The sequence below is a fragment of the Wolbachia pipientis genome (genome assembly GCF_030373985.1).
GTDB classification, from domain to species: Bacteria; Pseudomonadota; Alphaproteobacteria; order Rickettsiales; family Anaplasmataceae; genus Wolbachia; species Wolbachia pipientis_D.
In genome coordinates this window covers 172,579-230,249 of the sequence record NZ_JAUCRB010000002.1, presented here as the reverse complement: position 1 = coordinate 230,249, position 57,671 = coordinate 172,579, and the positions used below count along the sequence as shown (strand labels likewise).

Sequence of the window (57,671 nt, the reverse complement as noted above, 5' to 3'; positions counted from 1 at the left end):
TTTAACATATCTGGAGAATTCAAAGAAGATAGAATAGGTATTTGGGTGAACAATAATGGAGTAGAAGAAAAAATAGCAGCTTTTGGTATTCGCTTAAGAAAATGGGTAACTTACCATGGCATAGCACTCAACGTTTCTCCAGAACTTTCTCACTACAAGGGTATTGTTCCTTGTGGGCTGAAAGAGTATGGCGTTACGTCAATGAAAAAACTGGAAGTTGAAGTTTCACTCTCTGAATTGGACGATATACTAAAAAAAGAGTTTTATGAGATATTTTAATGCATTCCGCTATCGCTTACCTTTTATACATCATTTTTATTTTATGCGCTAACACAGGTATCTATGCGATCGATCAAGTTGATATTATTGCCCCTTCCTCCAAGGGAAAAGAGTCAGATCTGACTACTATAAAAAAATATATAGAGGCTTTGGATTTTAATCCTCATATTTCGGAGAAAATATATAGTAACAATAATCCATTCTATTCCAACTCTGATGAATTCAGAGCAAATGATTTGATTAGTGCCCTAACCGATGATAGCAAAATAATTTGGTGCATTAGAGGAGGAGAAGGGGCTTCTCGGCTAATCCCTTATCTAGAAAGATTGCCCAGTGATAAAAAAGAAAGAATTGCCCACAATAAAAGCAAGAAAACTCTTATAGGCTATAGTGATATCACCGCTTTACATATTTATCTACAAGTCAAATACGATTGGCAAACCCTTCACGGTACCACGTTGGAAATGATAGTAAATAACTCCGTTTCTGAAAGTTCCGTTGAAAAATTAAGAGAGTTAATTCTGAACAAACGAAGCTCTATCAGATTTAATAACTTAAAGATAATCAATAATGGCATCAAACTAAAAAATGGCAGGTTAGAGTCCAAAATCGTTGGTGGTAATATGACTTTAGTTGAAAATAGTATAGGGACTGCTTGGCAAGTAAATGCAAAGGGCAAAATTCTATTTTTAGAAGATATAAGAGTCTACCCATATGCAATGGAGCGCAGTTTAGACCACCTAAAGCAAGCTCATATTCTTGATGAAGTGCAAGCAGTAATTTTTGGTAATTTTACTAACTCCGGCAACAATGATCTTGTTGAAGTTGTAAAAGAGAGATTTGCAAAAAGTGTCAACTTTCCTGCATTTACAATAAAAGGAGTAGGCCATGGACATATAAATGACCCTTTACCCCTTAACAGTCACACAATTATCAGCGTTCAAGATGAAAAAGAAGGTTTGTTTTTTATGGATGTGCAGAACGTTAGTCTTACAGACTGATCTGTACTAACTCCCTGCGTTACAGCAGGGTGAATGATAATATTGGCATCATTTAAATAGATACAAGCCTTTATGATGTCATTCCAGCATGTGAAGCTGTAATCTAGGAAAAAGGACGGTGTCATATACTGCGATGACACCTCTCTAACTGCAACTAATCTAAATATTAAGAAATTTACCAAGTAAGAAAAAAGGCAAAAGAAGCCCCCTGGTTGGCTAGTTATTTACGTTTAACTTTCAAACATGGTGTTTTTTTATTCTAAACGTCTAATAACCTCGACTCAGTTACCTTTGAGCAGCAACTAGTCTAAATTATAAACGTTAAGAAATTTACTAAACAAAAAAAAGATAAAGGAAACCCTGTGGTAGTTAGTTATTCACTATCATTTTATCAGTTGGCGTTTTTAATGTCTTTAAGCGCTTAAACAAGCGTGGCCACAGCACTAGCTGGTAATGTAGACAACAATGTAAAAGACATAAGGTGCACATAGTGCAAAAAATTAAACAATAGCACACCAAATACAAGCTTTCTTGTTGTTTTAATCTGCTCAGATTGGGAAGTTAAACAATAGCTTTGATACCATCAATTAATGGGGCTGGAAGAACTTGTCAAGTAGTTTTTCATGGCTTAAAAAGCACTGGAGTGAAAACGTTTATTACTTAACATAGTGTCTTACTACAACGCTTATGCAAAATACTTCAATGCATTTTCAAATATAAGAATTCCATCACCATACTTTGGCACAGCGGACTTTAAGCGCTTACACTTCTCTTTTTCAAGCGGCCAGTTGTCCTGCTGAGTAAAAAATATTCCCCTTTCTGGGTGAGGCATTAAAGCTAACACTCTACCACTTTTATCTGATAAAGCTGCCAGATCGTACGTAGATCCGTTCGGATTACAAGGAAACTGCAAGTTGGCATATTTACCATTTTCATCGACGTAACGTAGCGCAATGGAATTGTTTTCGATCAATTGACTCAAAACATCCTGATTCATAAAAAACTTGCCTTCTCCATGAGCAATAGGAAGATATAATTCATTTAGACCACGTAGCCAAACAGAATTACTTTGCGGGTCAACTTTCACTCTAACCCAACGGCATTGATAATTGCCTATATCATTACGTATTAAAGCTAAGTTAGAGAATTCTGGTATTAACTTTACTAATATTTGACAACCATTACATATTCCTATAACAAGTTTATCTTGAAATAAGAAATCTTGGAACTCATCCAATAAGTTGTTCTTAATGTGCAAAGCAAAAGCACTACCAGCACCAATGTTATCACCGTAGGAAAAACCTCCCGGAATCACAAGTATATTAGTCGATTTTAGTTCACCTGGATTATTTATGACCTCATTAATGTGAACGATTTTCACTTCTACAGTGTTGATACCAAGCTTTTCGCTGCATTCTATAAATGCAAATGCAGTTTCTTTTTCACAATTTAAACCATAACCAGACAAGACAATAATTTTCATGAATTAAAAATTAAAGAATTCAAATTTTCTTTTTACAAAATTTGCTATTAAATTCAGAGCAAACAACATTATCAACAAAGCTATAATCGCAATAGCAGCAAGTTCAACAAATGCAATTTCAGGACTACTTGACCATATGTATATTTGTACAGGCAAAACAGTCGCCGGATCGAAAAAGGATGTAGGTGTATCAGCGATAAACGCTACCATGCCTATCATAAGTAAAGGAGAGGACTCGCCTAGAACTCTTGCAACTGCAAGCATGGTACCGTGTATTATCCTTGGTAACGCAATCGGTAAAGAGTGGTCCAATATTACCTTGATGTGAGGAGCTCCAAGAGCAAAAGCTGCATCTTTTATTGCAATAGGAACGTTCGCAAAAGCATTTTTTGTTGCAATTATAATATTAGGTAACATCATAAATGAAAGAGTCATTCCACCAACGAGTGGCGAAGAACGTGGTAACCCAAATATACCAAGATAGAGAGTTAAGCCTACCACACCAAATATTATCGAAGGTACTGCAGCAAGATTATTTATGCTAATCTCTACAACGTTAGTTATTATACTACTCTTTGGCATAAATTCGTGAAGACAGATACCCGACATAACTCCTACTGGTAATGCTAAAGCTAGGCATACCACAATAGTCATTAATGAACCAATAAACGATCCTAAAATTCCTGCATTTTCAGGTTCGCGAGAATCAGATTTAAGAAATAAAGACTTATTAAAGAACTTTTTCACTCTCCCTTTTTCTTTTAGCCAATCAAGTAATTCAGCATAATGGCTATTAAAATATTTATTTTTATTTATTGAATTGATTATACTTGATGCAGTAAACCAGACCTCGTACTTACCACTATGCTTCACTTTTCTACGAAAAAATTCCCCTAGCTCCTTGTAAGAATTACGACTTAAAATTTCGTCACCACTTTTGAAATCAGTTCCTCTAAATACCTCACACAGAGAATCATTAAGTAAGTCGATGGATTTATACCGCAAATCATTAGGATTATCTATCGAAGCAAAATCAGCATTTATTTTGATTGGTAATAAAATTTTCGTTACCGTTAAGGCGCTATAAGAGTTAATCAATACACTCAGCAATATGAATATAGGACAACCAAGAGAAATAACTAATGTCATAAAAGAACAGAAACACAATGTTTTATTTCTTTTATTTTTTCTTTTTATGCGAGCGTGCACACGCTTCGACTGAAGCAGTTTAAGAAATTTTGTTTTTATGCTCATCTACTTCGTATTTTTAGTCCCTTTTTGTTGTTCCAGTGTGTAATTGATGTTATGCAAGTAGCTAATACTAAAATCCAGCTTATTTCATCATGGACATTGTTTTTTATGTATGTTCTTAAAGTCTGCTGCTCATTGCATGATTTGCAAATGCTTTTATATCCAGATCCCAGTGCATGACACTGGGATAGCACCATTGATATCACTCTCCATTGCACCTACTTAGACCTACCGCTTTTGTAAGTAGCACGCTCCTTTATCCTTGCAGCCTTTCCAAACAGTTTACACAAGTAATATAGTTTCGCTCTACGAACTTTCCCCTTTCTTGTTACCTGCACCGAAACCAATGCAGGAGAGTAAATAAAAAATTGAGATACTATACTTTCTCCATGACTAACTTTTCTAACCACAAAAGAAGAATGCAATCCACGATTTCTTTTCGATATGCACACACCCTCAAACATCTGCATACGTTCACTTGCACTGTCAACTACTTTAAAAATGACCTTCAAATCATCTCCAGGACGAAATTCTGGCACTTCCTTAGCTAACACTTTCATTTGTTGCTTATTAAACTTCTCAAGTAAATTTGTCATTTATCTCTCCATCTAATAATTCAGGCCTACACCTTTTCGTTAAAACGAAAGACTGTTTCTGTCTCCAGTTACTTATTTTTTTGTGATTACCAGACAACAGAACTTCAGGCACTTTATGTCCTCTCCACTGCTTAGGTCTAGTATATTGAGGGTACTCAAGTATACCATTACTATAACTAAAACTTTCTTCAGTAATACTATTGGAATTGTTTACTACGCCAGGAAGAAGTCTGATGCATGCATCGAGAACCACCATCGCAGCTGGCTCACCTCCTGAAAGTATATAGTCTCCAATACTTAACTCATAAGGAGTATACTCATTGATCACTCTTTGGTCAATACCCTCAAATCGACCACACAATATTGTTACATGAGGGAATCTTATTAATTCTTTTGCAATGCTTTGATTAAATTTTATGCCAGATGGGGTCATATAAACAAATTTAGTATTTTTATAAGCAGAAAGCACATTATCAACTGCATCGCCAATTACATCAGGGCGCATAATCATCCCTGCTCCACCTCCATATGGAACATCATCTACCGTTAAATGCTTATCTTTAGCAAAAAAACGAATATCTACCACTTCAAGATCCCATATTTTCTTCTTCAATGCTTTTCCAGCAAGGGAACAGCTCAAAAATCCAGGAAACATCTCTGGAAATATAGTTAGTATTGCAACATTGAACATCTTTACAAATTTGTAGTAAACTCAAGTAGCAAATTAATATAATATTCACAATATATAGTTAAATCACATATGCTACCAGACAAAATAATATACGAAGGTAAAACTAAGTCTATTATTGAAACTAAAGACCCATTGGCCGTTATACAGTACTTTAAAGATGATGTTACAGCCTTTAATAAAGAAAAATATGAAATTATTGAGGGCAAAGGAATAATTAATAACCGCATTAGCGCTTTTGTTATGGAAAAATTCGAGAAAGCAGGAATTAGTACACACTTCATAAAAACTTTGAGTGAAAGAGAACAGCTAATAAAAAAACTAAAAATTATACCCCTTGAAGTAGTAATAAGAAACATAGCAGCTGGCAGTTTCTGTAAGCGTTTTAATATAAAAGAAGGTGAAAAGCTCACATCCCCTATAATTGAGTTTTTTTATAAAAATGACGATCTAGCTGATCCAATGGTAAATGAGAACCACGTATTATACTTTGGTTGGCTATCTTATAAAGAAATGGAAGTAGTTAAAACTACAACCCTGAGAATCAATACAGCTCTAATAGACTTATTTTTTAACGCAGGAATAGATTTAGTCGATCTTAAACTGGAATTTGGCAGGCTAATAAGCGACAACACAAAGATCATCTTAGCTGACGAGATAAGTCCTGACAACTGCAGATTATGGGATAAAAGTACGTATAAAAAATTAGATAAAGACGTCTTTCGCTTGAATTTAGGAAACTTAAAAGAAACGTACTTAGAAGTTGCGAAAAGACTGTCAGTAAAGTTAGGCTAACTAAATACTACTCTATCAAGTGAAGGATTGTATACCTCATTAAGTTCCCCAATAACTTCAACTTTTTCTCTACGTTTCTGAAAATGATTTTCCACACTTTGTATATTTTCAGGGTCTACGATCAATATCATGCCAATACCACAATTGAATGTTTTTAACATTTCTCCCTTTTCTATTTTTCCTTCTTCTGCCAGCCATAAAAATATATCTGGCCATTTCCAGGAATTAATGTTTATGTTTGCAAGTAAGTTTTTCGGAAGAATTCGTGGAATATTATCTACCAAGCCACCACCTGTGATGTGCGCAATACCTTTTACTTGTGATACAATAGGCAGCAAAGAATCAACGTATATTTTTGTTGGCTTGAGTAATACTTCTCCCCAAAGCTGATCATTCCATGGAGACGAGTCATTATAACCTATATCTAAATCTTCAAAAATATGACGGACCAAAGAAAACCCATTTGAGTGAACTCCACTTGACTCCAAGCCAACTATATAATCACCTGCTTTCATCAGGTCACAACTTGGGAGAATTTTACTCCTATCAACTACTCCAACCACAAATCCTGCAAGGTCATAGTGACTATTACTGTACATTCCAGACATTTCTGCAGTTTCTCCACCAACCAAAGCTATCTTGGCCTGCTTGCATCCTTCTACAATACCCTGAACTACAGGTAATAAAACATCTTTACTCAAAACACCAGCTGCAAAATAATCGAGGAAGAATAAAGGTGTTGCTCCTTGCGTAAGCAAGTCATTTACACACATTGCAACTAAATCTGCACCTATAGTATCATGTTTATTTACCTCTTGGGCTATCAATAGCTTTGTGCCTACTCCATCAGCTGAGGAGACCAATACGGGATGATCATATTTTTTACCTAACGTAGCAAAATCAAACAATGCAGAAAATGAACCAACTTCGCTAATCACTTCCTCTTTTTTAGTTTCCTCAACAATAAGTTTGACTTCTTTTATTAACTTATTGTATAGCTCGAGATCCACTCCCGATTTAGCATAAGTATTCATAACCCTTTTATAAATTCTAAGATTATTAACACTATATTAATAACTTGATACAAAAAGTACAACGAAACTTTCTTTCAATTGACTATCATATGTTCACCGATATAGGTAACCTAAATCATTTACAACTGTCCAATGAACAAAAACATTAAAGATATATTGTTAATAACAGAGTTACTATCAGGACGATTACTTCATGACTTTGCTAACTCTATGAATGGAATAATGTTTGGCTTAGAAGAGCTTGAAGCAGTCGATGAGAACAATACTAACAACTGGAAGGAAGCATTGTCCTTGCTTAAGGAAAGCTCTGAAGACTTGATACATAAACACAAAGTTATGAGACAGGCATACTCTTCCTCAGTAGATAACTGTAGTTTTAACCAGACTAAATTGAATATTGAAAATTATCTACTAAAAAAAAAATAAAACTAACGTGGGAAACAGATGCATATTTTTCGAAGTGTGAAGAAAGCTTAGTTGAAAAGATAAACAAAGTAATTTCCAACATGGTAATAACTATAGCCAGTGCAGTAGAAGAAGTTGAAAGAATATCCGTTTTATTAAGTCAAGTAGGAGATAAAACTCTACTAACTATGAGGGTTCTAAACGAACATAAACCTCTAAGCAAATCATTGATAGAAAAGTTAAATAAAAAGAAAGGTGATAGCTTGAATACAAAGGATATTAGTATCTATGTGACCTACTTACTATTAGAGCACTACAATGCTAAAATGCACTATATTTGTGAAAACAATCTGTTGGAAATAGGTTTAACTTTGACTTAAGATAGTATTCTACTTTGTAGAAGTATTTGTAAGCTTGAGTGTTAGTATGGAACTAAAACTTTTTGCAAAACCTTAGAGTCTAGGTTAAATAGACAACACCTAGAATGTGTGTTGATGCCGTGCATGCGAACGTTGTAAGCTTTTTTACTTGAAGACAAAACGCTCTTCTACAAGAAACATTAGCCTAGTTTTTGTAATCACTCAAGTCCAATATTATCTTATTAATATATCTTTCACTCGCATCCTTAACAATAAACTTTACACCATTTTTATACTTAATGACCTCTCCTACAGAGGGTACTTCACCAGCGATCGAAAGAATTAAGCCACCAAGCGTAACATAATCTTCTTCGGGATCACGTAATTCTACTTTCAGACTTTCTTCTATGTCCTTTATAAGAGTCCTCGCTGATACCTCGAACTTATTCTGAGGTAATTTAACAATGGTGTACTCGAGAGGTTCATTTTCACCACTAACATTTGGCACCAACTCCTCTATAAGATCAATCATTGAAATTAAACCATCAGTTCCACCATATTCATCCAATACAACAGCTAAACACGTCTTAGAAGATCTCATCCTAACAAAAAGGCTAGTAGTCTTCATTGAGGGTGGGACAAATATAACTTTCTGTAAAAGATCCCTCAAGTTAAAATTGTTATCCTTGTCAAAGATAACATCTTTGACACGGAAAAAACCTATTATGTTATCAAAGTTGTTCTTATAGACTAGTATCTTAGTGTGGTAAGTGTTCTTTATCTTCTTTATTATTTCATATTTGCTTGACTCGATGTCTACCGCGTATATTTCTGTGCGCGGAGTCATTATGTCAATAATATTACAATCATGGAATCTTAGTAAGTCTTTAAATATGTTAAGATCTGGTAGATCTTTCATTAGGACCTCAGTTGCGCACTTCTTTATTATACGAACCCTCCTGAAAAGAAACAGAAAGACCCTGAGTATCATTCTTTCCATTAAAGTTACTTTTTTACTCAACTTGTTTCCTAACAATAGCGAAAACGTTTTCGGATCAGATTTACCAAGAAAACTGTTGTTAAATGTTTAATAGGCGTGTGAATAATGTCAAATTAATTTGTGGATTACATGTTGATGCCAGATGTTAACAATAGCTCAACAACTTTTTCACCAGCATGTACATAATTATATAATAATTCGCAACAAGAAAATTTTTCCATAAAGATGGATTACTAACAATCTGAACATTTTACTTATACACATAAATTACACCAGAAAATCAACAATATACAAAAGTTATCAACACACTTATTAACAAGTTAAGTGACAAGAATCTTAACTAAATTTTAAGTTAACAACAGATTATTGATAAAACTATTATTACTATTATACTTCTTCTATAAGAAGAACGTAAGGTAAATCAATTAAGTCAAAGAACGATAAAACGATAGTAGCAAAGGTCATCAAGGAAAACAAACAAGGCAGGAGAATACCTATTTGGTTAATGCGCCAGGCCGGTAGGTCTCTCCCCGAGTATCGCAGAGCAGTGAAAGGCATGAGTGACTTTGTAGAAATATGTTATAGCACAAGTTTAGTGGCAGAACTTACGTTGCAGCCAGTAATAAGATTTGACATGGATGCAGCTATAATTTTTTCAGACATTTTAATAATAGCTGATGTTTTGGGTTATGATGTTAGCTTCGTGCGTGGTGTAGGTCCAACAATAAGGCCTGTGGAAAGTTTAAAAGAACTAAAAAGTCCACAGGAAGTTGAGACCAAGACTTTGCCAATCCTAAATGCTATAAGAGAGGTAAGAAGACAGTTGCCAGAAGAGAAGTCCCTTATAGGATTTGCTGGAGGACCGTGGACAGTAGCTTCATATATCATAGAGGGTGGAAGCAACAAGAATTTTTCTAAAGTGTTAGATTTCTGTCCCTTAGGATTAGAAGAGGTAATTGAGCGAATAACGGAAGCAACAATTATCTATCTGGTTAAACAAATAGAGTCTGGTGTAGACGTTATTCAGTTATTTGACAGTAACGCTGGTGCACTGTCAAGGGAGTTGTTCGAAAGATATGTTATCGAGCCAACGAAGAAGATTGCTTTGGCGATAAAGAGTAGGTTTCCCAATTTTCCAATAATAGGTTTCCCAAGATCCGCTGGAAATCTTTATAAGGATTACTGTAGCCAAACAGGTGTTTCTGCGGTGAGTATAGATTATGATGTTCCAATAGAATGGGCAAGGACAAATTTAAAAGTTCCCCTACAAGGAAACCTCAACCCTAGTCTTTTGGCCTATGATAAAGCAGAAGCGATTAAAGAAGCAAAGCGTATAATAGATTGTTTTAGGGACTTACCTTTCATATTTAACCTTGGGCATGGGGTACTTCCTGACACTCCGGTTGAAAATATTGCCGCTTTGGTAGACTTAGTGAAGAGCTACTAATACAACAACAAAACTTCTAGCTTTTTTGCTACATGAAGTTTATCATTTAGATTTAGCTTTAGTAAGATTATGTCAGACCTTGCAGAAAGAATGTCTTTGGTAAAATTATCGCCTACGATCGCTGTAACCGATAAGGCAAGAAGATTGAAAAATGAAGGAAAAAAAATCTGTGTTTTAGCTACAGGGGAACCAGACTTTGACACTCCGGACCATATAAAAAAAGCAGCTATTCAGGCGATAAATGAAGGTAAAACTAAGTATACTGCTGTTGATGGAACACGTGAGCTTAAAGAAGCAATAATCAGTAAGTTAAAAAGAGACAACAATTTAGAGTATACACTTAGCCAAGTCTGTGTTGGTGCTGGTGCTAAGCAAGTGCTGTTTAACTTATTTATGGTAACAATTAATCCTGGAGATGAAGCTATAATTCCAGCCCCTTATTGGGTTTCATATGTCGATATGGTAAGCCTTTTTGGCGGCCTGCCGGTTGTAGTGGAGTGCGAACAAAACTTTAAGTTGACACCAGAATTGCTGAAAAGCAAAGTAACTGAGAGGACTAAATGGTTAATTCTTAACTCGCCGAATAATCCAACTGGGGTCGTGTATACATATGATGAACTGAAAGGTATAGCACAAGTATTGCTTGAATATCCACGTGTAAATATTGTTGCGGATGATATTTATGAGCATATAATATATGATGAGAAGTTTTTTACTATTGCTCAAGTTGAACCAAAGCTTTATGATAGGACTTTTGTAGTCAATGGGGTATCAAAGGCTTATGCGATGACGGGCTGGAGAATAGGCTATATTGCAGGTAGAAGTGATGTAATAAAAGCTATTTCTACACTACAGTCTCAGAGTACCTCCAACCCAAATTCGATAGCACAAGCAGCAGCGATTGGAGCGTTAAATGGCGATCATAGTTTTTTGAAAGAAAGAACAAAAATTTTCAAGAGTCGTAGAGATTTTGTGGTAGAAAAACTAAACTCTGCTCCAGGCTTGTTAGCACCTATTCCGCAAGGTGCATTCTATTTGTTTGTCTCGTGTAAGGGTTTGTTGGGTAGAAGTACAAAAGGTGGTAGAGTAATAGATAACGATCTTGATTTCACTGAATATTTGTTAGAAGATCATTTAGTTGCTGTAGTTCCAGGAATTGCGTTTGGCCTTAAAAACTTTATTAGAATTTCTTATGCAACTTCTCAGGAGCAATTGGAAATTGGGTGCAACAACATTATTAAAGCATGTAAAATATTGAGTTAACTTTTTTACATTCTCATGCATAATGGCTTCATACGTCGATAGAGAGAAATTAATGTACGGCCTGGTCGTATTTGCTATTAGCTAGTTTAGTTGTAATAATATAAATTACGGCACTAAAATACAGCAATAGCTTTACTTGCATTGTACCTGTAATAGTTGTTTTAGTTTGTGGTTTTATGAGTCTTTACCTGTTATCGGTAGCAATAAAATCTATTGCTCTTGGTACATTTTATGTAGTTTGGACTGGTTAGGCTTTATAGGTGCAGCAATAATAGGAATAATATTTTTTAATAGTCCGATAAATTTTAGACGTTTATTTTCTCTTGTTCTGGTAGTCTAGGTATTGTAGGCTTAAAAGTGTTTACCAAGTAAATAACTAAATTGGGTGTAAAAGTATGTAGAAGATTAAGGCAAAGTAGACTATCCATAAAATATCTATTTTACCACGTAGAGAATACTTACCGAGGTTATTTTGGATTCTCTAACTCGTGGAAGAAGGTTACTCTATTGAGTAGGCAAGTATATTTCTAATGTTTAACTTATTTTTCCCGTTTTGCTGAATTAAGTTAATGTCGTTTACTTTATCTACCAAATCTTTTCCTTCTCTCAGGATCTTTAAACCACTTTTGTTGATATGGTGTTCATTATTAAATTCTGCAATGATCTCTTTCCTTTTTGGATAAGTGTTTTAAAATTCTAACACCTTATATTTAGCAAAAGCTCGAATAAGTTTCTTACTAAATCTTGAATCGTTGTATAGGCCTTTTAGGCCTTTATCATGGTGCCTTGATCCATTTACAGTGAATTTCATTATCTCTTCTATCCCACCTAAAAATTCCTTATGTAGTTTATCATATCTGTTATCCACATGTGCGGCAAATGTTTGTTCAATGTGTTTTGTGATGTAATTTTATAATGTATTGTCTATTGTGTTTATGTTTATTAGCTCGCTTTGCTTTAACACTATATTGACTATTTTACATGTAGAAAGGTTAGTATTAGGTTAACTATGACGTTTCTGGAGCTGAGTTTTACCAAAAATTATACTATTTAAGATATAATTATCATCATGGAACAAAAACATAAATAAAATGGACCTTGTGACAAAAATAAAGCTTAAGATAAAGATGAATAAAGGTAAAATCATAAATATCATTATCATCTATGGCATAGTTTTTTTCATATACCTTATTCATTAACCATTCCTAAATATGGTAGGAAAGATCGTAAATAGAATAAAAGGTCTTTTTATAAAAGATTGCTCTCTTCTCTCTGGATAGTTTACGCTATAAGATTTGGTTGATGTATGGTAGCTATAAGTTTAACACAGTTAAATTTCAATAAGTTAAAATAAACATTTATAAGAATATTGTTTTTTTTAACTAAAGTACCTATAATTCTAGATTTAAGACAAGGTTGATGCTACAGAGGAATTTTTTAATATGGTTATTAGCATCGCTGTTCTATGCATACCAGTATATATTACGCGTAATCCCAAACATAATCGCACCTGAATTAATAACAAAATTTAACATAAGTATTACAGATATTGGTCAATTTAGTGGGTTATACTATATAGGCTATACCTTAGCTCATATACCTGTTGGTCTTCTTCTTGATAGGTTTGGGCCAAAATTTGTTTTGCCTATATGCATTATCTCGACATTTACTGGAACACTACCACTTATATGCCTTGATGAATGGTATTTTTCAGTACTTGGTAGAATAATCGTCGGGGCTGGGTCATCTGCTTCAGCAATTGGAATTTTCAAAGTTGCAAGTATGTATTTCTCTCAAGAAAAGTCAGCAAGAATGGCCAGTTTATCTATAATAATAGGGTTGCTAGGAGCTATTTATGGTGGATTACCCCTGGATTTCCTACTTGATAAATTTGGTTGGAATTATATCATTTACACTTTCTCAGCATTTGGTTGTTTACTTGCTTTGCTATTATTCTTTATAACACCAAATAATAACGCACAGGAGAATATAAATGATAATAACATACTTCAAGGCTTAAGGACTGTGCTTTTCAACAAGCATATCATTCTAATCAGCTTTTTTGGTGGCTTGATGGTTGGTCCATTGGAAGGTTTTGCCGATGGTTGGGCAAAAGCGTTCTTATCTGAGGTATATAAGATTACTGGAGATTTAGCATCTTCTTTTTCTTCTCTTGTGTTCATAGGTTTTGGAGCTGGAGCGTTCCTTTTAGCTTACTTGCTGGAAAAATATCCAAATAAACATTACGAGATAATTATTGCATGTTCTTTTGCAATGATTGCCGGCTTCCTCCTGCTTTTTACACAGGCTGGTGGCCTATATATTGTACTACCTACACTTCTTGTTATCGGCTTCGCATCTGGATATCAGGTGATTACCATTTACAAAGCGATGAGTTATGTAAACAATAACTTGGTGGGCTTAGCTACAGCTGTTTCAAACATGATAGTTATGGTTTTCGGCTATTTTTTTCATGTCGGAATTGCAAAGATAGTGGGTTTGTATTGGGATAAAACAATAGTACAAGGAAATCCCGTGTATGGAGCTAAGTTGTTGATAGAAGCAATGTCAATTATCCCTGCATGTCTACTCTTAGCTACTTTTGGGTTTATGTGGTTAAAGAAACGGTCTTGAAATTGCTTGTAGCAAACGTACATTTTAATATCATTGAATTAAAAGGGGTTTGATCCATGACAAGTATTTTAGAAAGAATCTGCAAACCTGAAAATGATTTAAAGTTTTTCGATAACGAAATTTATCAGTCTATAGGGAAAGAATTGCAGCGTCAAAAATCGCAATTGCAAATGATTGCGTCAGAAAATTTCGCGAGTAAAGCGGTAATGGAAGCGCAAGGTTCTTTTCTGACTAATAAATATGCAGAAGGTTATCCAGGTAAAAGGTATTATTGTGGCTGTGAGTATGTGGATGAAATTGAAAACCTAGCTATAAAAAGGCTTTGTAATCTGTTTGATGTTAAATTTGCAAATGTTCAACCTCATTCTGGTTCTCAGGCGAATCAAGCAGTGTTTGCTTCACTGCTTACTCCAGGTGATACAATACTAGGGTTGTCACTGAGCTGTGGTGGGCATCTAACTCATGGTGCAACACCCAGCCTTTCTGGTAAATGGTTCAAGTCAATTCAATATACAGTCAACAAAAACACTTATCTGCTCGATATGGATGAGGTGGAAAAGCTAGCGCTGGAGCATAGACCAAAATTAATCATAGCTGGCGCTTCTGCTTACCCAAGAAAAATGGACTTCAAGCATTTTCGCGAGATCGCAGATAAAGTTAGTGCATATTTGCTTGCAGATATTGCTCATTATGCAGGGCTTATAGCGGCTGTTGAGTACCCATCCCCTGCCGGATATGCACACGTTATAACTTCCACAACTCACAAGACTCTGCGTGGCCCTCGAGGTGGGGTGATAATGACGAATGATGAAGCGTTACATAAAAAAATTCAATCCGCAGTTTTTCCAGGATTGCAAGGTGGGCCACTTATGCATGTGATAGCTGCAAAGGCTGTTGCGTTTAAAGAAGCATTAGCAACAGAGTTTAAAACTTATAGCAAGAAAGTTGTGGAGAATGCGAAAGTGTTGGCTCAAGCGTTACAAGAGCATGGACTAAACATTATAACCGGTGGCACTGACTCTCATATAGTGCTAGTTGACTTAAGACCACAAAAATTGACTGGCAAGAACGTTGTGGATAGTCTTGAGAGAGCTGGCATTACCTGCAATAAAAACTCTGTACCGTTTGACACAGAAAAACCGACCATTACTTCAGGGCTCCGTTTTGGCACTGCCGCTGAGACAACACGTGGGCTTGAGGCAGAAAACTTTAAAGAAATAGCTGACCTAATAAATGAAGTGATTCAGGGATTGATCAGCGGAAATAGCTCAAATATTGAAAGGACGGTGAAAAGTAGAGTTGAAAAAATTTGCAATGATTTTCCTATTTATTAGGCATAATAACTTGTGTAGCTATATGCATTATTCCGGTAGCCTATAATGTTATCCCAGTGCGTGATGCTAGGAACACGAGAACAAAGATCAAACCCAGATCCCAGCTTTACGTCCTAGAATAACAAGAAAAGTGTGTTGAAATAACATGACAAGGTGTCATTCGAGTAACTTACCAATCCCAAGAAAGTGGCTCATTGTCGTTTTCTGGAATCTCGAAGAACGGTTTTGACATTATTTCCCTTACAAGTTTTTGAAAACATGGATCATTTTCAGTGATTTTATTATCACTAATACTGCACTCTATAGGTTGATTTTGATTTGAGCTATCACCACTGCCTGAACCTGAACCACATGGTCTTAGACCACCTGATGAAGTAGTTCCACTTGATGAAGTGGTTCTACCTAATGGAGTAGTTCCATCTAATATAGGGGTTCCACCTATTCCCTCCAAAAATTTTCCACAGGATCACTTTTTGGTGAAGTAGTTCCACCTGATAAAGAGGCTCCATCTCCTAGTCTATTTACTTTTGTCATACCACTCTCCATTCATTATGAAAACCATAAGATGAATAAAAAAAGTATAAATTTCGTTAATGCTAGATTTTACATAAACTTTTTGACTACAAAAAATAAGATTTTCAATAGGTTACTTATTATACTAACTATAGCTAGCCCTCCATAGGTAGTTGTGCAAAAAGCCCACCTAGAAGATGGAGACTTTTACTATTTTAAGGATAGTGAACTGGAATTTTTTTTAAACCTACTTCTAGGTTGAGAGCGCGTGAACGCAGTTCAATACGTCAAAAAGGATTTATATTTCATTTTTTCCCGAATATTTACTAATTATTAGTAATTGTAAACTATAAAACAGATTAAAATTATTAGGGAATATTTATGAATGTAGATAAAAAAGTAAAAATTTTACCCAGTAAAGCACCAATTATTGTAACATGAGTTCCAAAAGACATTGGAAAAATGTTTCCAGATGGCGAAAATAGCGAACTCAACTACGTGAATTATTAATTAAACGTAGATAAAGGACTAACGAAGAAAGAGATATTTTTTAGTTGTAAACAGACCAGGATTTAAGTCAGGTTAAATCAAGTAATTAAGAGATTTCAAAGGGGTGGATGGAATACATGTTATAGATCTACATGACTTTAAGTATGACTCTTGTTGGAAGTAATTTGATCAAGAGTGGAAAGTAAGTGGAAAGAATATAAACACTCATGATTATTTTCATGAAATGTACAACAAGTAACCTGAGGAGAGAACGCACTTTTCAATTTAGATTAATACCTTCCTGTATATAGGAGCTTATTGCGTGCTATGTGAGCAAAAAGGATCTCAAATGGGAGAAGGAGTAGTTTATATGGATTTTAATGTTCTTGATAGTATCAGCAATGATAAGTATAGAGGACAGAGAAAAAAACTTTATGGAAGGGATGAGGAACAAAAAGGTATAGAAAGTAATATAACAATAACTGATGGAATTTTAGTAAATAAAAATAATAATGATACAATTGCTGTTACAGATTCACTGATATTAAAAAAGATTTGTGATAAGTATAAACAGAATATCCTTAACCAGGATGAAATAAAAGCAAAATTCGAAGAAGAGCTAGGAAAGGAGAAATTTGAAGAACTAGCCCAAATTAGACCTGATAAAGACACACTGTGTGCAGTGCTCTATTCCAGTTCTAATAAATAATATTTCCTTGAGCAAAGCATTGCTAAACTTACTTTTAACCGTGAATTAGACTGCGTGTTTCAATCACATGATGTTGACTTTATTAAAAATGGAGGTGAATACCCTGCTCAGGGACAGACAATTGATTATCAAAGTGTTGGTCATAATGACCTTTCTTGGTGCGGAGATCTTTATATTTTCTAAAGTATAGAAGATGGTGTCACGTAAGTAACTGACACTGAGATAACAAAAAAGAGGTGCTAAGGTAACATGATAAGATGCCGTTTAAGTCGCTTGACACTAGAATCCAGTTTTCTTTACAATCCCCTTCGTGAAAGAACAAAAGTGCTTATTTGTTACTATAGCTGGTTTACCAAATGCTGGAAAGTCTACACTGATTAACAGCGTTGTAGGTAAGAAGATTGCAATTGTTACTTCCAAGGTGCAAACAACGAGGACGCAGATAAGAGGTATTGCAATATGCGATAATACACAAATTATCTTCACTGATTCTCCAGGAATCTTTTCAGCAGAGACAAAACTTGAAAAAGCTTTAGTCAAATCCGCATGGTCGGCAATCAAGGGTAATGACATCACTCTGTTGCTTGTTGATGCAAGCAATTATTTGAAAAACATAGAGAGAATCAAGACCATATTTGAGCGGCTGCAGCGCACAAAAGCAAGGTGCATTTTGGTTATCAATAAGATTGATCTGATAAAAAAACCTGAATTAAAGATGGCGTATGAGCATCTGAATTTGCTTTATAGATTTGAAGAGATTTTTACAATATCAGCATTGAAGAATGATGGACTTTCTGATTTGATAATTTACTTGTCTAAAGTTGCACCAGTGAATCCTTGGTTTTATGGAAAAGACCAAATAACCGATTGCTCGACAAATTTTTTATCAGCAGAAATCACAAGGGAAAAATTGTTCTTGAATTTGCGTGAAGAATTGCCATATTCTACAGCTGTCATAACTGAGCAATTTGAGGAGAAAAAAGATAAGAGTTTAGTTATAAAGCAGGTCATATTTGTGCTGAGAGATAGTCATAAGAAAATAGTGCTAGGGAAGGGTGGCAGTAGTATTAAAAAAATTGGCATCGAGGCACGTGCTGAACTAGAAAAATTGTTTGGGTGCAAAGTCCACCTATTTTTGTTCGTGAAAATCCGGCCTTGGACTGATCATCCTGAGGAGTATATAAGTGATGCTTAATTCTCTATTGGTATTTGATATTGAGACTATACCAGATGTAAACTCATGCAAGAATTTGCTCGATATTAGTGATGATAGTAGTATAGAAGAAAAAAGGGATGCATTGACAAAGTATCACCTCGAAATAACAAACGGACAGAACCCTTTCCTGCGTCAGCCCTTCCACCAAATTGTGGTTATCAGTTTTTTACTTTGCGGTGTAACCTACCGGAGTAGTTATGAGACATTCACCATTCAGGAAATCAGATCAGGGGGTACGCTAAATTCCAGTGAAAAGGACCTAGTGAAGGGATTTTTCAATTATATGTCGGAAAAAAAACCTAGATTAGTCTCATTTAATGGGCGCACTTTTGATATTCCGGTACTAAAATATCGTGCTATGGTTTATGGCATTCAAGCAGAATATTTTCATAAAGCTGGCGATAAGTGGAATAGTTATAATCAAAAATATAGTAGTGATTGGCATTGCGATTTGCTTGAAACCCTTTCTGATTCTGGAACTTCTGCGAGAATGAAAATGAATGAAATTTGTGCAGCATTTAATCTTCCTGGTAAAATTGGAGTTGATGGGTCACAAGTTGTGGGCTTATACGATGGTGGCAAGATACAAGAGATTCGAGATTATTGTGAGACAGACGTAGTTAACACTTATTTGATTTACTTAAGGTTCATGCACCATCAAGGTAGAATCACTACTAAAAGTTACAACAAAAGCGTAGAAGAGCTGCTTTTAGAGTGCGAAAAAAAAGAGCACCTAAAGAAGTTTAAAGAAAAATGGGAAGTGACTTGTGGTGGAAAGTTTTATATTGAATAATTTAAAGGTTTTGCAATCTTTTACTCAAACGTGCAAAAAGCCTAGTGACAAAAATTGGTTAAGTTTTTAATCAAGCTAAAAAAAGACGAAGAAACCATAGGTAACGGGTTTTTACCCTTAATATTTTAAATGGGTACTGTAATAATTTGCTGACGCTTAATTTAAGCGCAATTTGGCTGGATGTAGAAAAAATTAAAAAGGCACACAGCCCCAATAATTTTATGTAATTTGCAAAAAAACACTTTCAGTTTTTTACTGAATTTTGTTATTAAACCTGCAGGCCAAAAACAAATTTTAGAATTACAAGAACCCTTTTCACTAAAGGAACAAGACCGTCAAAGCCTGTCAAGCAACTTTTTGTATAGTTTTTTGAAATAAATGGTCTTATGTTAAAATGAACCTTTTTAATAAGGTTTCATGGAAAGCTGGATTCCAGTAATCGGCTACTTGGATGAAAAAAAAGGTGCCACTTGCATGACACCACCTGCTACGAAAATTACCTGCAAATTGCAATGTTTGTACACTTAAAGGTCAAACCATAGGATGACAAAAATGATGAACTTTCTTCAAACTTAGAACCATTTCATTGACTTTCCTCAGTGTTTCAATAGAAGACAAGTCTTTTGTGCTGAGCGGTAGTCGGACAGCTTTATGTTCTATGAGCCCAATATCATGCAGGAGTGCTTTAATAGGTATTGGGTTGCTGGCAGTAAATAGCGCTTTGCAAGCTTGTTGCCAAACATCTATTGGACTTTTCACACCATTTTCTGTTGTTTGAGTAGCTGGAGCTGATTCTTTTTTTCTAGATTTCAGCGCCACGCGCTGGAATGACAGTGAAGAGTTGAGGCACTGCTTAACATATTCATGTGCTACGCGTGGCCAAATATTTGAAGCAGTAGAAACCAGGCCAGCTGCACCACAAGCAGCCATATCAGATATTATATTATCATCTCCGCAAAATACCTCAATGTTTGGAGCAGCTTTTTTATACTCAACTAAAGTATCAACAGTTCCGCTTGAATCTTTAATAGCCCAAGATTTTTCATGGCTAGACAAATTACGTACAGCTTCAGCATAAAGACTTACTCCTGCTCTTGATGGAATATTATAAAGCATAGCTGGAACATGTGCTTTTTCAAGTAGCTTTTCAAACCATAGAGTCTGTCCCATGATTCCAGGTTTTGCATATATAGGAGTTGTCATTAGATAGCCGTGAATAGGCATATCCTTACAAAAATCAAGCCATTCAAGGGCCTGACATAGGTTCACCCCCGGGACGCCAACTATGATTTTCGTACTTAATTTCAGCTCACATACAAACTCAACTAACGTACGTTTTTCAGAGTCAGTGAGTGATAGGCCTTCACCTGTGCTACCTAGCAATACCACACCGTTTTCAGCTTCAGCCTGTACTGTAAGTAACCTCTGCAAACTACGATAATCTATACTATCCCCATTGTAATTAAAAGGAGTAACACAAGCAGTCCATAGAAATGTAGATAATGGTTCCAATTGAGGTTGTTAAAATGGTATTTCGTCGTCGATTAGCTCTTCTTTTACACCATTGTCAAAACTTTCGTACTCACTTTTTTGCTCTGTTTCACCTTGTTTATATTCATTTGATTTATAATCAGAATTTGGCGCGCCACTTCGTGAATCCAAGAGAGCAAGAGCGCTATTAAAATTCTGTAATACCACCTCTGTGATGTATTTTTCACTACCACTTTGGTCAGTCCATTTTCTAGTTCTCAAAGAACCTTCAACATAAACTTTACTACCTTTGCGCGCAAAATCTTTGACAACTTTTACTAATCCTTCACTAAAAACTACAATATTATGCCAATCTGTCTTTTCAGAGCGCGCACCAGAAAATTTATCGGTCCAACTTTCAGTTGTTGCTATTGAAAAATTTGCCATCTCTTTTCCATTTTGCATAGTTCTAATTTCAGGATCTCTTCCTAAATTGCCAACTAATATGACTTTGTTTACAGTACCATTGGACATAATTGTGCTCTGAATAAACTCTTTATATTATCTTGATATTATCTTATATGAAAATACTATTGTCAAATTTAAAAAAAAGTGCGCTTGGAGGGATTTGAACCCACGGCCTTTGCCTCCGGAGGGCAATGCTCTATCCAACTGAGCTACAAGCGCACACATATTACGTTATCTAATAGATAAGCTATTTAAGTCAAACTTTTGTTTCGGATAAAGCGTAAACATAATGCTTCCATGCCCCAAATATACATTCTGAGAATCATTCGTTTGCTTTTTTGTCATCTTTTGATCTACAGTCCATACAAAAGTTACGTAGTTTTCAGTTACTGAATGAACCTTTAAATCCTTAGTGTCCGTAAACAGCTTCCCATTTACCCATATTCTCCATGTATCATGAGAAAGATACAAGATTGAGTCTAGGCTTACCACCTTACAATTGAAATTATTTAATGTCCTTTCTTTTGCAACTCTTGAAGGCCGTAAGTGAAACTCCTCCATTTCACTGACCATCCTATTAATTGATTCTTCATCAAAGAAAATACTTTTTATATCATTGTATTGTGATAAAACGTCAAAGTCACTCTCTACTGCTTCTTTTATTATGTCATCCTGGTCTGTATGGCCTATTTTTTGATCGTTTATAAAGAAACATTCTTTTGCACGCAAATTTGCTATATCAGTAAAATTATCGATTTCTTGGTTGCCAACTTTGAAAACACTTTCAAAATATTTTTTTTCCATCATCATTCCATGTTTAGAGTGATGGCAAACCATTTCATCATTATCTTGTTTTTCTATATATACACATAAATCTCTGCTATTTAGTCCTAGTATTTTATGCTCGATAGAGCCTTTATTACCGATATGTTGCCGGCAAGTGTATTCTTTACAAATCTCTATACTTTTTATAATACCTTCACAAATGCAATATGTGTTAAAATTAAAAAGCAGTAGAGTAAAAATAAAAAATAGCTTTATCTTCATTATTTCATCTGCTTAGTATAGTATACCAGTCAAAGACTATGTTAGCTTTCACTATCTCTATCATATTGCCACTTAAAATCTGATTCATAGTTGCAGCGTCAATATTTCTCTCTTTCTCTAAAGTAAGTGATTTAATCACAACATAACCAGGCAGACTTGGAACGGACTGTAGAAATAAAAAAATATGCTTGTCGCTGATTGAACTTAAATTTAGGGTAACTTCACTTTTTATTACTTTTGTGTGTTCACTTTTACTGTGTAGTTCGACTTCCTCAGGTATAGAAATTGATATTTCAGGTTTTAATATATAGTATTTCTTATATAACCTGCCAAGTTCGAAATATAAATTTGCAATATATCTGCTGCTGTGTAAATTTGAAGAAGAAATTTTTTTCCACAAGTCTAGGTTTTTATTTAAAATAACTTCCTTTTTTTGGATCTCGGTGATTTGTAAATTTATAGAACGTATTTCATCAATGGTATTTTGGTTTTTACTATAGACCTTTTTGTTATAAATAACAACATAAGTTAATGACCCTATTAATCCAATAGATAATAACAAATAAAATACAAGCTGAATTGTAGCTCTTCTTTTTAACTGGGAAATGGTCATTGGCTTACATAGCCTCTCCTATTTGAACATCAATAGGTATATTTTGCTTTTTAGTGACGGGCAAACTAGAAATATTAATGTCATAGGTGCGAAAGTTGTTATTTAATTTTTTTCGTAGTTCCTTGTATTGATGAGAAATATCTTTGCCGTATTGAAAGTTAAACCTTAAAGTTGTGGTAATATAATTTTTCGCCTCATTATAATTCCACTCAAATGATCGGAGTTCTACACTCGGTACTTTCAATCTTTCTATATACCTGATTTGTACAAGAGGAGAATATTCCATTTTAAATAAAATGTTATTGATGTTGATAAAATCGTAAACTTCATCTATTTTTTTCACATTATAGCTTTGACTTAATTTTATTAATTGATTATCTAAGACTTTCTTTTTTGCTGATAAATTACCAGCAACATTAAGGTTTGAGTGTAAGTTTGACAGGTAAAGGATATTGATTACAGTTAAAATTGAAGCAAAGTATAGAAAAATTCGAGGAGAGTTTAAATAGAGGTAATTTAATAGATAAAACTCTTTAGTTTCTTTTGTATTGAAAATAGCTGATGGTTTATTCTTAAAACTGTGAAATAGGATTATGGTATCGCAGAAACTATCTTTTTCACTTACAGCTAATTCTGACCCTAATAATTTGCCTAACTCATATGGGGTTAATATATTCACGCTATTCTCTGGGAAATTTATGACTAATAAGCTAGTTTTAATATCTTCTGATACTACCATGCAAAGATCGATAGGGTCATTTTTCTTAAGGCCAAACTTAGTTAAAAATCGAATAGTATTTCGCACTTCCTGATATATTCCACCCGCAATAATTCCTGGTAGATTATCGTTAGTAAACGGCACTAAACGCGTAAACACCATTTTATTCTCTTTAAAAACCACTTGTCTATAGCCTCCAGTTTTGGTCGCAACAACTATAATTTTCCAATTATCTGGGTTCCTATAGAAGACCTTTTTTGCCATGTTATTTATTTCTATAGGAAACATTAATATTCCCTTAAAGTTAGAACCTATCTCTATAAATACATTCAGCCAATATTCCACTAAATGCTTTGCTTTTGATGAAACAAGAAGATAATACCAATTGTGATTAAATTTATTTGGCTTCTCAGCCAAAAAAACTGAGCTTATATCGTTGTTGCGAGCAAAATGCTCCAACTTTGCTTTTATTGATAAGTAGGCGCTAACCTTATTTACTCTTGGAATCGACTGTAGTAGGTAGTTCTGGTCTGCGTGGTTGAGCACCAGATATAAAGGTGCTTTTTTGTCTGATGCAAGGCATGAACTCAAATCAGAAACTGCTTTATCATTTTTGTCTTTAACAAAATACCTTTTGTTTAAAGTGTTATTCTTGAAATACAGTAATATTGTACCTACTTCTCCAATAGAAAGCATGAACCTACTTTTGGATTTTGAACTAAACATATTAACAGGGAGTATATTTCTCCATAATTAAAAAAGCAATTTATTGAAATTCATTAAACGTTACAAGGAAATATGTTATAAATTTTTACAACAACATTATTTATATTATAACTTTTTGATAAATTTAATATGAATATTAACCAATTTATATAACAACATTAAGAAAATTTATTTTATAATTTTGGTTGACATAAAACATTAACCTAGCTATTACTAACATAGTATTAATATGTGAGGTAAAACGAGCACTTCTAAAGTTTCGTCTACGTAAAAATATTCAATTGCTACTTTTTTGCTATGTGCATCTACCCTTGCGGTTGGGGTGTTGATTTTATCCTGTGGGTTTGGAAGTCTTTAATGCTACTGCAATACCACTGCTTTTCACAGTGATTATTTCTGTCTCTGTAATAGTTGCATTGAGTTCAGCAGTATATCTTATCAAATCAGTTGTTTCTGCAATAAATGATAAAATGATGTTAGCATACAAGCGCCAAAAGAGACTCTTGTAACACTTGATGCAGAAATTTTCCAAGCACCGCAGACTGATGTACGAATTTTTCCTACATTGCCATTTCCTATAACCGCTCCTCCTATGTCACAAACAAGTATACTGCTTACACCTCTGCCTTTTCCTCCCTTCATCACAAGTCGAAATACGAATGCACCACTATCTTCGTCACCGCTTTCGTAGGTGCATACTTCTAGTAAGGGTGACGTTGAAAATAATCGTGAATCTCTTTTAAAAGCAATTCGTGAAAAACCTAAATTTAGAACTAAAGAAGAACAAGTGATGTTTGATGAAAAAATGAAGGCAGGAAGACAACAAAAAGAAAATTGTAAAACAGAAACATAAAGCACAAACACTCTAGAACCAAGCTATTTAGATAAGGTTTGTGGGAGAAGGAGGGCGATCGAATTATCAAGTAGTGAAAGCGAGTGTTCTAAAAGTAAAAGCGAATCTGATTGGAGTGATGATGATCAAGAAGTTTCGCACATCCAATTGAGCAGCAAAGAAGGAGAAAAGACTCCTGGAAATAGTCATAGATCTGATGGTGGTACGGGGACATGGAAATCTACACATTACACGAGTCAAATCTTACTTCTCTTGAAACAAAATCTAGTGATAATGATGGAGATGTGAGTGCACTGCTCCTGTAACCTTTACCTAGGTACTTGAAAAACTGCGAGCCATTAAAAAACAGTGGTAATAGTAAAGAGCATCTTAGTAGTACTGTAGCAGAAAATTCCTATAAACAAGGAAGTCAAGGTCTGATTACTTCAGAAGTATTAACAGAACAGCTGAAGAAGATAAAGGAAAAGAGTGGTAACAAGAAGGGGGGGGATAGTAGTTGTTCTTCTGTTTATAGCTCTGGTTTAGAGGGAAATGTGAAGCTGCTACAACAATCGACAACAAATCCTGCAACAAAAATGGATGGTATTACTCCAGTGAGTAGTAAAGCAAAAAATGTCTTACTTGAGTAAATTTTTTCAAGAAGAACAAGGAAGAAAAACAGCATTCCAGCACATTGGTAAATTAAGTAGGTTATAAGTAAAGGGAAGTACTACATTTCCCCCCTTCTTAACCACCTGCTGAAGAGCGTTTATCTCCTGTGGTATTTGATGATGGAGCAACTAATTTGCTTAAAATCTCATCTCTTGGTCCCGTAGCGTAAATAACCCCATCTGACATGAGGATCACTTTATCGACCACGTATAATAAAGGTAGTTTATGTGTGATGATGATAGTAGTGGTATTTTGCTTTCTTGCAACATTGATTGCATTAATTAGGCATGCCTCTCCGTTACTATCTAGATTGGCATTTGGTTCATCAAGCACCAAAAGCTTTGTATTTCCATAAAAAGCTCTTGCAAGGCCAAGTAGCTGTTTCTGTCCACCAGAGAGCGTTACTCCAAAATTTCCTATCGTTGTATCATATCCATTTGGTAAGCTTAGTATTAATTCATGTATTCCTGCAATTTTTGCTGCTTTGATTATTTCTTCAGGATTTGGATCTGGTTTCATACGAGCAATATTAGCCTTGACACTAGTGTTAAATAGCTCAATATCCTGAGGCAAGTAACCAACGTAGTTACCAAAGTTCTCTCGGTTCCAAGTGTATACATCAGCGCCATCTAGTCTTACTACACCAGATATGGGTTTCCATACACCAACAGTTAGTTTTGCAATGGTTGATTTACCAGAGGCACTTGCACCAATAACACCAACTACGTCTCCAGGCTCTATAACAAATGATATTCCTTTTACTGTCGGTTTATTATTCCCGTAAGGAGTAAAAAATACTCTATCAAATTCCAGTTTTCCTTCAGGTTCTGGTAGGGCCATAGTTTGTTCTCTTTTTGGCGATGTTAATATAAGCCTTTGCAGTCTTCCATATGACATTCTAGCTTGATTTAAGAATTTCCAAGTATGGACTGCCGCATCAAATGGGGCCAATACTCTGCCCATTAAAATTGAAGCAGCAATGATGCTACCAGCAGTCTTATGGGCTGTAATTGCAAGTAGTGCACCTGTTCCGATTACCGATATTTGTAGAGTTGAACGCAAAAATTTAGTAATTCCAGTAATTACATTGGAACGATTTTGTGCTTTGATTTGCATCGCCCGGTTTTGATCGTTTCGTTTACACCAATCAGAAACTATGAATTCTGACATACCCATAGCTTCAACTACTTCTGCGTTTCTTGTTGCAACATCTATAGCATTGATATTCCGTATAGTCTCTTCATTGGTTTCTTGTAGTATGCTTTTGGTGGCGAGCTCATTCCATATTGCCATAGAAACTAATGTAATGATTCCTACAATGGCTATAAACCCTGTGGAGGTATGTATCATAAAGATCACAACAAGGTAAATTAACGACCATGGAGTATCAAACAGTGAGAATATACCATTTCCTGTAATGAAATTTTTTATTACCCCGAGATCTCGTATTGCTTCACCGCTTGAAGTTGAGCTCTGTACTGATGTTAGCCTGATTGATCTTACTATCAGATCTGGTGTTGCGGTTTTATCGATCCAGTCACCAATTTTTGCCATGGCTAAATATCGACAAGTTTCAAGCATTGCAGAACATGCGAATGCAGATAAGGTAATAATTGTTAGCATAACCAGTGTTGATACACTTTCGCTCGATATCACCCTGTCGAGTACTTGAGAGGTATAAAGTGGTAGGAATAACATTAATAAATTGATTCCTGAACTGAACCAGAAAATGAACCAAAATGCACTTTTGCACTTTTCTAAGCAAGTATATAGTGTACTTTGTTTTAGTTCTTTCTTTATTGATGGCGTGATCTCCACAATTTTCCTTTTAACTTGGTTACATGCACCATATGCAATTTTTATTGCAAAAATATTAACAGCAGTTAGCTAACTTTAAGTTAATATAATAAAATATTAATATACATGAATAGAAAATATAAACAATGGTAAAAGGAGATAGCTTTCCTTACCACCTAATTCAGAGTTGAGAGTCCTTAATAACTCTCCAACCCCCACCTTGGCCTCGGTGCAAAGTTTAACGGATCTATATAGTTTCTCTGCAATCTTTCAACTCCTGTCCATCCAACCATTACTGCATTGTCTGTACATAGGTTGTTAGGGGGGAAAAATATGTTTAAGTTTATGTGTTTCCTTAGTTTTTCTCTCAGGAAGTTATTTGCTGCAACTCCACCGGTAATCACAAAGTCATTGATTTCTACATTTAAAGATTCAGCCATAGTAATAGCATTTTTGGCTCTATCTAATAATATATCGCTGATACACTCTTGAAACGAAGCACATATATCACACACATCTTGCTCACTCATTCTAAGCTCTTGAACTAAGTTTTTTACTGCAGTTTTGATTCCAGAAAACGAGAAATTACATCCAGAACGTTTTACCATTGCCCTTGGAAGTTTAAATCTTATTCCATCGCCTTTTTTAGCTAACTTTTCTATCAATGGGCCTCCTGGATAGTTTAAACTCAGCATCTTAGCGACTTTATCAAATGCTTCTCCTAAAGAATCATCGAGCGTTTCTCCGAGTTTTACATATTTACCTACATCCTGTGCAATTAAAAATTGGCAGTGGCCACCTGATATTAATAGGACTAAAAATGGAAATTTGACCTCATATAGTAACCTGATAACCAATGTGTGCGCTTCTAAGTGATTAACCGCAATAAACGGTTTTTGTACTACGTGTGCAATTGCTTTAGCCATCATTGTACCAACTATCAATCCACCTATGAGTCCTGGTCCTGATGTTGCTGCAATCGCATCCAGATCACAAAAGTTAAGGTTAGATTTTTCCATGGCGCTTTTTATTAGACTACTCAAATGCTCCATATGAGCACGTGATGCTATCTCAGGGACCACGCCACCGCATTTGTTGTGTTCTGTTTGGGAAAGAATCTCGTGGGCAAGGATTTGCTTGTCACTGTTTACAGTCGCTACTGCAGTTTCATCGCAGCTTGTTTCAACAGCTAGAATGGTTTTCATTTATGTTTGGTTATGTATTATCAAAACTATACTTTGAAACACTGTGAAAGTTAAGAAAAGATTACACCCTTATGAAACAAGCTGCTGTAATTAAAATGAGTGAGATCTGCTGGATTCCAGCATCACGGGCACAATTGTAAACATTTATTTGCGAAAGCAGTGTGTTAAATGTTATAGACGGTTTTGCCTCAAACACAAAGTGTCATCAGCGCGTGACTCTGGGACCTATATCAGACACGGGGCCGAAATCAGCTATATCCTAGTGTCTAGGCACTGGGATGACATCGTCCTTTTTCCTATTGCTGATGCTGTGGTATACAGAATATCTTGTTGATGTAGCAATAGATCAATTTCATGGCAATCAGCGGTGTGTTGCTTAGTGCAACCGTACCTCATACCTACGCGATATCTCTAGATCCTGCTAACACGCAGCGGAATATCGGTTTCTTTACAATAGATTCCTTAACAAACTGGATTTCAGTTTTTTTAATAATTGTGTGCTATTAATTATATATAAGTCTCCATTTTTGAGAGAGTATAAGATGATTTCTAAAAATTTAGAGGTAAGTTTGAATAGAGCATTACTGATAGCTTCTAATTTCAATGTTAAGTATGCAAAAGTAGAACATTTATTGTTGGCGTTAACTAAGGATGTAGATGTAAATTATGTTTTATCAAAATGTAACATCAGAGCTGATGAAATCATAAACATAGATAACATTCTCTCAAGGTGCAATGTCAAGGTTAATGGCTATAGCAATAATTTAAAAGGTCTTTCACAAGACAATTCTGAATCGACTATCAATGGAGTTAAGCCTAATTCACTATTTCAATGCCTAATACATAGGGCAATAATACGTGCTCACAGCTTGGGGAGAAAAGAAATAAATGGAGCAAATGTTCTAGTAGAAATTTTATCCGAACAAAATTTTTACATTGAAGATCTATTGCAGAAACAAAATGCAAAGGATTCCAATTTGATTTACCACATATCCAACATGAAATACTCTAACGATATAGACGAATATACCACTAATAGTAAGGTAAAACTTGATAAGAATAGCGACATCTCCACTGCAGTAAATAAAGGTGAGTTATTAAAAGATGAGGAAATTCTACAAAGTTACTGTAAAAATTTAAATGATTATGCGAGAAGTAAAAAAATAGATTACGTTATTGGTCGTGATTATGAATTAAATCGCACTATAGAAATATTGTTAAGACGCAGAAAAAACAACCCTTTATATGTTGGAGATCCGGGCGTCGGCAAAACAACAATAGTTGAAGGTTTAGTATTGAAAATCATCGAAGGCAGTGTTCCGAGTGCGCTGAGGGCCAGCATAATTTATGCTTTAGATTTAGGATCACTCCTTGCAGGAACACGTTATAGGGGTGATTTTGAAGAGAGAATAAAATCCATAATAAAGGCAATTGAGGCAAAGCCGGGTGCTATTCTTTTTATTGACGAAATACACACAATCATTGGAGCCGGTTCAACAAGTGGTAGCTTTCTTGATGCTAGTAATCTGCTCAAGCCCACACTTGCAAGAGGTACATTGCGTTGTATAGGTGCAACTACATACAGAGAATACAGCAGTAGCTTTGAAAAAGATAAAGCATTAGCAAGAAGGTTTCAAAAAATTAATGTGAAAGAGTCTTCTGTTAATGAGACAATAAAGATACTAAACGGTATAAAGCACTACTACGAAGGGTACCATGGGATATATTATACGAAACATGCTATTAAGTCTGCAGCTGAACTCTCACATAAGTATATCAGTGGGCGAATATTACCTGATAAAGCAGTTGATGTTATAGATGAAGCAGGGGCACATTGTAAGTTACTAAAAGACAGACGTAAAATTGTAAACAGTAGAGATATTAAGGACACTATCACTAGAATTACAAACGTACCCTGTGGTTCTAAATTTGATGATATGCAAAGAGTCATATCTCTAAAAGAAAATCTCGAGAAGGTAATTTTTGGTCAAGGGCAAGCAATAGAATCCCTCGTTAACTCTATTAAAATTGCTAAATCTGGGTTGAGAAATTATAATAAACCTTTAGCAAATTATCTTTTTGCTGGACCAACTGGTGTAGGGAAGACTGAACTTGCGAAGCAGTTAGCAAAAAGCATGGATATGAATCTTATACGCTTTGATATGTCTGAATATATGGAATCTCATACAATATCTAGAATGATTGGCTCTCCCCCTGGGTATATAGGCTATGATCAGGGTGGATTACTCACAGAATCTATAGCTAATAATCAATACAGCGTTGTGCTTCTTGACGAAATTGAGAAAGCTCACAGTGATATTTATAATATATTGCTACAAATCATGGATTATGGTTGTGTTACAGACACCTACGGGCGTAAAGTTAACTTTTCCAATGTAATTTTAATTATGACAACCAATGCAGGTGCATTTGAGCGCAGTAAAAGCTCTATTGGCTTTGGGCATAAAGATTTTAACACTAGTGATAGTGAAAAAGCAATGGAACGGGTTTTTAGCCCTGAATTTCGTAATCGTCTTGATGCGGTTATTTCTTTTTCCGACTTAAATGCGGATGTGACTTTGCATATTGTGGATAAATTCATTCAGGAATTGAAAAAACAACTTATGCAAAAGGGTATAAGCTGCTTAGTGGAAGAAGAAGTAAAGTCTTATCTTGCACAAACAGGTTACAGCAAGGAAATGGGAGCACGCCCGATAGAGAGGCTGATTGAAAAAAAGGTGAAAAGTCACTTAGCTGAAGAAATACTGAACCGTCGACTAACTAAAGGAAAGAAATTAAGGATTTATATGAGTAAACAAGAAAATAAAATTGCTTTTGATATAACTTAAAACTCTTGTATTGAGTCCCATTTTTGTTACAATTTACATCAAATTTGATACAAGTTATAGTGGCAATAAGTGATAAAGTAAGGCAAATCCTAAGTTACTACGAAAGTGAAAATCCTGGAGTGAAAGCGAACCTCGTTCGTATTCTCATGCATGGAAAGCTTGGTGGCACTGGTAAATTAGTAATTCTCCCTGTAGACCAAGGATTCGAACATGGGCCAATAAAAAGCTTTGAAGTCAACCCTGATGCTTATGATCCGCATTATCATTTTCAGCTTGCTGTTGATTCAGGAGTAAGTGCTTATGCTGCTCCACTTGGTATGATCGAAGCTGGCGCTTCAACTTATGCTGGAATGCTTCCACTTATTTTGAAACTTAATAGTTCTAATTCTCTGCACTCAAAAAGTCTAACTTCTGATCAGGCAGTCACTTCCTCTGTGAAAGATGCGTTACGTTTGGGCTGCGCAGCCATTGGATTTACTATATATCCTGGTTCTGCTAAGTGCTTTGATATGATAGAAGAAGCTCGAGCAATTATAGCTGAGGCTAAGTCTTGTGGACTTGCGGTAGTGCTATGGTCTTATCCACGCGGTGATGGAATTTCCAAAGAAGGCGAAACAGCAGTTGATGTTATTGCTTATGCTGCACACATAGCAGCTTTGCTTGGTGCTAGCATAATAAAGGTAAAACTTCCAACTAACCACTTGGAAAAAGAAAAAATAGAAGCGGGAAATATTAGATCATTATCCAAAAGAATTGAATATGTTAAGAAATCTTGCTTTGTAGGAAAAAGAATAGTAGTTTTTTCTGGTGGCGGGTCAAAGTCGGTGGATGATATATACAATGAAGCAAAAGAAATTAAGCAGGGTGGTGGTAATGGTTCAATCATTGGGCGTAACACTTTTCAACGCAAAAGAGAAGAGGCCTTGTCTATGCTAAAAGATATAATGAATATCTACGCATAAAAAACGGCTGGGTGGCAGAATGGTTTATGCGGAGGACTGCAAATCCTTTTATACCGGTTCAATTCCGGTCCCGGCCTCTTTTATAGCTTGTAAGGGTTGTTTAATCCAGCCCACTTTAAGTGGTAGCCTACTTCAATAAACCTAAATTTACCTGGCTATACATCGAGTTTAAAATCTCAATTCCTTTGGTAAGTTGATGATCTTGTCCATCGTTTTGGCTTATAACTACTACATCCGGTACTACACCCGTTATAAGTTTACCAGATGGAAGACGGTATAATTTATTTGTTATACTGATCATATCACCGTTTTTCAACGGAAAGATTGTTTGTCCAGAAGCCTTACCGTACGACCTTATCCCAACAATCTTAGCGCGTTTATTACTCTGCAAAACAGCAGAAACTATTTCAGATGCAGACGCAGATTTTTCATTAATTAATACTATTACGGGTAACCCAGAAAACATGTCTCCTTTGCTTGCGTTGTAATGCTTTTTCCCTCTACTTTCCACAGTAACTATTTTGCCACCATCAAGAAGACTATTGCATATTAGTATTGCTTGAGAAAACAATCCGCCGTGATTATCTCTCAAATCCAGAATTATACCCTTTACGGTGCTATTATTTTCTTTAATATTGAGCCATTGCCTTCTAAAATGATTGAAAGTGCTTTCGTTGAATTCAGAGATTTTAATGTAAGCTATATCGTCTACAACCTTAGTTGAAACAGAATTGAACCCAAGCGCTTGGAGTTGCATTTTCTTGAATTCTTCACTACTAATATAATAAGAATATGAATCCAGTTTAGAGAATATTCCAGCTATTGCATATTCAACCAAAGTCTTTTGATCGATCAAATTTGAGTACTCTCCCTCTATTTGTGCCAACACTTCCTCAAAATATTCAATTTCACCAGGATCAGAAACAGAGCTAACTGTGAACTCTTTGTTGCCTAATTCAGATTTTAGTTTATCTAGCATATTTTCTACTGCATATTCAATAAGAGTCTTCTGACTAGTATGCCAAATATACTCTCTTTCTATTTTTTTGATTATGTCCTCGAACAACTCAATATAATCTGTTTGTTGAGCAGATAAACTATAAGCAAATAAGGATAAGATAATAGCAATAATAAATTTCATGAGGAAAGCTTATCCATTATTTATAAGTAAAATCAATAAAATCGTCTTCTTCTAAAGTTAGAATTATACTCTTATAGCGTTTCATGGTAGAAAATAAGCTGAAAGTAAGTTGAGTGTTTTACAAAATGATACTACGTAATTTACTGTTTTTGCTGCCTCCTGAAACTGCTCATTCCTTGGTAATCACGATGTTAAAAAAGATGCCTTGTAGAAAACCTATAGAACTACCAGAGTTTTTGAATGTAAACTTCTTTGGAAACAGACTCAGAAGCCCTGTGGGTCTTGCTGCAGGTTTTGACAAAAACGCGGAAATTATAAGGCCCATGCTCTCATTTGGTTTTGGATTTATTGAGGCTGGTACTGTAACTAAACATCCCCAATATGGAAATAAAAAACCGAGAATTTTTCGGTTAATTAAAGATGAAGGGATAATCAATAGGTTGGGATTCAACAATAAAGGAATAGCCTGTTTTCTTAAACGGATAAGTGAAACTAAGCTTAATGATTGCGTTTTCGGCATCAATATAGGAAAAAATAGCACATCGAAGGACCAAATCAGTGATTATGTTGACTTAATAAAGATGATATATGGGAAAAGCAATTATATAGTGCTGAACATCTCATCTCCAAACACGCCTAACTTACGTAATTTGCATAATAGACAAGAACTATCGGAATTGCTGAAATCCATAACTCTAACCCGGAAATCAATTGACAATGCTGAATCTACCCCTATAATGTTAAAAATCTCACCAGATATTGATCAAAAAGCGAAGGAAAACGTTGCTGAGTTTGCATTGGAATATAAAATTGACGGCTTAATAGTAAGCAACACTGCGGTCAGTCGAGATAATCTACATTCTCACCATAATGAAAGTGGTGGACTAAGTGGCAGACCGTTGTTTAAACTTTCAACTGAGTTACTGCGCAACATGTATAAACTTACTAAAGGCAAAACATTATTAATAGGGTGTGGGGGAATTTCAAGTGGTGCTGATGCATATAAAAAAATAAAGGCAGGCGCTTCTTTAGTACAACTGTATACTGCTCTCGTGTACCAAGGGCCTCAAGTTGTGAATAAAATCAATTTGGAGCTCGCGGAATTGGTAAAAAGAGATGGGTTTAGTAACATTAGTGAGGCAGTGGGTTGTGGATGCAAATTTTAGAAGCCTATTTTGGTAGAATAAAACTAGTTTTCTGATATTAAAGATACAGCAGGGAATACTTCCTTTTAAAACAACAAGCAATGAAAAACTTGAACGATGAAATATCTAAAATCACTAACTATAGATTCAAAAATAATGCAATATTAGAAGAAGCATTAACTCATCCAAGCTTAAATAAAAGGAATAGCAAAAATCAAACTGAAAATTATGAAAGGTTAGAATTTTTGGGCGATAGCATTTTGAGTATGATTGTGTCTGCTATACTGTTTAAACTGTTTCCTGAAGAAAGAGAAGGAGCATTGGCAAAAAGAAAAACGGATTTAGTTTGTGGCAACACCATTGCTAAAGTTGCTAAAGAGATAAAACTGGGTGACTTCATCATCATGAATAATAGTGAACGTTGCAACGGGGGAAAATGTAACCTAAAAAATTTAGAAAATTCTCTTGAAGCGCTGATAGGCGCAATTTATATTGATGGCGGGTTTAAAAATGTTGAAAGGTTTGTTACCCAATATTGGAAAAAGTTGGCTAAGGACATGCTAAGTCCCCCTCAAGATTCTAAAACATCGCTACAAGAATGGACTCAGAAAAATAAATTACCCTTACCAGAGTATGAGCTTGCAAAACAGACTGGACCAGCACATAATCCTGAATTTACTATATCAGTTTGCATAGAAAACTATGGCAAGGTTTCTGCATGTGCTTCTAGTAAAAAGGGTGCTGAACAAAAGGCCGCTGAGTTAATGCTAGAAAAAATTAACAATGGTGAAGAAAGCAATTTAACTTAAACAAAGCAGGCAAATTTTAATTAAGATAAGAAACAAAAATATTTTGATCAAAAACAGGTATGGATAATATAACAGTACTTTGTAGAACTATCTTTATAGCTGAGAATTTACAGCTTTAGGGCCACAAGTTCGTGGCATTTAGTGCAATGGTTCTGCTAGATGAAAACAAAATTAAATACATTTTTAATGTTTTTATAGAAATCTATTATAACGGTTTTGTACGCTTTTTTCTAATGACTGTTTCTAGATGCTTAATGCTACTTTTTATCGTCTCTTGTATATGCCTACCTGCTCAGGGATATAAGCTTATCAAAATAGATGACGAAGATCATCATGATATAAGTGAACATGACCATTCGTTAAAGCAGTATAAAGATAAAATTTCCCTTTTGGAAAACAATGAACCAGCAGTGCCGGAAATTGCGCCTTTGCCTGTAAAGTTTCCTGATCTTATAGCCAGTAGTCAGCTTATTTCTATCAATATTAGTGAAGAAGTGCCAGTAAAGGATTTGCTGATTGAGATAGGAAAGCTTTCTGACATTAACTTGGATATAGATCCAAAAATATCAGGTAATATTATTTTAAAGCTAAAGGATAAAAACATAAATGAAGTAGTTCAGAGCATAGCTAACAGCGCTAAACTGCGCTATTCAGCGAATGATGGTGTGATTAGAATTGAGCAGGACTTACCATATGCACAAAATTATTATGTAGACTTTATTAATATTCAATATTTTGCTCAAAGTAGTTTTGTAGTTAATAACAATATTACTAGCAATGATGGAAGCAACGCTGATAAGGATTATAATAGCGTTATGAAGTCTCAATATAGCAGTGATTTGTGGAATTCATTGGAAAAAGGTTTAAATGCAATAATGGATGTTAACGGGGTAGATGATGGAGAATTTCTTTCATCTAACAGAGAAACTGGTGTTATTATTTTGAATGCTAGAAAAAATATTCATAAAGCTGTTGAAGAATATATTAATAAAGTCAAGCAGTTAGCGTCTTCTCAGGTAATGATAGAAGCAAAGATAGTTGAAGTCATGTTAGACGACAAATACCTTTCTGGTATCAACTTAAATGATTTACGTAATGGAGGCAAATCTATGGTGAATCAAAATAATTCCATTACTGATCTAGCAGTGAACTTTGGCGTAAATGATCTAGGAAGTTTAGTAAAAAGTTTAGACAAATTTGGCACTTCAACTGTGGTTTCAAGTCCTAGAGTACATGCCATAAATAATCAGCAAGCGATGATTTCATTTACTAAAAATCACATTTATTTTACCTCTGATATACAAAAAGATATTAAAAATTCTAATCGGACCTTAGTTACCAAGATGAATAGCGTTCCAATAGGTGTTGTGTTAATAATTCATCCAAGCATTAATGTTGATACCAGTGAGATATTCATGGATATACACCCAACTTTATCAAGAATTAACGGCTACACCAAAGACCCAAACATAGAATACATCGCACAGCAGAGTAAAACGAAATTAAATAGTGACATTCCAATTATTGAAACTAGAGAAATGAACTCTATGTTAAAAATTAAGAGTGGTGAAGTTATGGTAATTGGCGGACTTATAGAGCATAGAGAAGATAAGCAAAGCTTTAAAGCTACATCACACCAGAAGTCAAAAAGGCTAGCGGATAATATGAGGACAATAGAAACTGTCATCTTTTTAAAAGCAACAATTGTACCAACGTTTGGTTTGTTGGATAAAAAAGATGAGAATTTATATATATATTAAATCATTACTAAAAATTAAACATCACACCGATTTCAATATTGTGAGTTGATATATCATCTGCAACAGGTATCAGAATGCTGAAGTAACGATAACCGAGAAAGGTTTTGACTTCTGGAGTTATTGAATAGTCAACACCAAGTTTTATTTGATAAGCAAACCAAGGAACATTCAGCGGCATTGAATTTTGGGGTGACCCATTAATCTTTCTTAACCTAAAGACTGTTGGCCCTATACCAAGACCGATGTACGGGGCAAATTGTGTATTTTGGATATTAGGATTATAATACAAGTTCAACAAAAATGCGAATATACCGGCTGATCTATCAAATACCGGAAAAGAATTACCACTTTTAATATTGATCTTAGAATACGTAGCTTCAAAATCAATACGACCATTTTCTCTGGCATAGTAACCTAAAGATATGCTATTGAGCCATTGGAAATCAATCTCACCTTTAAATTTTTCAATACTATTAATTTCTTGTGCTACTATGTTCCTTACAATAACATTAATATAATGATCCTCTTTGATTGACTCTTGAATTCTTCTTCCTATTTCCCGTATACCCTTAACAAAGGTTTCCGAATTATCATAATAAGTTCTACCACTATTTGCACTAAAGTAAAAATCAAGTTTTTTACTTTTAACTGACATAATATCTTTCTCGTCGTATTCCTTAGGTTTGTGACATATAGATTCGTCTGCAAGGACTAGATTTTCAACAAACTGTTCATCACCTGAACAACTTTCATTAGCCTGAACAAAAAAACAGCCAATACATAAGATTAGCAATACATAAAAAACAGCAGATTTTCTAATCATGAATAAATTTACAATTTACAGTACTATACATTTTTTTCACGTCAAAAAGTTAAGGAAGAACACTTCCAATTAAATAACCTCTTTCCATTCCTATAACGTTGGTTTTCACGATACTTTTAGCCTGAACCTCTGATGCAAGCTTTACTAGTGCAAAATTTTCTGCTCTGCCGATATTATTTTGTTCAACTAGAACACTTTGTTTAGTACCCATCAAAGATTGGTAAAAGTTACCCATCGTTTCTTTATTTATTTCTCTTAAGCTTTTTACCCGTTCTTTACGTACATTCTCTGGCACTTGTGGCATCCGTACAGCAGGTGTGTTCTTCCGCTTTGAATATGGGAAAGCATGCAAATAAACTATATTTGCTTCCTTTAGTAGATCAACTGTATCCTGGAACATTTCATCAGTTTCCGTTGGAAATCCAGCAATAATATCAGCACCAAATGCTATATTAGGCCTCAAGCTTTTTATTTTACGACAAAATTCTATCACTTGTTCCCTGCTGTGGCGACGTTTCATCCTTTTTAGGATTAAATTATTACCAGATTGTAAACTTAAGTGCAAATGTGGCATGAATCTTGGTTCGTTAACTATTAAATCCATTAATTCATCATCAACTTCAGCAACATCAATAGAAGAAAGCCTAAGTCTCTTCAATTCTGGCACATCCTTTAAAACTCTTCTGATCATTGAACCAAGCGAAGGTTTGCCAAATAAATCTGTACCAAAATCAGTAATATCAACCCCTGTAAACACTACCTCTTGATAATCATTTGCTATGAAAACCTTGATTTGCTCAATAATATTGCTTATTGGCATGGATCGGTTGTTTCCTCTTGCTTCAGTAATCGAGCAAAATGTGCAACTATGATTACAGCCATTCTGGACTTCAATAAACGCTCTTGATTTATCTTCAAGTTTATTAATTAGAACAGATTCTGATATGCTTTCTTGATTGTTACTGACTAATATTTTATCGTTATTTAGCAAATAATTTTCCGCCTTTAGCTTATCTTGATTGCCCAAAACTTTACTTACACCAGGAATATTGCTATACGATTCAGGGTCTAGTTGAACGGCACAGCCAACTACGATAATTTCTTTGTTTGGGTCATTCTTATAAATCTTGCGTATTTTTTGTTTTACTTGCCGTTCTGCTTCATTTGTCACTGCACAGCTATGTATCACAACAACGTTTTTTCTCCCTGCTTTTCTTAGTGCTTCTTTGATTAACTCACTTTCGTAAAAATTTAGGCGACAACCAAATGTCACTACTTCATTCATGCTAAACTTCAATAGATCCTACAATTTAATTATTATATCAAATATCCAGATAAAGTCATTAGGCCCCTTAATCACAACAAGCAACAACCCTATTTTTCCACTGACCTATTCTTCTGCAATAAACCCTAAGCCTATATCGACCCGCCCTTTAAGTTTTTTTTGAAAGATTCGATATTAGCTTTATTTTAATCGTTTATAACCTTTGGTACTACAAAATATCCGTGCTCAGATTTTGTGTTGGATAATATCTCTTCTTTTATGCTTTGAGCATTGACAACGTCGTCGCGTACGTGAGTGTCCTTATCTATACTGCCATAACGTATAGGAGAAACACCTTCAGTATTAACTTGTAATAAAGTATCATGTATCCAATCCAACATTGTTAGTTCTTTGGAATAGTGCTCAATTTCGTCATTTGATAACCTAATTCTTACAAGCTGTGCAATTTTCAGCATTTCTTTTTTGGTAATTGTTACTTTTCTCTTATTTACAAATTCTATTAGCGAAGTGATTACATCTTCTGTTGACCTAGCTGACACCTTTACCTCCTTGGATGAAGTGAGTTAAAATATTTGCAACCGAAACAACTTCCATTTTACCAGTTTTTTCAAGTTTGTGAAGTACGGTATCCGTAATTACTAATTTATCTAGATAAGAGGAAAAGATTTTTTCAACTGCATTTCCTGAAAACACGCCATGTGTGACGCATGAAATGACAGACTGTGCTCCATGACTTTTTAAAGCAAGAGCTGCATTACATAACGTTCCACCAGAATCAATTATATCATCAACAATGACACAATTTTTATTTGCCACTTCTCCTACCACACTCATTACCTGAGATGTGCCTGCTTTCTCCCTATATTTATCTATTACAATAATCTCGTCACTCAATTCTATCTTGTGCTTTCTCCCTAAAGTCTTCGCAAAAGCACGTGCTCTGCCAATTGCTCCAACATCGGGCGCAACTATTGCTAAGTTCTCCGTGTGTACAGAGTCAGTGAATACTTCAAAGCAGCTCAAGTTAGTTATCGGTACATCAAAAAACCCTTCAATTTGACTTGAATGCAAATCAATAACTGCGACATTACTTGTACCTGCAGTTTGAATGAGATTTGCAACTAATTTAGCACTTAAAGCAGATTGCATATTATTATTTTTAATAACTCTATCCTGTCTACTATACCCATAATAAGGTATAATTGTTGTTACTTCTCTAGCTCCTGATCTCTTTACTGCATCAATTGTAAGCAGAAGCTCCATAAGATTGTCATTTGTAGGAGGAGAAATGGACTGTATTATGTATACCTCTTGATTGCAGAGATCACTTCCCACTTCCACGTTTATCTCACTGTCGGCAAATTTTGACACCTGAACAGGCGATGGCTGAACATTTAGCTTGTTCACTATTGACCTCCCTAATTCTTTACTAGCATTACCTATTATTATTTTCATAATGTACCAATTGAGCTTGTAAGATTATATAAGAATTATAAAATAATTGAAATTTAAGTTTCTTTATTCTAACGTTCTTGTCAGCGAATTAAGTACTTCTTGCACAGCTATCGGTCATCCAGGTAGCTGATAACATAGAAACAAAGAAAGTTGCTTGATAGGTTTTAACAACTTCATTACTATTACATTAAGGGTGTTTCTGGCTCAAAACTTGTCTTTGATTCGCGCGGGTTCAATGGTAGAATTCAGTAGAAAACTTAATGTATTTTTTAGTGGATTACATCAAGTTATTGGGGCTACCTGTCTTTATAAATTCTTTCACATGCAGCAAAAATCGGGCTTAAACTAAGCGTCAGCAAATTATTACAGCGCCATTTAAAGTATTAGAGGGTCAAAACTCACTACTCGGGGGTTTCTTTGCCTTTTTTTCAGCTTGGTAAAAATTTAACTAATTTCGTTATTAGACTTTTCGCATATTTGAGTAAAAAGTTACTACTCAATGTAATGCCAAACACGTGACACTGTAACCCAAGAAAAAAGGGCATAGATCCCAGCAGGCTTTGTTGCATCGCTATCTATGACAGATTAAAGATAAAAAAGATGGAGAATATCAGTAGCTTATTATTCTAGCATTTATAGTAAGGACGGTCAGTAAGTACCTAAATTTGAGTAAAAGGAATTTTACTACCGTTAACTAATCTAGCTAAAATTCAAGAATTTCAATATCTTAGCTATTTTTAATATAATTAAATTTATTAATACAAATAATAAATTACTTTTCTTAAATTTGATCAAGCCGATTGCAAGAAAAAACAAGATTTTCAATAGGTTGTTTATAATCCTAAATATAGCTAGCCTCTCATAGAGAGCTATGCAACAAAGCCATCCCAGCGTCACGCACTGGGATGACAGGAAAAGGAGGCACTGGAATGACACCGTCATAAAGGAATCAGTGGTCAGCTACTTGGATGACACCCTCTTGGTAGAAATTACCCCAAAATCATAATGTTCGTACAGCTGTGGGTTTAGGGCAAGCTTAGTATCTATAAGGTCCTTGTTTTGCTGTACCACAATCATAAAATCAACCAGAAGGAACATTACTAAAATCTTGAGCTACTGTAGACAGGAAGAGGAGCACTTGGAACAGTATCCTGAAAGTAAGAAGATTGTTTATTATAGTTCTCTACCGCTTTTTCAGCCTTATCAATATTGTCTGATTCCTTGTCGTGTTTCATTTGAAAAGCTAAACCACCAACAAAACACGCAAGAAAATTAACACCAAGAATAGCTAAACAAAATCTGGTAAAACTGGGTAAAACACACAACTTATCAAAGTTGCCAAAGAAATAGTGCTAACTGCAAATTCTATATTTCTGAACGTTTTAAGTTTATTGCTCAGATAGTCTATTTTGTCCGATTTTCTAGCCGCTTTTCTGGTACTATAGTACCAGAAGCACAATACCAATATGGAAAGCAACACATACGACTGCAGCTACTATATCTAGGGATAATAACTTTCTACTGTTTCCCGAGTCTTTTTTCCCATCTTCTTTGTTTTGATGGTTGTTAATACCGTAGTTAATATTCGTTACATTAGTAGTGTGACCACGCCCACCGAATAAAGAATCGATACAGCATTGTAATAGTAAATAACCCCAAAAACTTAAGCCGGTATTTTGATGTATATAATATATGGTTTGTCTATTTCCTTCATTGCGTTGATCACTTTCTTTTCCTGTATTGTGTCCATTATTTGGATTTTGACTTCCAATAATTCCTTTATACAGGTCTTCAAATTTTGCTTTGTTCCAACCTGTGGTGTTTTGCGTATTACAAAATTGTAAAAACCCTTTAACGTTACTGTTACACCAGATTTTTTTTTGTATAAGTTAACGCATGCCTTTTTAAAACACTATCTGCTACAATAAATACCTTCTTAAGTGAAGACTAAATTGATAAATGCTTATTCTAACAAAGTAATGTCTTCTTGTCAACTTGAGCCTGACTTAATACCCAGTCAATATCCTTTCTACCAATTCTCTTACTGTCGGTATATAGCCGTTCTCATAAAATGGATCTTGCTTGAATTTATACACATTATGCCCAGAAAACATAAGCTCATTTTCAATATCGCCATCATGTATAATGTTTTGCAGTGTCTTTTGTATACAAAAGCTTCGTGGGTCTGGCTTTTGCCCTGTCGAATGGTCACCATGATCTTTCCAATTACTGAACAAACAATGGCTCAAGCATCCCATACAATTGATTTGATCTTGTCTTATCTCCGTAAATTTGTTTGGTGTCACAAAAATAACAGTTATGTCTGGAGTTTTCATTGCTTTTGTGTATCCTGCTTCAGTCCATGTGTTAGCCAGCTCTTTGTCTTTTGAAGTGAGGTAAATCTTTCTACCTCTGCTACCAATTGCAAATTCATTATTAAATTCTCCGCTGGCATTTTCTGAAAATTTTATTTGACGTGAATTTCGTTCCTGTAACTCAAGTATGAAGTTATTTCTTACTGCAGATGAGTAAAACCCTGTTGGGCTGAATTTGTTTAAAAGTACGTCACCTTCCTCTAAAGTTAATAGCTTCTTTTTCCACTCTGCAGAAATTGGGCTTTCTTTTGTCAAAAGTGGACGAGTGCCAAACTGAAAAGCTATTGGTCCAATTTGTAGATTGTTAAGCCAGTGCTCCCAATCTTTCAAGTGCCATACTCCTCCTGCCATAACAATTGGCGTTTCTGAAAGACCGATCTCATTCATGAAAGATCTAAGCTCCGCAACCCTTTCAAATGGAGCTTGTGGTAGTTCTGGATTTTCACTATTGCTCAATCCGTTGTGTCCTCCAGCAAGCCATGGGTCCTCATACACTACTCCACCAAGTAAAAAAGAAGATATTTTTTGGTAAGCACGCTTCCATAATGCTTTAAAAGCACGTACCGATGAAATAATAGGATAATAATAAACCTGATATTTGACTGCAATTTCTCCAAGCCTGTAAGGCATACCAGCGCCGCAAGTAATACCATGAACTAAGCCTTTCGCTTTTTCTAATATTCCGTGAAGCACACGTTCTGCTGCTCCCATCTCCCAAAGTACATTCATATGTACTCTTCCATGGCCTTTTGATACTTCATTCGCTATTTTTGCCTGACTAATTCCAGCTTCAATACTATACTCAATCAATTCCTCGTGTTTTTCACTTCTCGTTTTACCTTTGTAAATCAGTGGCACTAACTCGCCGTTATCATCAATAAGCTTAGCATTTGCACTAGAAAACGTACCCACGGCATCTGCTGCAGCAAACGCTCCGCTTGACCTTCCGTCACTAATCGCAATGCCTTTACCACCTTCGATGATTGGCCACACTTCCTTTCCTGAAATCACTATTTTTTTTATCTTATTTTTCAAAGCTTCCTCGTAATCTTTGTAATCTTTTATTCTATTTTACTTAATTACTAAAAAAATAATAGCTGTTTGTTTTCTTTTGACGTCGTTAGAGCATGAGCAGCCAAATTCGGGTTTTAAGTGGACGTGCAAGAAAAAGCAGCTACTGTAGATATAGCTTTGCTAATTTTTTGCTATATGATTATAGGTCTAACTGGTGGAATTGGAGTAGGAAAGAGCTTTGTAGCCAATTGCTTTAAAGAGTTTGGTGCTGCTGTATTTGATGCTGATACTGTTATACACCAACTTTATAAAGTGGATAAGGGCATAATAAGTTATGCGGAAGAAAATTTTCCTGGGGTGATAGTAAATGGTGAAATAGACAGGACGATATTGTCTAAGTATTTCTTAGCCTATGATGAAAATTGGAAGCAATTTCAATCTTTAGTTCATTCTGCTGTGCGAAATGAACTAGAATTTTTTATTGCTCAGGAGAAAGAGATTGGTAGAAAGCTTCTCATTCTAGACGTTCCACTTCTACTGGAAACGAGATTTCGGTTATATTGCGACCTTATCGTTTTTATCCATGCAGACAGCGTTGTGCAAGCTCGAAGACTCAATGGGCGTAATATAGATAAAGAAAAACTGGATCTAATTTCCAATGTTCAGCTACCTATTGAAGAAAAAAGAAAGATGAGCGACTTTATTATCGATACCAGTACAAGCGAAGGGTATGTTTTTTCTCAAGTAAAAGACATAGTAGACTTATTAAATTCCAGCAGTTGATTTCAATTTACAGTCTGCCTCAACCAAATTACTCCGAATTTTGGTTATGTTATTTGCGGATCTCACTACTGAAACTTCAAACCTTGAGTTTGCATTTAGAAATGATTCGATTGACCTGCCAAAGAAATCATACCTCCACCCCTTGAATAGTTTATCTGCCTGCCCAGATATTGATCCAGCTAATTCATCTTTTGATGAAACTAATTTTCTTGATATGTTATTTTCTTTACATTTGCTCTCTAAAATAATCGAGAGTATATCGAACACAGACCTATCATAACTGTTTGGTGGGATATAATTTTGCTGCATAAAATCTTTCTCATTCTCATTGAAAATATCTATGAATTCTAATAAATCTTCCTCTTTTATATTTTTCGCGTTCCTCTTGAGGTCATCTAAAATCTCATCAACACGCCCCACATTATTTTCAATAAAATCAATTATTACAGCATTATTAATTATTTTATTACGGTTCATATTATAACGCTGTGCTAAAGTCTCTTGCCATTCACTAACTGCTTTAACAGTTAATATTAACCTTGGATTTGCTTCATAGTTAAACTTAATCCTCTTCCATGCATCTTTTGGGCTGTGCAAATATTTATTTATATCAACCACTGATTCCATCTCTTCTTGAAACCAGCTCATCCTGTTATTTTCTTCAAGTTTATCACACAATATTTGGTGTAGATCGTATAAATGTACCACATCGCTTATTGCATAGTCTAATTGATCCTCAGATAATGGACGTTTTAACCAGTCTGAATTTTTAGCTTTAATTTTATCCAGTGCTATTCCTTGATATTGCTCTACTATTTTTGAGTAACCAATAAAGTCATGGTAATAATGACAGAACATAGCGGCAGCTTGGGTATCAAAAATGGGAGTAGGGATACATTTAAACACAGTGAATAAGGATTCTATGTCTTGCCGACAGCTATGAAACACTTTAGTTATCTCTCGATTTAGCATTATTTTCTTAATGGATGATAAATCAATTCCTGGTGTTAATGCATCTACAACAAAACTCTTATCTCCGTAAGAAATTTGAATTAACGATAATTTTGGGTAGTAGGTTAAATTATTTCTAATGAATTCCGTGTCAACTGCTATAAATTTTGGCTTTTTTATTATCAATTCCTTGCATATGTTTCCCAGCTCCGACGTTATACTGATTAGCATATATTTTTCATTTAATAATGCTATTTTATCACTTAAATTGAACTTTTGCAATTAATGACTTACTCTCAAGCCTTCAGCTCCTCAAGCACTTCACTTGCCCTACTTAAAACAGAATCAGGAAACCCAGCGAGTTTTGCTACGTGTATCCCATATGACTCATCTGCAACGCCTTCAACTACTTCATGTAGAAAGATGACCTCTCCGTTCCATTCTTTTATTTTCACGCAAAAACATTTTACGTTTTTTAGGTATTTACCTACTTTAGTTAATTCATGGTAATGAGTTGCAAAAATGGCGCGGCACTTATTTACATCGTGAATATGTTCAATTACCGCCTGAGCAATGGATAGGCCGTCATATATTCCTGTGCCTCTACCAATTTCATCAAGTATTACCAAGGAACGGTCCGTTGCCTGATTGACTATCGTTGCTGTTTCAATCATCTCTACCATAAAGGTGGAATAGCCAGCTGTTATATTATCTGTTGCACCAACTCTGCTGAATATCTTGTCAATTACTCCAATATGTGCACTGTCTGCTGGCACAAATGAACCCATGTGAGCTAAAATTGCAATAAGAGCGTTTTGCCTCAAGAAAGTGCTTTTTCCAGCCATATTGGGGCCAGTGATTAGATGTATATCAGCTAGATTAATGCTATTTGCAATGAACTTATCGTTAAGTTCAACCACTGGATGTCTTCCATTGCGAACATTGAACTCTTTACTGTCATCGATAGTGGGTTTTGAGTAATTATTTTGTACTGCGAGCTCTGCAAATGCAGTTCTAATATCCAGTTTTGCCAGGGCATTTGCAGCAAGAGCAATTTCCTCGGATTCTTTAGCGATTTTACTACATAGTTCGCCAAAAATTTTTATTTCTAAGTTAATCACAGCATCACGCGCCATGAGGATTTTATTTTCTAATTCTTTCAACTCATTAGTAGTATAGCGCATACTATTTGCTAAGCTTTGTCTATGAATAAATATGTCTGAAGTTAACTTGTGATTTGCTGATACTTCAATATAATAACCAAGTATGTTGTTGTGCAATATTTTCAGTGCGGCAATGCCAGTTAGGTCACGATAAGATTTACAAAGTTTAGTAATCAGTTTGTTGCTATTATTCAGTACATAGGATAACTCAGATAGTTCTTGGTCATGTTTTGGATTGATAAATCCTCCTTCTTTCACAGAACTTAAATTGTTATCAAGTATAGCGCCGCTAAGAAGCTCGAATAGGTCTTTATGATTGCCAAGGCTTTTATGTATTGTGCTTAGTTCACTTTCGTCACTACTTGTCACCTGAGTGGTGGACACTGGTTCTCTTTCCTTGGATTCCAGTGTCAAGCACTGGAATGACATCTGAGAATTGGCCACTGGGTTTTCACGTAAATGATAATTATGTAAAGGATCTAGCTTAGACAAAAACTCAGATAACTCTAAAGCCTTTCCAAGGCCCATTTTTAATAAATTAGTATCTTTTGGTGAACCACGCCCTAGCATTAAACGTGATAATGACCTTTCAATATCTGGAATGCTAGACAGTATTTCCCGTATTTTCTTGCGTGGTTCATGGTTATTTACAAAAAATTCGACGGTATTGAGCCTCAAATTGATTGCTTTAGAGCAAGCAAGGGGTGATGCAAGTATTTGTTTTAATAGGCGTCCACCAGAAGCTGTGACTGTGTGATCGATAACTGAAATTAGTGAACCTTTCTTTTCACCAAATTGAGTTGAAAACAATTCAAGATTTCTCCTTGCTGAAGCATCAATGAGCATGAAACTTTGTTGCTTATAGGGCTTTGGCAACTCAAGTCTTGGAATAGAGCCCCTTTGTGTTACTCTAACGTATTCAAGTAACGCACCACACGCCATAACCTCCACTTTACTGAGATTTCCTATAACTCTAAGTTCTCTGACTTTATAAAATTCGCACAGTGTTCTGTGGGATTTGTTATACTCAAAAAAGCTCTTTGCATGCTGCGTGATTGATATTTTATAATTTTTTAAAATTGAACTGATTTTTTCATCTTCAGCGAGCTTTTCAGAAATTAGTAATTCTTTTGGTGATATACGCAATAAATCACTATCTAGAGTTTTCAAATTCGTTAAAGTATGAAAAAATTTTCCTGTTGATAATTCGAGCCAGCCAATAGCGTACTTTTCATTTTGTTCAACTACGGTTGCAAGATAATTATTACTTTTATCCTCCAGTAGCGAATCTTCGATAATTGTGCCTGGAGTTACAATTCGCACTACATCACGTTTTACTATAGATTTATAGCCCCTTCTTTTTGCTTCATCGGCTGTTTCTAATTGATCACAAATTGCTACTTTGAATCCTAAGTCTATGAGCTTGTGCAGATAAGATTCACTGCTATGTGCTGGCACTCCACACATTGGTATGTCCTGCCCACACGAATTACCTCTCTTAGTAAGCACTATATTCAGTAACTTCGCAGCCTTAATAGCATCATCGAAAAATAGTTCATAAAAATCTCCCAGTCTATAAAACAACAGATGATCCTTATATTGAGCTTTCAAGTTCAAATATTGCTCTATCACAGGAGTGTTTTTTTCTCTTACGAAACTCATAATATTTTTAAATACGTTAATCAGTAGTAGCTCTAGCTTTATCGTATGGACAATATAGAATTTAAATATAGGCACCTTATACTACGCAAAAACAAGACTGCTCATTTTTTTAGAAGATTGTGCATATGTGATGAGTCTTGTATAGCCTCTTCTATAAGCCATATCAGTTATAACTTATAACTAAATTATATGGAATTTTGACTTTTTGAAAAGTCTAAACTGCTATTTGCAAAAGGTGCGTATAATAATCTTCTTGACAAACTGAATTATAGTATAAAAATAGCAATCAGAGAAGGCTTAGCTACTCCTCTATTTTCGTTTATGAGTAAAATCGAAAATAAGAAGGTTTCTTATTTTCGTTTTTGACTTTTTTGAAAATAATATATCCTATAAGGGTAGTGTACTGGGTTGAATAAATGAATATTAAGGAATCACCATCAGGTAAGATCATTAATACACTTGCTGGTTATCAGGAATTTATGCCTAATCCCTTGCTACAAAAATTTGAATGGAACAATTCCTTAGTCAAGAGACTTTCCAGAGCAGATCATATTTTGAGTATGTTACCCTGAGAAAGGGCTAAATTGCCTAATCCTCACCTTCTTATAGCACCCTTTGTAGCACGTGAAGCAGTCCTTTCAAGTAGAATCGAGGGGACTCAAGCAACTCTTGGTGAAGTTTTGGCTCAAGGAGCAGGTGCTAATGTAGATTGCAACCCCGATGGTTTGCAAAAGTACACAATTATATAGCAGCGCTCGAGTATGGACTAGAACGCCTAAGGTATTTTCCACTGTCGTTTCAGTTGATTAAAGAAATTCACGGGATGCTAATGCAAGGTGTAAGAATCTCTCACGCAACTCCAGGAGAATTTCGTTGCGTGCAGAACTGAATTGGAGTTCCTGGGTGTACAATAAACTCAGTAAAATATGTGCTACCAACATCAGGTGAGTAGGTGAATTGCCTGTACTCCTTTGAAAAGTTGCTACATGACAGGACACTACTCCTACTCATACACATAGCTTTAAGCCATTATCAATTTGAGGCAATTGACCAGTTCTTAAACGGCAATGGGCATATTGGACATCTACTCATAACATTGCTCCTTATCGAAAGAGAGTTATTATCATCGCCTTTGTTATATCTAAGCGCATTTTTCGAAGCTATGCAAGGTGAGTACTATACACAACTTTACAATATAAGCAGAAAGGTACGAGGCATGATTGGTTTTCTTATTTCTTAAATGGTGTAGCGTTGCAATCGTTGGACGTACTATCGAGGGCAGAACAAATTAACAATTTAATTGTGGGTTGGCGAAGTTCTAAAACCGAAGGAATTGCGAGTGATATTATAAGATATTTAGCTGTAAACCCTTACTTTACTATAAAAAGAATAGTTGAAAACTTAGGTGTTGCATTTACAACAGCCCAAAGGGCAGTCATGAAACTTAAAGATTTAGGCATTGTTTCACAAATTTCTGAGGGAAAGAGAGATCGGGTTTACTGTGCAACTGATATTTTGAAGATTTTAGAAGGGTCCCTTATACCTAACACGTATCTCAGTGATTATGATATCTAATTTTTGGTCGTGTTCTTCTATTGGCAGATTTTTGCAATATTGTTTTTCATAAGCTACACCTATAAATATTTTTCCAAGTGGTCGCAATTCTTTTATTGTAGCATCATAACAACCACTACCAAAACCCAATCTATTAAGATGATCATCAAAAGCAATGATTGGGGTGATAATCGTGTCAGGGATTATATCTTCGCCTGTTTTGTTCCATTCCTTAAACCTTAGCGGCTTGTTTTCATCAGGAATTGCCGCTCTATAGCCTAAATTGAGCAAATTATGCATCAAAGGCACAACATTTATTTCTCCATCAATTGGAATGTAAGCTGCAATTGTTTTGCCTTTAATGTAACTTAAGTGCTGATTGAAGAGATTAACGAGGGAATTTGCCGCACAATTGGAATAGCCCTCGTCAATGCTTTTTCTTATAGTTCTATATTGCTTTCTTATCTTATTTTTTTGTTGTTTAATGTCTTTGAACATGATCTATCCACTTTGCAGTGAGTTTTTCTTGTAAACTGTTTTGCTTCAGGCGCTCACTTAAAAAATCAAAATCAACAAATTCCATATCCTGGTCTTGATTGCTGCAACTATACACATAGTTCTCTTCTCCTGTTTCCATATTTATATGCCGCTGCACACACTGAGCGCAGATTTCTTTCATCATACACTGCATAGGGGAATTAATTGAAGATATTGCTACATGGCCCAGCTTCAAATATGGCCTTAAAATTGTTTTTCTGGCTTCATTTACGGCCTTCATCATTTTATTAGAGCCGATAGTAATAATTTTGTCTATAACGTCTAAATTAATTGTGGTACCGCCTAATATTCCCTTTTGATAAGAGATTATTGCATCAACTATATTTCCATGAAAAGATTTGTCTTGATCCCTGCTTGTTCTTATTAATCCTTCTTCGCATGCCCAAACTACCGCACTTGATGCATGCTCTATCAGTGCTTGTTTAAATACATCATTTAATTTTCTGTAGCCAGCAAAGTATAAAACTCTATTATTCTTTTCAAGACAGGCCTTTCCTATTGAAAACAATACTGCATTTCCAACCCCACCACCAATTAGCATTATATTCTTCATGTACTATTCTAACTATAGAAGCTCATTTGGTTCAAATTTTTTGAAGTTTTATAGAAAAAGCAATTTATAGCTTATAGATGCTATTTCCCTTTAATTTGAAGTGTATCCCTTAATTCTTCAATTTTGCTAATAGACAATCTTGTTAACCTAGAAATGGCAGTAGCGTCTATGTCGTCAACAAACATTGCCTTTGCCACTTTAATTTTTCCTTTCATCGCGCTAATTTTGATGCTTTCCTGTCTGCCTTACGTTCTACCTTTGTCTCGAGCATCATCAAGTTTTTGAGCGAGGACAGCCTGTTCGCCACGAATGCGCTTTATCTCTAGTTCATAGGCTATAAATTCTCTTCCCGACCAGTTGAATCTGTTTAACTCTTCGTAAGCTTTCTTGATTATTACGTCACTCCCTATTATCCTTTCTAATTCTTCTTCGCTAGTTTCATCTCCATACTTAAAGAAGTAAACCCACTTTTCAACTACACTCTCCAACTGGACTTCCTTAGTTTTAGGAAGTTTTGGCAGTTCAATAAATGTGAAATAGAAATCTTTTAAATCATGTTCGTTAGTATCCTTATCTTGAATAATATGATCTGATTTATACCCAGAGTTATCTTAAAACAGGGTACAATCTGCTATAGCAATAAAGATAATCTCTTTAAGACCCTGGTATTGACCACCTTTATCAGCCTGTCTTGAATACACTTTGGCAGCATAGTATTGAGCACGTTTTTCAAAACCTCTATCGCGAGGGAGCTACATTTCAATCACGTATCTAAAGCTGATAGAATCCCTGCAAAGAACATCAACAATACTTTGCTTTTTAGAAGCGATATCAGCGTCCATTATAGTACTCAAACTCTATATCCTTTATTCATTTCTGCCAGTGAAGCCTAGGATATCACTGAAAAAGTGAATAAGAATATCTTTATTGTTTCAGTACCGAAGATACGGCGAAAGGCGACACCATTCTTAGGATCGAGAAATTTTGAAAAGGCCACAGCTAAAGTGCTTAAGAATATTAACAATTATATACTATTTCCTCTAAATATTCAATCTTATTTTTAACTTACAGTTTTGAGTGTTTGCCATTAACTAGATATACATTGAATTCCATAGGGTGTTAGCCATAGCTATTAAAATCGCATATATTAATTATTGTAAAATCACACAATTGTTCTGTAGAGCCATGTCCAGTAATAATTACTGTACCATTTTGCTCAGAGCGTATTGAGATTAGATTCAGCACTAATTCACACGTTGCACTATCAAGATTACAAAACGGTTCATCTATCAGCCAAATGTTTGCATTAGAAATTAAGAGGCGAGCAAGCGCAGCTCTTCTTTTCCAGCCTGCAGAAAGTTCACCATATCTAATATTAAGTACAGGCTGTAACTGTAAACAACAAACAGCTGCCATAATCAATTCTCTACTATCTCGTATTCCTGCCCAGAATCCTATGTTTTCAGCAACAGTGAAGCTATCCTTACAGGCATTTTTGTGCCCTATATAGACCATAGAAGATATATAGGATTTTGGGTCTTCATATATGTCTTTCCCACAGTGCTTTATATTGCCGGATACTGGCGGCAAGAGCCCGGATAAACTTCTAATTAGACTGGTTTTACCACTACCGTTTGGGCCAGTGATTAAGATTTTCGATTTTGGCTCAGCTTTAAAACTAAGATTTTTAAATAATACTTTGTTGTTGCGAGTGCAGGATAAACTTTCACATTCAAGCATGAATTATCTGCCTTTTCCCTTATGTTTACCCTGAGTTGAAGCTTGAGCTTTTACAAATAGCTCCCAAAACCCTTTCTTACCACCCTCTCTCTTTATTAGTTGTGCCAAACGCTGCATAAACCCACCACTCATCATAACCATTTTTGTCCATTGACCGACTGGCTTTGAAATGCCAACTATTTCTGGATCCTCTTTATAAACCTGTGTATCTTTTTGACTTTCGCACAGCATTTCCTGACGTTTCATCAGCTCTTTTTGCTTATTTTTTTGATATAACTCATTAAATTTTCTGTTTTCTTCCCTCTCTTCTTCAAGGACTTTTTTAGGAAATATGATTTTCCTAACCCAATCTCTGTATACTTTCCTAAAAAAGAGAAATGCTGTGGCTACAGCAAGTAATGTTATACTATATATAATGACTTGTCCAGGCTGCATCTTTCTTACTCAGCTTATTGCGAAGCTCCATCTATCATTATACCATAGCTATAGAATTTTGCAGTTTTTTATACGGGATGGGTGGTATAAAAGATAATATTTAAGAGACGATATTAGATTTCAGAACTTCTCTCTATTTCAAAAATTGCACAAATACCCAAACGAATGGGCTTGTGTGTAATGAGGTTTATTTCTATACTTCTTAAAAAATCATGGGAGGGTACCATAAATTGCTATAAAACTCACACGTGCAATGAACTGAGAAAGAACGATGTAGAAAAGGAAGTTACCCTCTCTGGGTGGCTATACCGTAAACGCGATCACGGTAACCTAATCTTTGTTGATTTAAGGGACTTCTATGGAATAACTCAGCTAGTATTCAATAATGACAAAGACTTTTTTGGTGAGATCTCAAATTTAAAGTCAGAGAGTGTGATTACTGTTACAGGAGTGGTCAAAGCTAGAACTGAAGCTACAATAAATAGCTCTATTTCAACAGGAGAAATTGAGGTTATGGTTGGCAACTTGCACGTTGAATCGGAAGTTGAGTTTCATCACGATGAAGAAATAGCGAAAGAAGAAAGGGGCATATTAGCGAGCATTGCCGGTGAGCAAGAATACCCAAAAAACATGAGATTTAAATATCGTTTTCTTGACTTAAGGCGAGAAAAAGCTCGCAACAATATTATTTTGCGTTCACGAGTCATTACGGAACTTCGCAAGCTCATGATAGAGCAAGGATTCTTGGAGATTCAAACTCCAATACTTACTGCTTCATCCCCTGAAGGTGCGCGTGATTATTTAGTGCCAAGCAGACTAAATCCTGGCAAATTCTATGCATTGCCACAAGCTCCGCAGATTTTTAAGCAGCTGCTCATGGTCTCAGGGTTTGATAAATATTTTCAAATTGCACCGTGTTTTCGTGATGAGGACGCAAGGGCTGATCGTTCTCCAGGAGAGTTTTACCAGCTAGATCTTGAAATGTCCTTTGTGGTTCAAGAGGATATATTTCAGGTTATTGAGTCTACTTTATATAAAGTATTCACTAAATTTTCTTGCAAATCAGTCGATAAAGGTTTTCCGCGCATTACATACAAAGAGGCAATGCTTAAATATGGCTCTGATAAGCCAGATTTGCGTAATCCACTATTAATCAGTGATGTTACAGAAATTTTCCGCGATTCAGGGTTCAATATTTTCAAAAGCAATATTGAGCTCGGTATGGTAGTGAGAGCTATCCCTGCTCCTAAAACAGCGGAAGAACCACGCAGCTTTTTTGATAAAAAGATAGAACATGTGCAAAAAGAATTCGGTGCTAAAGGTCTTGGATATATAACGTTTGATAAAGATGGTACCGCAAAAGGACCAGTTGCTAAATTTCTTGATGACAATAGGCTAAATTGCATAAGAGAAATAACGAATATAAAGCCTGGAGATAGCGTATTCTTCGCTTCTGATAAAGAGAATGGAGCAGCAGCAATTGCAGGGAAAGTACGTTCTCTTTTAGGATCAGAATTAGGTCTAATAGATGATAACGTCTTCAAGTTCTGTTGGATCATTGATTTTCCATATTTTGTATATGACGATAAAAGCAAAAAAATCGATTTCTTTCATAATCCGTTTTCTATGCCACATGGGGGTTTAAAAGATTTAGAGGAAAAAGATCCACTGGATATCTTTGCATACCAATATGATCTCGTTTGCAATGGGATAGAACTATCAAGCGGGGCAATTCGTAATAACAAACTAGATATCGTGTATAAGGCTTTTGCCATTGCAGGCTATAGCAAAGAAGAAGTTGACACAAAATTTGGTGCACTCGTCCGTGCATTCAGATTTGGGGTACCACCTCACGGCGGAATAGCACCAGGGGTTGACAGAATGGTTATGCTGCTTGCTGATGAGCCAAACATTCATGAAGTAGTCTGTTTCCCTATGAATCAACAGGGTGAAGATGTTCTAATGGGTGCTCCCTCCGAGGTAGACAATAAACATTTACGTGAACTGTCTTTGCAGGTCATTGAATGAAAAGTCTTATAGTGAGGGGTCTCGAGTAATGATATGCTAGTTATGTTAAGCTGAAAAGTCATGAATAACATCCGAAAAGCGATACTATCAGGCATAATCTGTAACATGATTGTGTGGTATGAATTAACTCTGTTTGGAGTTTTGGCACATATAATAAGAGATGTTTTTTTTTCATCAGAGAGCGATTACTTAAGCACAATTAAATTTCTTGGTACGTTTGCAGTTGGTTTTGGGTTTAGACCCTTCGGTGCATTTATTTTTGGCTACATTGGAGATAAGTATGGTAGAAGGAAAATCTTGCTGACTTCGGTAATATTATGTTCAATATCATCTACTGCAATTGCAGTTATACCAAGCTTTAAAGAAATAGGGATATTTTCTCCTATATTGCTTCTAGTTTGCAGAATAATACAAGGGGTGGCAGCAGGTGGGGAAACAAGCATCAACTCGGCCTTTTTAATAGAGCATTCAAGCGATAAAAAAAATCTAGGCTTTTTAGGTAGCATGAAAGCTTTTAGTGGCGCGCTTGGTTCTATTGTATGCTTTGTAATGATGGCTGTTTGCAGAAAATTTACAGGTGAAAACTATGAGATTTGGGGGTGGAGGTTGCTCTTCTACTTCTGCTCTATTATGGGAATAATAGGTTTTTTGATGAGATATATAATGGAAGAGGGTTTAGCGTACAAAACTCATGATCAAAATAAAAATTTATCTCGTTCTCCATTTCTAGAATTAATCAAAGACTATAAAAAAGCATTTGTGGTAGCAATTGGGCTTGGTATTGCCCAAAATGCAATCGTTTATACAGCAATTATGTTTTACAACATATCCGTAAAAGAACTTATCCTCTCAAGTATCGACATTAAAAATTTGGTAAGGATTATAGTTGAAGTTACATTTGGAGCGTCTGCAGTGCTATTGGCAATACTATCTGATAAGGTTGGAAGAGAAAACGTGATGATTCCTACATTAATATCTTTAGCTTGTGTTAGTTTACCGATGCTTTCGCTGTTATCATATGATAACCACTATATTGTAACGCTCGTTTTTCTATTGATAAGCGTACCGATAGGTGCATCTTTTGGAATATATAATTCTCTTGTTTGCGAGTTGTTTCCAACAAAGGTTAGATGTACAGGCTTCAGTTTAACTCACAGCATATCTGCAGGAATTTTTGGCGGTGTTTCTCCATCTGTATGCATGTGGCTTATGGAAAAAACTAAAACAAAGCATGCAGCAGGTGTTTATCTTACCGTATGTACATTGATTAGTTTAGTATCTGTATTGCAAATTAAAACAAGAGACAAAAAAATTGACTGGTGAAGTTTTTTCTTTCATATAGTAATATTTAAAGAGATTAGAAACTTTAAACAGTTAAAATTTTATAATTCTATATCTAGTAGCTTTACCTTCTCCAAGATGCTGTAAGTGTTTCATATCTAGTAGTTTTTTATAATTGCTTCTACTGTTCTTGAAGGAAATCCTAAAGCCTCTATAGCATCTTTTCTGCTAAATTCTTTACCTGTGAGGCCAAATGCCCACTCCCATAAGAGCAATTGCTTTTGCGATAATAAATGTTCAGTATTCTCTCTCAAAAATATAATGCGCCTCATTTGCCTGCGTTTTGAGCACGTTGAGAAAAAATATCAACCATGGGGGGAAATATCTTCTTTATTGCTTTTCCAGCTGCTTTGTGCTTTATTAAGCGCTAAATAGTAATCAAGTTTGTTGGTTTCAATTATCTTTTCATGTGATACATGGATACAAAATCATAACCCTGCTACAACAG

The 57,671-nt window shown here is 35.3% G+C and carries 56 protein-coding genes, 2 tRNA genes and 1 pseudogene (2 of these 59 only partly in view); 26 read left to right on the top strand and 33 right to left on the bottom strand.

The annotated features are described in order from the left end of the window. Window positions 1-279, top strand: the end of a protein-coding gene (lipB, locus tag QUS22_RS02980; protein ID WP_289513499.1) for a lipoyl(octanoyl) transferase LipB. It extends 339 nt beyond the left edge of the window; only the last 279 of its 618 coding nucleotides appear in the window; its start codon lies beyond the left edge, outside the window; it ends in the stop codon at window positions 277-279. Then, the gene (locus QUS22_RS02975; protein WP_289513498.1) at window positions 279-1,280 is read left to right on the top strand and encodes an LD-carboxypeptidase; all 1,002 of its coding nucleotides are present in this window, start codon (window positions 279-281) and stop codon (window positions 1,278-1,280) included. Before lipB ends, QUS22_RS02975 begins: the two co-directional genes overlap by 1 nt. Window positions 1,281-1,965: 685 nt before the next feature. Here the strand turns inward: QUS22_RS02975 and QUS22_RS02970 are convergent. The 4 genes from QUS22_RS02970 to trmD all read right to left on the bottom strand — a co-directional run bounded on the left by QUS22_RS02970 (window position 1,966) and on the right by trmD (window position 5,301). Then, window positions 1,966-2,763, bottom strand: a complete 798-nt coding sequence (locus tag QUS22_RS02970; RefSeq protein ID WP_289513497.1) for a phosphoribosylformylglycinamidine synthase subunit PurQ — start codon at window positions 2,761-2,763, stop codon at window positions 1,966-1,968. 3 nt (window positions 2,764-2,766) lie between these two features. Beyond that, window positions 2,767-4,017: a PstA family ABC transporter permease gene (locus tag QUS22_RS02965; protein ID WP_289513496.1), complete on the bottom strand. Its 1,251-nt coding sequence runs from the start codon at window positions 4,015-4,017 to the stop codon at window positions 2,767-2,769. 215 nt (window positions 4,018-4,232) lie between these two features. Next, window positions 4,233-4,610, bottom strand: a complete 378-nt coding sequence (rplS, locus tag QUS22_RS02960; RefSeq protein WP_289513495.1) for a 50S ribosomal protein L19 — start codon at window positions 4,608-4,610, stop codon at window positions 4,233-4,235. Then, window positions 4,594-5,301, bottom strand: a complete 708-nt coding sequence (gene trmD, locus QUS22_RS02955; RefSeq protein WP_289513494.1) for a tRNA (guanosine(37)-N1)-methyltransferase TrmD — start codon at window positions 5,299-5,301, stop codon at window positions 4,594-4,596. Before trmD ends, rplS begins: the two co-directional genes overlap by 17 nt. A 69-nt stretch (window positions 5,302-5,370) precedes the next feature. On the opposite strand from trmD, the gene purC reads away from it, so the two are divergent. Then, window positions 5,371-6,093 carry a phosphoribosylaminoimidazolesuccinocarboxamide synthase gene (gene purC / locus QUS22_RS02950; RefSeq protein ID WP_289513493.1) on the top strand — a complete coding sequence of 241 codons (723 nt, stop codon included), beginning with the start codon at window positions 5,371-5,373 and terminating at the stop codon, window positions 6,091-6,093. Here purC and purM read toward each other — a convergent pair. Beyond that, complete coding sequence (gene purM, locus QUS22_RS02945; RefSeq protein WP_289513492.1) at window positions 6,090-7,127, bottom strand: phosphoribosylformylglycinamidine cyclo-ligase; 1,038 nt, start codon at window positions 7,125-7,127, stop codon at window positions 6,090-6,092. The genes purC and purM overlap by 4 nt on opposite strands. 132 nt (window positions 7,128-7,259) lie before the next feature. Here purM and QUS22_RS02940 point away from each other — a divergent pair, with 132 nt between their 5' ends. Continuing rightward, entirely contained in the window at window positions 7,260-7,553 is a 294-nt protein-coding gene (locus QUS22_RS02940) for a hypothetical protein (RefSeq protein ID WP_289513491.1), read from the top strand. Next, window positions 7,550-7,912, top strand: coding sequence for a hypothetical protein (locus QUS22_RS02935; protein ID WP_289513533.1), 363 nt, complete (start codon window positions 7,550-7,552; stop codon window positions 7,910-7,912). The genes QUS22_RS02940 and QUS22_RS02935 overlap by 4 nt, the downstream gene beginning before the upstream one ends. A 184-nt stretch (window positions 7,913-8,096) precedes the next feature. On the opposite strand, the gene QUS22_RS02930 is transcribed toward QUS22_RS02935, so the two are convergent. Next, on the bottom strand, window positions 8,097-8,912 hold the full coding sequence (locus tag QUS22_RS02930; RefSeq protein WP_289513490.1) for a transporter associated domain-containing protein: 816 nt from the start codon (window positions 8,910-8,912) through the stop codon (window positions 8,097-8,099). 427 nt (window positions 8,913-9,339) lie between these two features. Here QUS22_RS02930 and hemE point away from each other — a divergent pair, with 427 nt between their 5' ends. The 3 genes from hemE (at window position 9,340) to QUS22_RS02915 (ending at window position 11,852) form a co-directional block, all read left to right on the top strand. Beyond that, window positions 9,340-10,338: a uroporphyrinogen decarboxylase gene (hemE, locus tag QUS22_RS02925; protein WP_410543819.1), complete on the top strand. Its 999-nt coding sequence runs from the start codon at window positions 9,340-9,342 to the stop codon at window positions 10,336-10,338. 69 nt (window positions 10,339-10,407) lie between these two features. Continuing rightward, window positions 10,408-11,601, top strand: coding sequence for a pyridoxal phosphate-dependent aminotransferase (locus tag QUS22_RS02920; protein ID WP_289513489.1), 1,194 nt, complete (start codon window positions 10,408-10,410; stop codon window positions 11,599-11,601). A 104-nt stretch (window positions 11,602-11,705) separates the two neighbouring features. Beyond that, a complete protein-coding gene (locus QUS22_RS02915; RefSeq protein WP_353477728.1) occupies window positions 11,706-11,852 on the top strand; it encodes an SMR family transporter in 147 nt (48 codons plus the stop codon). Window positions 11,853-12,289: 437 nt separating this feature from the next. On the opposite strand, the gene QUS22_RS02910 is transcribed toward QUS22_RS02915, so the two are convergent. Next, window positions 12,290-12,469 carry a hypothetical protein gene (locus QUS22_RS02910; protein WP_289513488.1) on the bottom strand — a complete coding sequence of 60 codons (180 nt, stop codon included), beginning with the start codon at window positions 12,467-12,469 and terminating at the stop codon, window positions 12,290-12,292. Between the two features lie 551 nt (window positions 12,470-13,020). Here QUS22_RS02910 and QUS22_RS02905 point away from each other — a divergent pair. Then, window positions 13,021-14,235, top strand: coding sequence for an MFS transporter (locus QUS22_RS02905; protein WP_289513487.1), 1,215 nt, complete (start codon window positions 13,021-13,023; stop codon window positions 14,233-14,235). Window positions 14,236-14,291: 56 nt separating this feature from the next. After that, window positions 14,292-15,569 (top strand): serine hydroxymethyltransferase, encoded by a 1,278-nt coding sequence (glyA, locus tag QUS22_RS02900; RefSeq protein ID WP_289513486.1) that lies wholly within the window; start codon window positions 14,292-14,294, stop codon window positions 15,567-15,569. A 169-nt stretch (window positions 15,570-15,738) separates the two neighbouring features. On the opposite strand, the gene QUS22_RS02895 is transcribed toward glyA, so the two are convergent. Then, entirely contained in the window at window positions 15,739-16,020 is a 282-nt protein-coding gene (locus QUS22_RS02895) for a hypothetical protein (RefSeq protein WP_289513485.1), read from the bottom strand. Window positions 16,021-16,920: 900 nt separating this feature from the next. Here QUS22_RS02895 and QUS22_RS02890 point away from each other — a divergent pair. From QUS22_RS02890 to QUS22_RS02880, 3 genes are all read left to right on the top strand, one after another. Further along, window positions 16,921-17,280: a hypothetical protein gene (locus tag QUS22_RS02890; protein WP_289513484.1), complete on the top strand. Its 360-nt coding sequence runs from the start codon at window positions 16,921-16,923 to the stop codon at window positions 17,278-17,280. A gap of 310 nt (window positions 17,281-17,590) precedes the next feature. After that, window positions 17,591-18,475 (top strand): GTPase Era, encoded by an 885-nt coding sequence (gene era / locus QUS22_RS02885; protein ID WP_289513483.1) that lies wholly within the window; start codon window positions 17,591-17,593, stop codon window positions 18,473-18,475. Beyond that, on the top strand, window positions 18,468-19,289 hold the full coding sequence (locus QUS22_RS02880) for a 3'-5' exonuclease (protein ID WP_289513482.1): 822 nt from the start codon (window positions 18,468-18,470) through the stop codon (window positions 19,287-19,289). Before era ends, QUS22_RS02880 begins: the two co-directional genes overlap by 8 nt. A 531-nt stretch (window positions 19,290-19,820) precedes the next feature. Here the strand turns inward: QUS22_RS02880 and dapA are convergent. From dapA to QUS22_RS02845, 7 genes are all read right to left on the bottom strand, one after another. Continuing rightward, complete coding sequence (gene dapA, locus QUS22_RS02875) at window positions 19,821-20,801, bottom strand: 4-hydroxy-tetrahydrodipicolinate synthase (protein WP_289513481.1); 981 nt, start codon at window positions 20,799-20,801, stop codon at window positions 19,821-19,823. Between the two features lie 9 nt (window positions 20,802-20,810). Next, on the bottom strand, window positions 20,811-21,293 hold the full coding sequence (ssb, locus tag QUS22_RS02870) for a single-stranded DNA-binding protein (RefSeq protein ID WP_289513480.1): 483 nt from the start codon (window positions 21,291-21,293) through the stop codon (window positions 20,811-20,813). Window positions 21,294-21,372: 79 nt separating this feature from the next. Continuing rightward, a tRNA-Arg gene (locus QUS22_RS02865) sits at window positions 21,373-21,446 on the bottom strand. A 12-nt stretch (window positions 21,447-21,458) separates the two neighbouring features. Then, the gene (locus QUS22_RS02860; protein ID WP_289513479.1) at window positions 21,459-22,274 is read right to left on the bottom strand and encodes a hypothetical protein; all 816 of its coding nucleotides are present in this window, start codon (window positions 22,272-22,274) and stop codon (window positions 21,459-21,461) included. 4 nt (window positions 22,275-22,278) lie between these two features. Further along, window positions 22,279-22,887 carry a hypothetical protein gene (locus tag QUS22_RS02855; RefSeq protein WP_289513478.1) on the bottom strand — a complete coding sequence of 203 codons (609 nt, stop codon included), beginning with the start codon at window positions 22,885-22,887 and terminating at the stop codon, window positions 22,279-22,281. 4 nt (window positions 22,888-22,891) lie between these two features. Continuing rightward, window positions 22,892-24,331: a hypothetical protein gene (locus QUS22_RS02850; RefSeq protein ID WP_289513477.1), complete on the bottom strand. Its 1,440-nt coding sequence runs from the start codon at window positions 24,329-24,331 to the stop codon at window positions 22,892-22,894. A gap of 438 nt (window positions 24,332-24,769) precedes the next feature. Further along, on the bottom strand, window positions 24,770-24,973 hold the full coding sequence (locus tag QUS22_RS02845; protein ID WP_289513476.1) for a hypothetical protein: 204 nt from the start codon (window positions 24,971-24,973) through the stop codon (window positions 24,770-24,772). 49 nt (window positions 24,974-25,022) lie between these two features. Here QUS22_RS02845 and QUS22_RS02840 point away from each other — a divergent pair, with 49 nt between their 5' ends. Both QUS22_RS02840 and QUS22_RS02835 read left to right on the top strand, forming a co-directional pair. After that, window positions 25,023-25,184: a hypothetical protein gene (locus tag QUS22_RS02840; RefSeq protein WP_289513475.1), complete on the top strand. Its 162-nt coding sequence runs from the start codon at window positions 25,023-25,025 to the stop codon at window positions 25,182-25,184. Between the two features lie 320 nt (window positions 25,185-25,504). Continuing rightward, the gene (locus QUS22_RS02835; protein WP_289513474.1) at window positions 25,505-25,813 is read left to right on the top strand and encodes a hypothetical protein; all 309 of its coding nucleotides are present in this window, start codon (window positions 25,505-25,507) and stop codon (window positions 25,811-25,813) included. A gap of 97 nt (window positions 25,814-25,910) precedes the next feature. Here the strand turns inward: QUS22_RS02835 and QUS22_RS02830 are convergent, their stop codons facing one another. After that, on the bottom strand, window positions 25,911-27,653 hold the full coding sequence (locus tag QUS22_RS02830) for a type I secretion system permease/ATPase (RefSeq protein WP_289513473.1): 1,743 nt from the start codon (window positions 27,651-27,653) through the stop codon (window positions 25,911-25,913). Between the two features lie 176 nt (window positions 27,654-27,829). Then, on the bottom strand, window positions 27,830-28,837 hold the full coding sequence (gene tsaD / locus QUS22_RS02825; RefSeq protein WP_289513472.1) for a tRNA (adenosine(37)-N6)-threonylcarbamoyltransferase complex transferase subunit TsaD: 1,008 nt from the start codon (window positions 28,835-28,837) through the stop codon (window positions 27,830-27,832). Window positions 28,838-29,379: 542 nt separating this feature from the next. Between tsaD and QUS22_RS02820 the strand changes: the two genes are divergently transcribed. From QUS22_RS02820 to QUS22_RS02810, 3 genes are all read left to right on the top strand, one after another. Next, window positions 29,380-31,686 carry an AAA family ATPase gene (locus QUS22_RS02820; protein ID WP_289513471.1) on the top strand — a complete coding sequence of 769 codons (2,307 nt, stop codon included), beginning with the start codon at window positions 29,380-29,382 and terminating at the stop codon, window positions 31,684-31,686. Window positions 31,687-31,751: 65 nt separating this feature from the next. Continuing rightward, window positions 31,752-32,648, top strand: coding sequence for a class I fructose-bisphosphate aldolase (locus QUS22_RS02815; RefSeq protein ID WP_289513529.1), 897 nt, complete (start codon window positions 31,752-31,754; stop codon window positions 32,646-32,648). Window positions 32,649-32,653: 5 nt separating this feature from the next. Continuing rightward, a tRNA-Cys gene (locus QUS22_RS02810) sits at window positions 32,654-32,725 on the top strand. A gap of 50 nt (window positions 32,726-32,775) precedes the next feature. On the opposite strand, the gene QUS22_RS02805 is transcribed toward QUS22_RS02810, so the two are convergent. Further along, window positions 32,776-33,789: a S41 family peptidase gene (locus QUS22_RS02805; RefSeq protein WP_289513470.1), complete on the bottom strand. Its 1,014-nt coding sequence runs from the start codon at window positions 33,787-33,789 to the stop codon at window positions 32,776-32,778. Window positions 33,790-33,914: 125 nt separating this feature from the next. Here QUS22_RS02805 and QUS22_RS02800 point away from each other — a divergent pair, with 125 nt between their 5' ends. The 3 genes from QUS22_RS02800 (at window position 33,915) to QUS22_RS02790 (ending at window position 37,503) form a co-directional block, all read left to right on the top strand. Beyond that, on the top strand, window positions 33,915-34,955 hold the full coding sequence (locus tag QUS22_RS02800) for a quinone-dependent dihydroorotate dehydrogenase (RefSeq protein WP_289513469.1): 1,041 nt from the start codon (window positions 33,915-33,917) through the stop codon (window positions 34,953-34,955). Between the two features lie 80 nt (window positions 34,956-35,035). Further along, window positions 35,036-35,743, top strand: a complete 708-nt coding sequence (rnc, locus tag QUS22_RS02795) for a ribonuclease III (protein WP_289513468.1) — start codon at window positions 35,036-35,038, stop codon at window positions 35,741-35,743. Window positions 35,744-35,976: 233 nt separating this feature from the next. Next, entirely contained in the window at window positions 35,977-37,503 is a 1,527-nt protein-coding gene (locus tag QUS22_RS02790; protein ID WP_289513528.1) for a type II secretion system protein GspD, read from the top strand. Between the two features lie 7 nt (window positions 37,504-37,510). Here the strand turns inward: QUS22_RS02790 and QUS22_RS02785 are convergent, their stop codons facing one another. The 6 genes from QUS22_RS02785 to QUS22_RS02760 form a co-directional block, all read right to left on the bottom strand. Then, entirely contained in the window at window positions 37,511-38,326 is an 816-nt protein-coding gene (locus tag QUS22_RS02785) for a P44/Msp2 family outer membrane protein (protein ID WP_289513467.1), read from the bottom strand. 49 nt (window positions 38,327-38,375) lie between these two features. Continuing rightward, on the bottom strand, window positions 38,376-39,611 hold the full coding sequence (mtaB, locus tag QUS22_RS02780; RefSeq protein ID WP_289513466.1) for a tRNA (N(6)-L-threonylcarbamoyladenosine(37)-C(2))-methylthiotransferase MtaB: 1,236 nt from the start codon (window positions 39,609-39,611) through the stop codon (window positions 38,376-38,378). 185 nt (window positions 39,612-39,796) lie between these two features. After that, window positions 39,797-40,150, bottom strand: a complete 354-nt coding sequence (gatC, locus tag QUS22_RS02775) for an Asp-tRNA(Asn)/Glu-tRNA(Gln) amidotransferase subunit GatC (protein ID WP_289513465.1) — start codon at window positions 40,148-40,150, stop codon at window positions 39,797-39,799. After that, window positions 40,140-41,066 carry a ribose-phosphate diphosphokinase gene (locus QUS22_RS02770; protein ID WP_289513464.1) on the bottom strand — a complete coding sequence of 309 codons (927 nt, stop codon included), beginning with the start codon at window positions 41,064-41,066 and terminating at the stop codon, window positions 40,140-40,142. Before QUS22_RS02770 ends, gatC begins: the two co-directional genes overlap by 11 nt. Window positions 41,067-42,166: 1,100 nt before the next feature. Continuing rightward, window positions 42,167-42,301 (bottom strand): hypothetical protein, encoded by a 135-nt coding sequence (locus QUS22_RS02765; protein ID WP_289513463.1) that lies wholly within the window; start codon window positions 42,299-42,301, stop codon window positions 42,167-42,169. A gap of 771 nt (window positions 42,302-43,072) precedes the next feature. Next, entirely contained in the window at window positions 43,073-44,476 is a 1,404-nt protein-coding gene (locus QUS22_RS02760; protein ID WP_289513462.1) for an NAD(P)H-dependent flavin oxidoreductase, read from the bottom strand. Window positions 44,477-44,650: 174 nt separating this feature from the next. On the opposite strand from QUS22_RS02760, the gene coaE reads away from it, so the two are divergent. Next, on the top strand, window positions 44,651-45,238 hold the full coding sequence (gene coaE, locus QUS22_RS02755; protein WP_289513527.1) for a dephospho-CoA kinase: 588 nt from the start codon (window positions 44,651-44,653) through the stop codon (window positions 45,236-45,238). Here coaE and QUS22_RS02750 read toward each other — a convergent pair. Both QUS22_RS02750 and mutS read right to left on the bottom strand, forming a co-directional pair. Further along, window positions 45,221-46,420 carry a ribonuclease D gene (locus QUS22_RS02750; RefSeq protein ID WP_289513526.1) on the bottom strand — a complete coding sequence of 400 codons (1,200 nt, stop codon included), beginning with the start codon at window positions 46,418-46,420 and terminating at the stop codon, window positions 45,221-45,223. The genes coaE and QUS22_RS02750 overlap by 18 nt on opposite strands. A 65-nt stretch (window positions 46,421-46,485) precedes the next feature. Further along, window positions 46,486-49,014 (bottom strand): DNA mismatch repair protein MutS, encoded by a 2,529-nt coding sequence (gene mutS / locus QUS22_RS02745; RefSeq protein WP_289513461.1) that lies wholly within the window; start codon window positions 49,012-49,014, stop codon window positions 46,486-46,488. Between the two features lie 584 nt (window positions 49,015-49,598). Here mutS and QUS22_RS02740 point away from each other — a divergent pair. Together QUS22_RS02740 and QUS22_RS02735 are read left to right on the top strand one after the other, a co-directional pair. Further along, window positions 49,599-49,763, top strand: coding sequence for a Fic/DOC family N-terminal domain-containing protein (locus QUS22_RS02740; protein WP_289513460.1), 165 nt, complete (start codon window positions 49,599-49,601; stop codon window positions 49,761-49,763). Window positions 49,764-50,274: 511 nt separating this feature from the next. After that, window positions 50,275-50,589, top strand: coding sequence for a winged helix-turn-helix domain-containing protein (locus tag QUS22_RS02735; RefSeq protein WP_289513459.1), 315 nt, complete (start codon window positions 50,275-50,277; stop codon window positions 50,587-50,589). Here QUS22_RS02735 and QUS22_RS02730 read toward each other — a convergent pair. From QUS22_RS02730 to QUS22_RS02710, 5 genes and pseudogenes are all read right to left on the bottom strand, one after another. Continuing rightward, window positions 50,539-51,066 (bottom strand): 5-formyltetrahydrofolate cyclo-ligase, encoded by a 528-nt coding sequence (locus tag QUS22_RS02730; RefSeq protein WP_289513457.1) that lies wholly within the window; start codon window positions 51,064-51,066, stop codon window positions 50,539-50,541. The two genes, QUS22_RS02735 and QUS22_RS02730, sit on opposite strands and share 51 nt — an antisense overlap. Continuing rightward, window positions 51,050-51,679: a ferredoxin reductase domain-containing protein gene (locus tag QUS22_RS02725; protein WP_289513456.1), complete on the bottom strand. Its 630-nt coding sequence runs from the start codon at window positions 51,677-51,679 to the stop codon at window positions 51,050-51,052. Before QUS22_RS02725 ends, QUS22_RS02730 begins: the two co-directional genes overlap by 17 nt. Window positions 51,680-51,759: 80 nt before the next feature. Continuing rightward, window positions 51,760-52,676, bottom strand: a pseudogene (locus tag QUS22_RS02720) (Rpn family recombination-promoting nuclease/putative transposase). 122 nt (window positions 52,677-52,798) lie between these two features. Next, the gene (ccmA, locus tag QUS22_RS02715) at window positions 52,799-53,419 is read right to left on the bottom strand and encodes a heme ABC exporter ATP-binding protein CcmA (protein WP_289513455.1); all 621 of its coding nucleotides are present in this window, start codon (window positions 53,417-53,419) and stop codon (window positions 52,799-52,801) included. 3 nt (window positions 53,420-53,422) lie between these two features. Continuing rightward, window positions 53,423-53,854 carry a hypothetical protein gene (locus QUS22_RS02710; RefSeq protein WP_289513454.1) on the bottom strand — a complete coding sequence of 144 codons (432 nt, stop codon included), beginning with the start codon at window positions 53,852-53,854 and terminating at the stop codon, window positions 53,423-53,425. A 225-nt stretch (window positions 53,855-54,079) separates the two neighbouring features. Between QUS22_RS02710 and aspS the strand changes: the two genes are divergently transcribed. Continuing rightward, window positions 54,080-55,882, top strand: a complete 1,803-nt coding sequence (gene aspS, locus QUS22_RS02705; protein ID WP_289513525.1) for an aspartate--tRNA ligase — start codon at window positions 54,080-54,082, stop codon at window positions 55,880-55,882. 60 nt (window positions 55,883-55,942) lie between these two features. Beyond that, window positions 55,943-57,205, top strand: a complete 1,263-nt coding sequence (locus QUS22_RS02700; protein WP_289513453.1) for an MFS transporter — start codon at window positions 55,943-55,945, stop codon at window positions 57,203-57,205. Window positions 57,206-57,321: 116 nt separating this feature from the next. Here the strand turns inward: QUS22_RS02700 and QUS22_RS02695 are convergent, their stop codons facing one another. Both QUS22_RS02695 and QUS22_RS02690 read right to left on the bottom strand, forming a co-directional pair. Then, entirely contained in the window at window positions 57,322-57,495 is a 174-nt protein-coding gene (locus QUS22_RS02695; RefSeq protein WP_289513452.1) for a hypothetical protein, read from the bottom strand. Between the two features lie 167 nt (window positions 57,496-57,662). Beyond that, window positions 57,663-57,671 carry the 3' end of a Fic family protein gene (locus QUS22_RS02690; protein WP_289513524.1) on the bottom strand. Its footprint extends 57 nt past the window's final position, so 9 of the gene's 66 nt are visible here — the last part of the coding sequence; its start codon lies off the right edge, out of view; it ends in the stop codon at window positions 57,663-57,665.

Excerpts from the sequence above, each read along its gene's own strand:
- coaE (WP_289513527.1), top strand. The coding sequence starts at position 44,651 with ATGATTATAGGTCTAACTGGTGGAATTGGAGTAGGAAAGAGCTTTGTA.
- QUS22_RS02790 (WP_289513528.1), top strand. The coding sequence starts at position 35,977 with ATGACTGTTTCTAGATGCTTAATGCTACTTTTTATCGTCTCTTGTATA.
- QUS22_RS02700 (WP_289513453.1), top strand. The coding sequence starts at position 55,943 with ATGAATAACATCCGAAAAGCGATACTATCAGGCATAATCTGTAACATG.
- QUS22_RS02710 (WP_289513454.1), bottom strand. The coding sequence starts at position 53,854 with ATGCAGCCTGGACAAGTCATTATATATAGTATAACATTACTTGCTGTA.
- QUS22_RS02850 (WP_289513477.1), bottom strand. The coding sequence starts at position 24,331 with ATGTTTAGTTCAAAATCCAAAAGTAGGTTCATGCTTTCTATTGGAGAA.
- QUS22_RS02860 (WP_289513479.1), bottom strand. The coding sequence starts at position 22,274 with ATGAAGATAAAGCTATTTTTTATTTTTACTCTACTGCTTTTTAATTTT.
- QUS22_RS02905 (WP_289513487.1), top strand. The coding sequence starts at position 13,021 with ATGCTACAGAGGAATTTTTTAATATGGTTATTAGCATCGCTGTTCTAT.
- QUS22_RS02770 (WP_289513464.1), bottom strand. The coding sequence starts at position 41,066 with ATGAAAATAATAATAGGTAATGCTAGTAAAGAATTAGGGAGGTCAATA.
- mutS (WP_289513461.1), bottom strand. The coding sequence starts at position 49,014 with ATGAGTTTCGTAAGAGAAAAAAACACTCCTGTGATAGAGCAATATTTG.
- QUS22_RS02725 (WP_289513456.1), bottom strand. The coding sequence starts at position 51,679 with ATGAAGAATATAATGCTAATTGGTGGTGGGGTTGGAAATGCAGTATTG.
- QUS22_RS02785 (WP_289513467.1), bottom strand. The coding sequence starts at position 38,326 with ATGATTAGAAAATCTGCTGTTTTTTATGTATTGCTAATCTTATGTATT.
- QUS22_RS02730 (WP_289513457.1), bottom strand. The coding sequence starts at position 51,066 with ATGTTCAAAGACATTAAACAACAAAAAAATAAGATAAGAAAGCAATAT.
- QUS22_RS02970 (WP_289513497.1), bottom strand. The coding sequence starts at position 2,763 with ATGAAAATTATTGTCTTGTCTGGTTATGGTTTAAATTGTGAAAAAGAA.
- trmD (WP_289513494.1), bottom strand. The coding sequence starts at position 5,301 with ATGTTCAATGTTGCAATACTAACTATATTTCCAGAGATGTTTCCTGGA.
- QUS22_RS02845 (WP_289513476.1), bottom strand. The coding sequence starts at position 24,973 with ATGAAGGGAGGAAAAGGCAGAGGTGTAAGCAGTATACTTGTTTGTGAC.
- QUS22_RS02765 (WP_289513463.1), bottom strand. The coding sequence starts at position 42,301 with ATGAAACACGACAAGGAATCAGACAATATTGATAAGGCTGAAAAAGCG.
- QUS22_RS02695 (WP_289513452.1), bottom strand. The coding sequence starts at position 57,495 with ATGAGGCGCATTATATTTTTGAGAGAGAATACTGAACATTTATTATCG.
- mtaB (WP_289513466.1), bottom strand. The coding sequence starts at position 39,611 with ATGAATGAAGTAGTGACATTTGGTTGTCGCCTAAATTTTTACGAAAGT.
- QUS22_RS02890 (WP_289513484.1), top strand. The coding sequence starts at position 16,921 with ATGGGAGAAGGAGTAGTTTATATGGATTTTAATGTTCTTGATAGTATC.
- purC (WP_289513493.1), top strand. The coding sequence starts at position 5,371 with ATGCTACCAGACAAAATAATATACGAAGGTAAAACTAAGTCTATTATT.
- purM (WP_289513492.1), bottom strand. The coding sequence starts at position 7,127 with ATGAATACTTATGCTAAATCGGGAGTGGATCTCGAGCTATACAATAAG.
- tsaD (WP_289513472.1), bottom strand. The coding sequence starts at position 28,837 with ATGAAAACCATTCTAGCTGTTGAAACAAGCTGCGATGAAACTGCAGTA.
- QUS22_RS02940 (WP_289513491.1), top strand. The coding sequence starts at position 7,260 with ATGAACAAAAACATTAAAGATATATTGTTAATAACAGAGTTACTATCA.
- QUS22_RS02975 (WP_289513498.1), top strand. The coding sequence starts at position 279 with ATGCATTCCGCTATCGCTTACCTTTTATACATCATTTTTATTTTATGC.
- rnc (WP_289513468.1), top strand. The coding sequence starts at position 35,036 with ATGAAAAACTTGAACGATGAAATATCTAAAATCACTAACTATAGATTC.
- ssb (WP_289513480.1), bottom strand. The coding sequence starts at position 21,293 with ATGTCCAATGGTACTGTAAACAAAGTCATATTAGTTGGCAATTTAGGA.
- QUS22_RS02965 (WP_289513496.1), bottom strand. The coding sequence starts at position 4,017 with ATGAGCATAAAAACAAAATTTCTTAAACTGCTTCAGTCGAAGCGTGTG.
- QUS22_RS02805 (WP_289513470.1), bottom strand. The coding sequence starts at position 33,789 with ATGAAATTTATTATTGCTATTATCTTATCCTTATTTGCTTATAGTTTA.
- QUS22_RS02820 (WP_289513471.1), top strand. The coding sequence starts at position 29,380 with ATGATTTCTAAAAATTTAGAGGTAAGTTTGAATAGAGCATTACTGATA.
- ccmA (WP_289513455.1), bottom strand. The coding sequence starts at position 53,419 with ATGCTTGAATGTGAAAGTTTATCCTGCACTCGCAACAACAAAGTATTA.
- glyA (WP_289513486.1), top strand. The coding sequence starts at position 14,292 with ATGACAAGTATTTTAGAAAGAATCTGCAAACCTGAAAATGATTTAAAG.
- QUS22_RS02880 (WP_289513482.1), top strand. The coding sequence starts at position 18,468 with ATGCTTAATTCTCTATTGGTATTTGATATTGAGACTATACCAGATGTA.
- QUS22_RS02920 (WP_289513489.1), top strand. The coding sequence starts at position 10,408 with ATGTCAGACCTTGCAGAAAGAATGTCTTTGGTAAAATTATCGCCTACG.
- QUS22_RS02800 (WP_289513469.1), top strand. The coding sequence starts at position 33,915 with ATGATACTACGTAATTTACTGTTTTTGCTGCCTCCTGAAACTGCTCAT.
- QUS22_RS02750 (WP_289513526.1), bottom strand. The coding sequence starts at position 46,420 with ATGCTAATCAGTATAACGTCGGAGCTGGGAAACATATGCAAGGAATTG.
- QUS22_RS02855 (WP_289513478.1), bottom strand. The coding sequence starts at position 22,887 with ATGACCATTTCCCAGTTAAAAAGAAGAGCTACAATTCAGCTTGTATTT.
- rplS (WP_289513495.1), bottom strand. The coding sequence starts at position 4,610 with ATGACAAATTTACTTGAGAAGTTTAATAAGCAACAAATGAAAGTGTTA.